We start from the raw sequence: 57671 nt of genomic DNA, 5'->3' as shown, positions 1-57671 counted from the left end.
GCACCTCAGGCTGTCAAAGATGCAGTAAAAGATACTACAGCTTTGACTGATATCTTTGATTTGGACAAATTGCCGGATACTCAACCGAACAGTAACGGCGAGTATGTAGTGACCTTTACAGTACCGAATCTGAATGCTAATTGTACAAGCGTCAGTGTACTTTATTATGTAAATGGAGCATGGGAAGTAGTTAAGTCTCAGGCAAATATCGGAGCAAAGACAGTTACAGCATATTTCACCAGTTTTTCACCGGTTGTTATTGTTGCTAAAGTAGCAGCAACTCCGGCAGCTGACGCAACAGGAGCAGCAGTTTCTCCGAAAACTGGTGTAACCTCTACATGGGGTGTATGGGCAGTTGCAGGTCTTGCATTTGCAGGTGCAGCATGTGTTGTTGCAAGAAGAAAAAGAGCTTAATTAATAAATTATTTCATTCATTGACTGAAATCCACGAGGCAGAGGAGCATCAAAACTCCTCTGTTCGTGAATTGAGAAGAAAACTGACAAAAAACTGGAAATATGACTTGAAATTTGCCTGAAATGGCGAAAGTTACTTTGAAAATAATCTGTATTTCCCACGGGACAATAACAGAATGAGATAGAATACAAAAAACGACGGGAAAAAGTATTTATGTATAGAAAAGATTCTGAAGAGTGGTTAAAGCATATTGATTTTATAATCCTGGATATGATTTGCCTGCAGATGGCCTATATATTGGCTTATGTGATCAGCGGATATGGATTTGAACTTTATACAAGACTGATCTATCGCAATATGGCAGTCTTTCTGGAACTGGCCAATCTGCTTGTTATTTTTACATATGGCACTATGAGAAATGTGCTGAAGAGAGGCCATTATCAGGAATTCCGAATTACCGTCAATCATGTAGTGATGGTAGTGGTACTGGCAGTATTATATCTGTTTCTGATCCAGAAGGGACAGGAATTCTCCAGACTGACGATCATCCTTACAGGTGTGCTTTATGTGATCCTTACCTATGCTACCAGAGAGTTCTGGAAGTGTTGTCTTCGTAAAAAAATGGAAGATGGCGGGGATAAGAAGCTGTTGATCATTACTTCCAGAGAGGTTGCGGAACAGACCGTTCAGAATCTGCAGGAACACAATTATGCCCGGTATGCATTGGCTGGCATTGCGGTCATTGATGCAGACTGGACCGGAGAGGAGATTCAGGGAATTCCGGTTGTAGCGAATGGAAAAGATGCTCCCATGTATGTATGTCAGGAGTGGGTGGATGAGGTGTTGATCGTCATCTCGGATCAGCTGCCATATCCATCGACTTTGATCAAACAGCTGACGGAGACTGGTGTAACTGTTCATCTGAATCTTGCGAAAGTAGAGGATGCACCTGGAAAACGGCAGTTCGTGGAGCGCGTAGGAAATTATACGGTTTTGACCATGAGCATGAATTATGCTTCTTCCATTCAACTGGCTATGAAACGTTGCATGGATATTGCAGGTGGTCTGGTTGGATGTCTGCTGACCGGGCTGATCTGTATCTTTGTGGGACCGGCAATCTATATTGCTTCTCCGGGACCAATCTTCTTCGCGCAGGAACGTGTGGGAAGAAATGGTAAGAGATTCAAGATGTATAAGTTCCGCAGCATGTATCTGGACGCAGAAGCTCGCAAAGCAGAACTGATGAAGGATAATAAACTGGGCGATGGCAAGATGTTCAAGCTGGATTTTGATCCCAGAGTCATTGGAAATAAGATTCTTCCGGATGGCAGTCATAAGACGGGAATCGGCGATTTTATCCGACGTACCAGTCTGGATGAGTTTCCTCAGTTCTTCAATGTGCTGAGAGGCGATATGTCCATTATCGGAACCAGACCGCCATTAATTTCTGAAACCAATCTCTATGAGCTTCACCACAGAGCCAGACTGGCAATCAAACCAGGTATCACCGGTATGTGGCAGGTCAGTGGTCGAAGTGATATTACAGATTTTGAAGAAGTAGTGAGACTGGATAAAGAATACATCGAGAACTGGAATATCGGATTGGATATTAAGATCCTGTTTAAGACAGTGATGGTTGTACTGAAGAAAGATGGATCAATGTAATTTTGTTTAGAAAAACTGCTTTGACGTGTATACTATAGATGACAGAGAAATCTATAATGGAAAGGAGATAAACAGATGCCTACAACTGAGATTAATGAGTTAACGAATAGTTTTGTTAAAGATTTAATGCCGATGAGAATCTATCTGTTTGGATCTTTTGCAGAAGGAAAACAGAATGCAGACAGTGACTTTGATTTTTATATTATTGTCGATGATTCACAAAAAGATATGTTAGAGCTTACAGCTAAAGCATATAAGGCGATAAGACATAAGCAGAAACGGGCAGTTGACATCATAGTAAATACGGAAAAAACATTTGAAGATAGAAAAGGAAAGATTGCATCTGTAGAGAGTGAAGTTGTACAGAAAGGGGTGTTGCTATATGGAGCATGAGGATATCATGTGGATTGAGTTTGCGAAAACAGATCTTGGAGTAGCAAAACACCTTGATGAACAGTATTATCCAAAGCCGTTGGAAATTATCTGCTATCATTGCCAACAGGCAGCGGAGAAAGCAATCAAAGCAATCATTATTTTATGTGGGACGCAAGGCGGAATGCCAAAGAAACACAATCTCTCATTTCTCTTGGAGCAGATAAAGAATAAGGTGGAAGTCCCAGAGAAGTATTATGATTATGCGGATGCATTGACACCATATGGAATAGCAGTACGGTATCCGAATGAACTTGGTATTGAAGAACACCATGTGAGAGATGCACTGTTATATGCACAAGAAATTGTAGATTGGGCAGAAAAGATCATCAAGCAAGAACAGTAGTGTTTTGGATGGAAAGGGGTGAGAAGGATGATGACGACATTTGCGTCGAGATTGAAGGGACATCCGGAAGCCAAATTTTCCAATGTTGGGTAATGTCTACTCAACAAACTGGGGTGATTTGAATAGTGGATATGTGTACATAGATAGACAAAAGAAACAGAGGGAAAACATTAGTTGGAGAGAGTTATGAAGGATAAATTTGCGGTGGCTATGTTCGGACAAAAACATCTTTCCCGTGAAGGTGGGATAGAGATAGTTGTAAAAGAACTGTGTACCAGAATGACGCGAGATGGATGTCGTGTTACCTGTTACAACAGATCCGGTCATCACGTGAGCGGTGCTGAGTATGACAATAAAATTGAATATGATGGAATCCGTCAGAGATTTGTTCCGACCATTGAGAAAAAAGGTCTCGTAGCTGTGAGTTCCTCTTTTTTTGCAGCTCTTTATAGTGCGTTTGGAAAATACGATGTGGTACATATCCATGCTGAAGGACCGGCTTTTTTCTCCTGGCTGCCTAAGATACTTGGAAAAAGAGTAATAGTGACCATTCATGGCATTGACTGGCAGCGCGAAAAGTGGCAGTCCGGATTTGGTTCTAAATTCATACGACAGGGCGAAAAGAATGCAGTGAAATATGCGGATGAAATCATTGTCCTAAGCAAAGGCGTTCAGGATTATTTCAAGGATACCTATGGAAGAAACACACACTTCATTCCAAATGGTGTGAATCGACCAGAAATCCGAGAAGCTAATTTAATAACAGAAAAATTTGGCCTGATAAAGGATTCCTACATATTGTTTCTTGGTCGTTTGGTGCCGGAAAAGGGAATCCGGTATCTGGTTGAGGCATTTAAAGATGTCAAAACGGATAAGAAGTTGGTTATTGCTGGTGGTTCCAGCGATACGGATTCCTTTGTGAATACAGTTAAAGATTTAGCAAAGGATGACAATAGAATCGTCTTTACTGGATTCGTTCAGGGACAGATGTTAGATGAGCTGTATAGTAATGCTTATGTTTATACACTGCCTTCTGATTTGGAAGGAATGCCTTTAAGCCTATTGGAAGCAATGAGTTACGGTAACTGCTGTCTGGTTTCTGACATTCCGGAATGCGCAGAAGTTGTGGAAGATAAGGCTCTGGTCTTTAAGAAATCGGATGTGGATGATCTTAGAGAAAAGCTGCAAGAGGCCTGTGACTGTCCCGAAAAGGTTATGGAAATGAAGAAGCAGGCAGCTGATTTTATCTGTGAAAAGTACAGCTGGGATGAGGTTGTTGAGAAAACAGAAATGTTATACAGGAGAACAAGGTAGATGCGAGTATTAATGATCAATAATCTCCTCTAACCGAACGCAGGTAGTGAGATGTACATAGTGAAAACGCTGAAAAAATAGCGTATTTACGGAACTTTTTGAGAGATGGGTAGAGCTGCGGGAGCGGTTTTTATCTCGCTACCTAGGTTCAGTAACAGCAGATGATTTTATCATAAGAACTTTCAGTATCACTACCTGCGTTTGTATGGAGCACTCTGGTTTATGAACAATACATTGGAAGTGCTTCATCTGAACAGAGGTAGTGACACTTGATATATACGCTTCAAAAATAAGGAGACGAATGCAATGAGTATAGTAACTTTAGATAAAAAAACGATTTTAGTCACAGGTGCAGCCGGTTTCATAGGCTCCAACCTTGTGAAACGAATCTATCAGGAGGCTCCTTCTGCTACGGTCATCGGCATCGACAATATGAATGCCTACTATGATGTGGCACTGAAAGAATTCCGCCTGAACGAGCTGGCCAAGTATCCCACATTCATTTTTGTAAAAGGCAACATCGCTGATAAGGCACTGATCACCGAGCTGTTCGAGAAGTACAAGCCGTCTGTGGTCGTCAACCTTGCAGCACAGGCTGGTGTGCGCTACTCCATCACCAACCCAGATGCTTATGTGGAATCTAACTTGGTCGGCTTCTTTAATATCCTCGAAGCCTGCCGTCATTGTGAGAGTCTGGAGCATTTGGTTTATGCTTCTTCCTCCTCCGTCTATGGTTCTAATAAAAAGGTTCCATACAGCACGGATGACAAGGTTGACAATCCGGTTTCCCTTTATGCAGCAACCAAGAAATCTAATGAGTTGATGGCACACGCATACTCCAAGCTCTACAACATTCCTTCCACTGGCCTGAGATTCTTTACGGTGTATGGCCCTGCAGGTCGCCCGGACATGGCTTACTTCGGATTCACCAACAAGCTGGTGAAGGGCGAAACCATCAAAATCTTCAACTATGGCAACTGCAAGCGTGATTTTACTTATGTGGATGACATCGTTGAGGGCGTTGTTCGTGTGATGAAGAAAGCACCAGACAAGAAGAATGGTGAAGATGGTCTTCCGATTCCGCCGTATGCAGTTTACAACATCGGCAATCAGAATCCGGAGAACCTGCTGGATTTTGTGCAGATTCTGAGCGAGGAGCTTGTTCGTGCAAAGGTGCTGCCGGAAGATTACGATTTCGAGGCTCATAAAGAGCTGGTCCCGATGCAGCCGGGTGATGTGCCTGTGACCTATGCAGATACGAGTGCACTGGAGCGCGACTTCGGGTACAAGCCGAGCACAAGTCTGCGGACTGGATTAAGAAAGTTCGCTGAGTGGTACGCTGAGTTTTATAAATAAAAGAATTAGAGGGATAGAGAAATGAGAGAGTTTAAAGATTTAAAGATTGCTGTTGCCGGAACGGGATATGTTGGTCTTTCTATTGCTACGCTGTTATCTCAGCACCACAAGGTGACTGCTGTGGATATCATTCCTGAGAAAGTTGAACTTATCAATAATAAAAAGTCACCGATTCAGGACGAATATATCGAAAAGTATCTGGCAGAAAAAGAGCTGGATCTGACTGCAACTTTGGATGCTAAGGAAGCATATAGTGATGCTGATTTTGTAGTTATCGCTGCACCGACAAACTACGACAGCAAGAAAAATTTCTTTGACACCAGTGCGGTTGAAGCTGTAATCAAACTGGTCATCGAATACAATCCGGAAGCCATCATGGTTATTAAGTCAACGATTCCTGTTGGTTATACAGCTTCTGTGCGTGAGAAATTCCACTGCGACAATATTATCTTTAGCCCGGAGTTTTTGCGCGAGAGCAAAGCTCTGTATGATAACCTTTATCCTTCCCGTATCATTGTTGGTACCGACGTGGATAATGCTCGACTGGTGAAGGCAGCACACACTTTTGCTGAACTTCTGCAGGAAGGTGCTATCAAGGAGAATATCGATACCTTGTTTATGGGATTCACAGAGGCTGAAGCTGTTAAGCTGTTCGCCAACACCTATCTGGCTCTGCGTGTCAGCTACTTCAACGAACTGGATACCTATGCTGAGATGAAGGGACTGAACACTCAGCAAATCATTGACGGTGTTTGCCTGGATCCTCGTATTGGTACTCATTACAATAATCCTTCCTTCGGTTATGGTGGATATTGCCTGCCGAAAGACACCAAGCAGCTGCTGGCGAACTACGCCGATGTACCGGAAAACCTGATTGAAGCAATTGTCGAGAGCAATAGAACTCGTAAAGATTTTATTGCTGATCGTGTGCTTGAAATTGCTGGTGCCTATGAAGCAAATGACAGCTGGGATGAAAACAAGGAGAAGGAAGTAGTGGTTGGCGTATATCGTCTGACCATGAAGAGTAACAGCGACAACTTCCGACAGAGTTCCATTCAGGGGGTCATGAAGCGTATTAAGGCCAAGGGAGCAACGGTGATTATTTACGAACCGACTCTGAAAGATGGCGAGACTTTCTTCGGAAGTAAGGTTGTAAATGATCTGGCGAAGTTCAAAGAAATGAGCCAGGCGATTATTGCAAATAGATATGATAGTTGCTTGGATGATGTGAAGGACAAGGTTTATACAAGAGATATTTTCCAGAGGGATTAATGGAGATGATAGAACGGCGCAGAAAGGAGAACGGACAGTGATAAGAATTTTACAAGTTGTAAATGACATGCATCGCGCTGGGTTGGAAACGATGCTGATGAATTATTATCGGAATATTGATCGTGAGAGAGTTCAGTTCGACTTTCTGACGCACCGACCGGAGAAAAGCGATTACGATGATGAAATTGTTAGCCTTGGAGGTAAGGTTTACTATGCTCCGAGACTGTATCCACAGAATTACCCGGCATATTTCAAATATATGAAGCAATTTTGGGCGGAGCATCCGGAGTACAAAATCGTTCATTCACATATTGACTCCATGAGCTATCTCCCTCTTCTGACAGCGAAGAAGGCAGGTGTACCTGTGAGAATTGCTCACAGCCATAACACCTCTATTGACAAGGATTTTAAGTATATTCTGAAGCAACTGTTCCGATATGGTATTAATTCTGTTGCTAACTATCACTTAGCGTGTGGATCGGAAGCGGGACGGTTTCTGTTCAGAAATGATGATTTCAAGGTTATTCCGAACGCGGTTGATGCTGAGCAGTTCTATTTCAATGCAGATGTCAGGGCTGATAAGAGAAAAGAATTGGGTCTCACATCTCAGTTTGTTATCGGACATGTTGGGCGTTTGTCTTATCAGAAAAACCATGAGTTCCTGCTGAAAATTTTTGCTGAAATTGTCAAAAAAGAACAGAACGCGATTCTGCTGCTGGCAGGCACCGGCGAAAAGGAGCAGGAACTTAGAGCATTGGTCGAGCAGCTTGCATTGAACAACCAGGTGGTGTTTCTTGGCAATAGGAGCGATGTCGCAGAGCTTTATCAGGCCATGGATGTTTTTGTGTTACCATCCCATTTTGAAGGAATTCCAGTGGTGGGTGTAGAAGCTCAGTTCGCGGACTTGCCTTGTGTTTTTTCTGATAAGGTCCCCAGCGAAGTCGCATTCAGTGAGAAAGTATGTTTTCTTCCATTGAGTGATTCTCCGGAAGCGTGGGCTAATCGAATTATTGCGTGTAGAGGGCAGGAAAGAAGTTCTGACCGGAATGAAATTGTAAATAGCCATTATGATATCAAAACTGCGTACAAAATTTTGCAGGATTACTATCTTGCCTTTTGATTGGTATTTGCAATATTTTTCGTGGAGACCAGCTATGAAAAGTCAAGCATAGATTAGCAGAAAATTATCTTTTTTATCGGTGGCTCTAAAAGGGTAACTCTAACAGAGCTCCCCAAAGGGTGCTTTTCAAAATCTACTATGATCTCGAGTTAGAACTTACTCAAGATTGAATGCCACATCATCCGTCAGCATCTTAAAAAGGATTCTGACAAGTTTGCCGGCACAATGCCCCAGAGCATTATAGTGGTTCCGGCCTTCAGCCATCTTGGCGTCGTAGTAAGCCTTGAAGGTGTTGCTGTTCTTAACTACATTGTGAGCTGCGTTGATCAATGCATACCGGAGAACCCGGGAGCCACGTTTAGACATTCTTGTGTGGCTGGCATTGAAATTTCCAGACTGATATATAGAAGGATCCAGTCCGGCAAATGCAAGCAGCTGACAGGGCTTTGAAAAGCGATGAATATCGCCAATCTCGCCCAGGATCATTCCGCCATTGATATATCCGATGCCTGGAATGGTCATAATAACGGAGTCAAGTCCAAGCATGATTTCAGTCATCTCGGATTCGACGTCGGTGATCTGCCTGTCCAGTAACTCGATCTGCTCCACAGACTGTGTTACTTGTAAGGATAGGGCTCTGTCGCTGGAACCGACAGACTTCTGTGCCAGAATTCTTAATTCCTTGGCCTGCTCTTTATTGAAGTGTCCGTGGGAGGAAACCTCGAGCAGATGAGCCAGATGAGTCAAGTGCATGGAAGCTACCAGTTCAGGTGTAGGAGCCTCTTTCAGAAGAGCGTAAATGGTCTTCTGATGAAGTCCGGATTTGAAGAAGTACTGGAGTTCCGGAAAGACACGGTCCACGTAGGCTGTGAGCTGTATTTTTAGCCGGGTACGCTCTTTGATATTCTTCTGCCGGAAACGGCCGAGGTTCTTCAGATGCATGAGGTCAATATCCTCCTGCGAGAAGAATCTGTGCGGCTGAGCAATTAAAGTTCTGGCAATAACTAACGTATCCACCTTGTCGGTCTTCGTCTTCCGGATGTTGTTCTTACGCATCGTGGAAGTCTGGATCGGGTTGATAACGCAGACCTGGTAGCGTTTAGATACGAGAAATTCAACCAGGTTGTCAGCATAGTGTGCCGTCGATTCAAGACCAATGATGAGGCTGCCGCGATCGTATGATGCGAGAGCAGAGAGCAGCGTACAGAAGCCATCATTGTCATTCGTAAATTTGAACGGCTTAACGAGTACCTCGCCGTCTGAAGAAACAACAGAAGCGAAGTGATTGAGTTTGGCAATGTCGATGCCAACGTAGTACATAGTGAAACCCTCCTTTCGGTTCCCTGATACTGTGGCATCCACAAACGATTATCATCGTAGACTTGATTGAAATTAGTACTCAGGAGAAGTTCTCCAGCACATCCAGCTGATAAACAATTCAGATAAAGGTAGCGGCAATACACTCCTATGAAGTAGTCAGAGCTACAGGGGATAATAAAAAGTCCCACAGTATCTGAATGTATTGAACCACAGAATCAAAAAGAAAGGAAAATGTTGATTTAGCTTCTGGAATCATCATACAAGGGAATAAATGGGAATTGTATTATTTGAGAATAAAAGTGATTGCTGCGCATGCGGAGCTTGCCTGAATGTCTGTTCCAAAAGTGCGATCTCAATGAAACCGGACGTGGAGGGATTTTTGTATCCCGAAATCGATCCCAACAAGTGCGTGGAATGTGGCGTCTGCAAGAGAGTTTGTAAGTATAAAACATCAGACTTGAATGCTGTTGAAAGTACATACGCTGTGACAAATAGAGATGAAAAGCAAATTATGAAGGCTGCTTCCGGTGGCTTGTTCTCAGCAGCGGCTTCAGCTATCTTGTCGGATGGTGGGTGTGTGTTTGGTGCGAGATTGATTTTAAGGAAGCGAATGAAAAGATTGGTACAAGTAGAATAGAATCCATTCGGATTTTAGAGGAAATGCTGGCAGAGCAGATTGGAATTTGACCGTAAGGATAGTGGAGGATGGACGAATGAATATAGCTATTATATCTCACAGTGCCGGTGGTGGTGGAGCAGAACGTGTGGCTGTTAATTTGGCAAACCATTTATTGAACGAGAACGAGGTGTTTTTCTGTGCCGTACATTCAGATAGAAGGGAATATTATTTGGATCCGAAAGTTCAATATGATTATATAGGAACAGAAAGAGGCGGATTTAGAGGGCAGCTATCTATTGCTATTAATCTGAGAAAATACATAAAGAAAAATAATATAGAAGTCATGATTTCTTTAGATATTTCAGTTGAGGGTATTTTCTTAATTGGCAATAAAAAACTTTTTAAAATATATTCCTTGCGGAATGATCCGACAAAGTTCTTTAATAGTGGGCTTAAAAAGATCCTTAGAAATTTAGTGTATTGGGATGCGGATAAAATCGTATTTCAAACCCCAGATGCCAGAGATTATTTTTGCCAAAAGATCCGTGAACATGGAGTCTTGATTCCCAACCCTGTGAAGAGCGGATTACCCTACTGGAATGAAGAAAAACACCGAAAAGAAGTTGTGGTTGCATGCCGTCTTGCCAAACAAAAGAACCTTTTTATGCTATTGGACGCATTCCGTATTGTTTGGAAAAAGCGGCAGGACTATAAACTTTCGATTTACGGAGAAGGGGAGCTGAAGGAAGACCTTGTGAGGTACGCTGAGCAGTTGGGCATTTCGGAGGCGGTGAAATTTCACGGTTTCTCCAGTGAAATTCACAAAATTATGGCCGAATCGGCTATTTATGTTTCTTCCTCTGACTATGAAGGTATTTCGAATTCCATGTTGGAAGCGTTGGCAATTGGAATTCCAGTGGTATGCACGGATTGCCCGGTAGGTGGCGCTAGAATGTATATTCGTGACGGGAGAAATGGTTATTTGATTCCTGTAGGAGATGCGGATGTGATGGCTGATCGTATGCTCGCCTTAATGGAAGACAAAAAACTTGGAGAATCTTTTTCTAAAGAGTCTGTTAAAATTCGTGAAGAACTCACAGACGATAGAATCTTTGGTATGTGGAAAGCGTTGCTGGTTCGATAAGTTTCTCCGTAATTTGATTGAATGCGAGATCAAACTGGATTGTCTTTGTGAAAATTGAAGCAATCGGAAAAGGAGAATGGAATGAAAATTAGAATTAACAAATCGGCGATTACACAATATTTATTGATATACCTCATGTTCATAATTCCTGGAAGTTGTTTGTTTGCAAAGTATTGGACAGGAACTATGAAGTATTATGTGTTACTTATAGTATATGCTGCCTTGATTGCTTTTAAGAACAAATATCGATCTCGGTATTCGATTTGCTTTCTTTTATTATTGTTGTTCTTTACTGTATTTTCTAGATTATTGGTTGGTGGTGTAGGACTTTCTGCGTGGTGTCAGTTTGCTGTGTGTATTCTTAGCACACAAATTGCTATTTGTTGTGATAGAGAAAATTTTTTAAATAGATGGATTCAAACTGTTGAATTTTTTGCAGCAATTAGTATTGGGTTTTGGGCCGTCTTTTATATTGCCCCGAATTTAGTCAACCTTTGGCCGGCTCAATCTTATGATACTCAGGCGCTGGGAACAGCAGGATGGGAAACATATTGGCATGGTAAAGGAGTACTTCTGTATAGCTACTTGGAAATTCATCCCACAAGAAATTGTGGCATTTTCACTGAACCAGGAGTCTATCAGATTGTTTTGAACATGGCATTGTTTGTGTTACTGTTTTGGAAAGATAAACTCTCTTTTGCAGCGGAAAGACGATATAGAAGATGCTTAAATATAATCTTAATAGGAATTATTACAGCTCAATCGACGACAGGTTATTTGGGATTGGTTCTCATCTTGTTTTTCTTTTACTTTACTCATCAAGAACATGAGGTGAGCCGAGTTAAATTTTACTTAATGGGATTGGTTTTTATTGCTCTCGTTGTTTTATTTGTAGATTATGCAACAAGAGCAAATGATAGTATTTTGTATAAACAGATTATCGAAAAACTATTTGGATCTTCTGGTAGCGGTTTTGATGTATCATCGGGGACAGGCCAGTATAGATTAGGAACCATGATGATTAGTCTTGCAACCGTTTTTCAGCATCCATTGGGAGTAGGATATGACGCGTTCTATGCAGCACGAAATGCTTTTGGAAGTGGTTTAGTAGCAGCAAGTCTTTTAGCTTTTGCTGCTGTTTATGGGATTATCCCATGGTTGATAGTTCTTGGAATGATATTCACGCCGGTGTTTAGATATCAAAGAAGAGCAGTTGCATTTTTGTATGTTTTGCTTTTTGTAAATACTACTTTGGCACAAACAGATTTGATATATCCGGCATTTTTCATGATTCCAATGTATTTGGTAGCAACTAAGAATATGAGGAGATGACAATAACCGATGAAGAAAACTCTTATGATATGCTCTAACGAAAATGCGTACTATTTTGATCATGTCCATATTCCGGGATTATCAATTAGAGGACTCTTTAAGAACCACGCTGAGTTCAATAATCCTGTACTCAAATTTCTCAGAAAAGCGAAATCGAGATGGACATGTTTCTTTTATCAGGATTGGTTCGAAAATATTGATTCATATGAAAAAATAATTGTATTAGATGTGGCTTTTTCCTATGATTCTCAACTTCTACGAAATATTGCACAGAAAGCTACGAATTCGAAGTTGTATTTTTATTCCTGGAATATAGCAAAAGATGAATCAAAATTTGAAATTACTTATAATGCGGTAAAGGATTCCGGATTTCAGTTTTATTCATACGATAGAGGAGAGTGCGAAAAGTATGGTTTGAAGTTCAATACAATCATGTATGATCGCACCTTGACTTTGCAGACAGCTCATGAACAATATGATACTTTGTTCCTTGGATATTTAAAAGACAGGAAGGAAGATATTTTATCGTTATACGATATGTTTACTTCTGCAGGATTAACCCCAAGATTTGTTATTGTTAGTAATGGAGAAAGAAAAGAAAAATTTCCATTTGAATATCGAGATGATTATGTAGGGTACTACGATTATTTAAAGATGGTCGGAACCAGTCGTGCCATATTAGATATTGCGCAACAGAAACAAGATGGATATTCGATGAGAGTGATGGAGGCAATCTTTTTTAATAAAAAACTTGTTACAACGAATACTGCGGTTAAACAATCAGTATTTTATGACGAAAATAATATCTTCATTGTTGACTTAAAAACAACTACTGCAGATGAACTTCAAGCTTTCTTTGCAAAGCCTTTTCGAAACTACAGTGACGAAGTTCGAGAATATTATTCCATAGAAGCGTGGGTTGACCGCTTTACCGAGTAGCTTTTGAAAGGAGCAGACTGTGTTTTCGGATGTAAAGAAAAAAATTCGTAGAAAGATAGAATTATACAATTTTAAGCGAAATCATAGAGGTTTGTATGTCGATGGTTCTTTACAGCTTCGGCTTCCCAAGTATATATCATGCGGTTCCAATATCGCGATAGGAGAGAATAGCAAACTCTTGTGCTGGGATTCTTACAATGGTAAGAAATTTGAGACTTCTCCCTCAATTATAATTGGATCTGGGGTACGTGCAACGCGGAACTTGACGATTCAATGTGCCAATAGAGTTCAAATCGGTGATAATGTGCTGATAGCGTCTGATGTTTTCATCATAGATTATAATCATGGAAATTCGCCACTTACAAAGAATTACCTAGATAATCCCTTAAATATTTCGGGGGGCGTAACAATTGAGAATGGGGTTTGGATTGGGAATAATGTTATTATTCTTCCAAATGTAACAATAGGGGAAAAAAGTATAGTGGGTGCTGGTTCTGTAGTAACGAGAAGTATTCCTGCATACTCAGTTGCAGTAGGGAACCCGGCTCATGTTATTAAGCATTTTGATTTTGAGGCTAATATATGGATAGAGGATTAGAATGAACAAAATATTAGATAAAATAAAGAATGTGCCCATCGGAGTAAAAGCGGCAGCAGTGTATACCTTGGCATCTGTTTTTTCAAAAGGGCTGGCAATTATCACAGTACCAATTTTTACGAGAATCATGTCTACTTCTGAAATTGGTGTAGTTAATTTATATAATTCGTGGCATTCCATGTTGAATGCAGTAGTGACGCTTTCATTAACGTCTGGAGGTTATTCTGCCGCATTAAAAGAGTTTGGAAAAGAGAGAGATCAATATCAGTCATCGGTATTATCATTAACGTCTTTTGTTGCGTTAATTGTTGCTTTGATTTATATAATATGTCCGTCTTTTTGGAATGGACTGACCGGTCTGTCAACAGATTTAATGGTCTTGATGCTGATTGGTTTTTTTGTAGCCCCAGCATATGATTTTTGGCTTGCAAGACAGCGGTACGAATATAAATATAAACTTGCGGGCAGTTTAACAGCTATTACAGCTCTTCTTGCATCGTTATGTGCTGTAATGATTGTGCTTCACATGAACGCTAAGGAACTGTCTGACGTGGCGAATGGACGACTCTATGCATCGAATATCGTATCTTATATTGTTTACGGAATTTTGTGGTTCATCATTATTTTTAGAGGGAAAACATTTTTCAATAAGGAATATTGGAAATTCTCCTTACAATTGAGCATTCCTTTGATTGGATATGCCTTAGCTGCACAGGTTCTTAGCGTATCGGATCGGATGATGATTAGCAGAATGGTGGATAATAGTGCAGTTGGAATTTATAGTACTTTGTATACCGTTAGTTCGATATCTTTACTGGTATGGAGTGCGATAAATGCTTCTTTTATACCATATCTGTATCAGAATATTGAGTCAGATAAGAATGAAATAAAGAAATATTCACTTTTGCTTATGGGCGCTTATGCGATTGTGGCTGCATTATTAACATTCTTTGCTCCTGAAATTGTAAGAACATTAGCTACTGAGGAATATTATGAAGCGATTTATATTATGCCACCTATTGCTGGCGGTGTCTTTCTGACATGCGTATCCAATATGTACTCGAATATTATGATTTACTATAAGAAAACTCAATATATTATGTATGCTTCGATAGCTGCGGCAGCTACCAATGTTGTTTTGAACTATTTTTGTATTGCGAAATTTGGTTATATGGCTGCGGCATATACTACTCTGGTTGCGTATATCGTATTAGCTCTTGGAGAGGCTGTTTGTGCTCATGTGGTATGTAAAAAAGAGAGAGGTGCCAACTACGAGGTATACAACGATAAAGCGGTTGGACTGATGGCGGTTATGGCCATTCTACTATGCTTGAGCGGATTAATTTGGTATCAGTATGCTGTTTTAAGATATGGAATTATTATAGCTGGCTGTGCGGTTGGTGCCGTACTGGGATATAGAGTTATAAAAATGAGGAAGGTGAAGCAGTAATGTTATACAAGATTATAGGTGCTCTTGTTTTTCCGGCATTCTTTTGTTACCGAAACAATTCATTGCTGAAAGAGGATATGAAGCGCTACAGTGCTCCGTTTACTGGATACGAAAAGTTGATTTTTTAATGTCGAAACATAAACCTTTTAGGTCTGTGTTTTATTATCAAAATAAGAATACAAAATGGCGGTACATAGTAAAAGTTGTTTTTCCGCCACTTCAGACAGTGGAAATCGGAGAAATTATGGGGGGGGGGTTATACATCCCGCACTCTATAGCAGTGATATCCCCTTACAAGGCCGGTAAGAATTTGTCAGTGCTGCCGGGAGTTGTTATTGGTAAAAACGGGGAAGGTGACAGAAGTAAAACCAATCCTACGATTTTAGATAATGTTACCATTGGCGCAGGGGGTGTTGTGGCAAAGGATGTTTCATCGAATACAATTGTTGCTGGAAATTCTGCTCAAGTAATAAAAAATATAATTTTGACAAAGAGATTTGGAAAAAACGAAGGAGGACTAAAAAGTGAAAGGTATCGTATTAGCCGGGGGCGCAGGTACACGTTTGTATCCCCTCACTATGGTCACATCGAAACAATTGCTTCCTGTTTATGATAAACCGATGATTTATTATCCACTTTCAACATTGATGTTGGCAGAAATCAAGGATATTCTAATTATTTCGACATCACAGGATACTCCGCGTTATAAAGAATTGCTCAGTGATGGCCATCAGTTTGGCATCAATCTAACATATGCTGTTCAGCCGTCGCCAGATGGGCTTGCACAGGCTTTTATTATTGGCAAGGAGTTTATAGGTGATGATACCTGCGCTATGATACTGGGCGACAATATCTTTTATGGCAATGGTTTGTTTGCACGTATGGATAATGCTAAGAGAATGGCAGAACAAGGAATTGCGACTGTATTTGGGTATTATGTAAGAGACCCGGAAAGATTTGGGGTGGTTGAATTCGATTCGGAGGGTAAAGTATTGTCCGTAGAAGAGAAGCCAAAGGCACCAAAAAGTAATTATGCAATTACCGGTCTGTATTTTTACCCTTCAGGTGTGGCATCACGTGCGGAGAGGGTTAAGCCATCTTCCAGAGGAGAGCTGGAAATCACGACTTTAAATGATATGTATCTAAAGGATAATCTGTTGAATGTTGAACTACTCAATCGGGGCTTTGCATGGCTAGACACTGGAACGATGGAAAGTTTACTGAGAGCGTCTGATTTCATTCATATGGTTGAGGAACAGCAAGGGGTTATGATATCCGCTCCTGAAGAAATTGCTTATAGATACAAATGGATTACAACGGAGCAGTTAAAAGAGGCCGCTGCGCTTTATGGAAAATCTCCTTATGGAGAGCATTTGAAGACTGTAGTGGAAGGAAAAATGAGGTGAGTATAATGAATATTATTGTAACCGGCGGCGCCGGATTTATTGGAAGCAACTTTGTATTTCATATGCTGGATAAGTACCAGGACTACCGCATTATTTGCTTGGATAAACTGACCTACGCAGGCAATTTGTCAACATTGGCTCCTGTGATGGATAACCCCAACTTCCGTTTTGTGAAGGCTGATATCTGTGATAGAGAGGCAGTATATAAGCTGTTTGAAGAAGAGCAGCCCGATATTGTGGTGAACTTTGCAGCAGAAAGCCATGTGGATCGTTCCATTGAAGATCCAGGTATCTTCCTGCAGACCAATATCATGGGTACTGCAACGTTGATGGATGCTTGCCGTAAGTATGGTATTACTCGTTATCATCAAGTGTCTACCGACGAGGTGTACGGTGATCTGCCTCTGGATAGACCTGATCTGTTTTTCACGGAGGAGACTCCTATTCACACCAGCAGTCCGTATTCTTCGTCTAAAGCTGCAGCTGATCTGCTGGTGCTGGCTTACCATCGTACATACGGTTTGCCGGTGACTATTTCCCGTTGTTCCAACAACTATGGCCCATATCACTTTCCGGAGAAGCTGATTCCTCTTATGATTGCTAATGCTCTGAATGACAAACCTTTGCCGGTTTATGGTGAAGGTCTAAATGTGCGCGACTGGCTGTACGTGGAGGATCACTGCAAAGCCATTGATTTAATTATCCACAAAGGACGTGTAGGTGAGGTTTACAATATCGGCGGCCACAATGAGATGAAGAATATCGACATCGTGAAGATCATCTGCAAGGCACTGGATAAACCGGAAAGCCTGATTACATATGTTACCGATCGTAAGGGTCACGATATGCGCTATGCCATTGATCCGACTAAAATTCACAATGAGCTTGGCTGGCTGCCTGAAACGATGTTTAAGGACGGCATCCAGAAGACCATCCAGTGGTATCTGGACAATAAGGAATGGTGGGAGACCATCATCTCTGGCGAGTATCAGAACTACTACGAAAAAATGTACAAAAATAGGTAAGGAGGAGTTCATATGGGACAAATTACAGTTACAAAGGCACCGATAGATGGGCTATATGTAATTGAGCCTACTGTACATGGTGACAGTCGAGGATATTTTGTTGAAACATATAACCAACACGATATGCATGAGGCCGGATTGGATATGGTGTTTGTCCAAGACAATCAGTCCATGTCACGCAAGGGCGTATTGCGTGGGCTTCACTTTCAGAAACAATTTCCACAAGGAAAGCTAGTGCGTGTAATTCAGGGTTCTGTTTTTGATGTTGCAGTTGATTTGCGTGCGAATAGTAGAACTTATGGTCAATGGTATGGGGTAGAGTTAACGGAGGAAAATGGTAAGCAGTTCTATATTTCGGAAGGGTTTGCACACGGTTTTCTTGTACTAAGCGAAGTCGCAAAGTTTTGTTACAAGACAACTGATTTTTATCATCCTGGTGATGAAGGCGGCGTGGCATGGAATGATCCTGAAATTGGTATTGTATGGCCGCAGCTTATCGGTAAATATAAAGGAAATGCATCCGCTGACGGCTATCAACTCATGGATGGAACTCAGTTAAATCTAAGTGAAAAAGATCAGAAGTGGATGGGCTTAAAAGACACATTCAAATTCTAAAGGAGGAACCAAAATTGAAAATATTAGTGACTGGTGCAAATGGATATCTGGGACAGGGGATTGTAAGAAGTATCTTGAATAATGGCCATTGTGTTGTAGCTACGGATTTTAACACCCAGTTTGTAGATGAGCGTGCAGAAAGAATTGCCTGCAATTTATTTGAAGTTGATAACCCGTATAGTTTCTTTGGCGAACCTGATGTGCTTCTCCATTTGGCATGGAGAGACGGGTTTGTTCACTATTCCAGTGCGCATATTGATGATCTTCCTAAGCACTATGCGTTTATTAAAAAAATGGTTGATGGAGGTATTCAACAGGTTGCTGTTATGGGAAGCATGCACGAAATTGGCTTCTTTGAGGGTAGCATAAATGAAAGCACTCCTTGTCATCCTACGACTCCGTATGGAATTGCAAAGAACGCATTACGCGACTTAACACAAATGATATGTAAGCAAAAAAATATTGTGTTCCAGTGGCTACGTGGCTATTATATTGTTGGTAATTCTAAGTTTGGCAGTTCAATATTCTCAAAGATTACAGCGGCCGTAGATGAAGGAAAGACAGAATTTCCATTTACCTTGGGTCAAAATCAATATGACTTTATTGACTACCCTGATTTCTGCGCACAGGTTGCCGCAGTAGTTGGTCAGAAAAATGAGCAAGGGATTATTAATATTTGCTCAGGCAAACCAGAAAAATTGGCAGATAGAGTTGAGCGCTTTATTAAGGAAAATGGTTATAGAATTAAGCTGCAATATGGAGCATTTCCAGATAGACCGTATGACTCCAAGGCAATTTGGGGTAATGACACAAAAATCAGAAAAATCATGGAGAACCAGACAAATTAAACGATAGACCAGCTAATGACGCGTTTTTGCCGCGTAGAATGGGAACTGTATCATGGGCATAATAAATAAAATATGGAAATATATAATGAAGCGCCAAAACCCGATGCGGTATGCTCGCAAGATGGGCGTAGTGCTAGGTGAAAACTGCAGACTTATTGGATTACCAGATTGGGGTAGTGAGCCATGGTTGATTTCTATTGGAAATCATACAGAGGTTTCCTTTGATGTAGCTTTTATAACTCATGATGGTGCTACCTGGTGTTTTAGAGATCAAGATGAATATAAGGGAACATTAAAATTCGGAAGAATTCGAATTGGGAATAACTGTTTTATTGGTGCCCGCAGTACGATTTTACCAGGTGTTACAATTGGTGATAATAGTATCGTGGCAGTGGGAGCGGTGGTGAATAAAAGTATACCCTCCGGAGAAGTGTGGGGGGGGTACCAGCCCATTACATCATGAAAACAAAAGACTATGCAGACAAGTGTAAAGAAAATACTCCTGTCTATGATTTAGAAAACTATCGGAAGAATTTTCGTGAGGAGGTTAATTTGATCTGCGATAGGATGGAACATAGCATGTGAAATAAGGAATAGGGTCCGACAGCGAGGATAGTCTAGGTAATTAGGAGAATATTATTGGGTTCCATTGGGGTCAGACCCCATGAAGAAGAAATAATTTTTTTCTAAAGAAACTATAAACGAAAATGAGAGCATAGGCTACTGGCGCTGCTTTAATAATCACAAAAATCTTTGTGGAAGGCACGTTGAGTAGGCTTCAAGGCATGGAAAGGAGAGAGGATGAAAACAACATTACTTATCATGGCTGCTGGTATCGGTAGCCGCTTCGGAACGGGAATTAAACAATTGGAGCCGGTGGATGATGCTGGACATATCATTATGGACTATTCCATCCATGACGCAATTGAGGCAGGCTTCAACCATGTAGTATTTATCATCCGTAAGGATATCGAGAAGGAGTTTAAAGAGGTTATCGGTGATCGCATTGCCTCCATTTGCTCTTCTCATAATGTAACTGTGGACTATGCTTTCCAGGATATCAATGATATCCCGGGAACTCTGCCAGAAGGCCGGACAAAGCCGTGGGGAACCGGTCAGGCTGTGCTTGCTGCAAAGGAAGTTCTTGATACCCCGTTCATCGTTATCAATGCAGATGATTACTATGGCAAGGAAGGCTTCAAGGCTGTTCATGAGTATCTGGTGAATGGCGGCAAGTCTTGCATGGCTGGCTTTGTGCTGAAGAACACACTGTCTGATAATGGCGGTGTGACTCGCGGTATCTGCAAGATGGATGAGGATAACAACTTGACTGAAGTTGTAGAAACCAAGAATATTGTAAAGACTGCAACTGGAGCAGAAACAGACGGAGTGGCTGTGGATGTAAATTCTCTGGTATCTATGAACATGTGGGGATTGACTTCTGATTTTCTGGATGTTCTGGAGCAGGGTTTTAAAGAGTTTTTCGAGAAGGAAGTACCTGAGAATCCGCTGAAAGCGGAGTATCTGATTCCGATTTTCATCGGTGAGCTGCTGGAGCAGGGCAAGATGTCTGTGAAGGTTCTGAAGACCAACGACACCTGGTACGGCATGACCTACCATGAAGATGTTGCGGCCGTAAAGGACAGCTTTAAGAAGATGCTGGAGAACGGTGTGTACAAGGCTGACTTGTTCAGTGATCTGTAAACGACGATGAAAGAAACGATTGATTTACTCGGAAAGATCCTCACAAACATCTTGACTGCTCTGTATGAGCCATTCGGATTTTCACTCCTGCTTTCCTTCCTAGCCATGTTTTTCTACTTGTATACGTATGAGCCAATACATGCTGGCAAAGGTTGGAAAAATGCCATAGTGACATGGTATCAGAAGTTTAAAGAGAGCGTGTTCTTCAGAAAACTATTCTTCCTGGCCTTTGTGACTTCTCTTATTCTGTTCCGCACATTGCTGAACCGTCAGCTGTGGATGAATCCTTTATCTGATGTCATGGGCGGTTGGGGCATCTGGGAGACAGTGAACGGCGAACAGAAGTTGACCACCGAGTGCATCGAGAACGTGATCATGATGGTACCGTTTTCAGCGGTAGTGATGTGGACATTCGAAGAAAAGATAGGAAACGGCTGGAAGAAGATCCTATGGCAAAGCCGGAAGATAGCATTTATCTTCTCGATAAGCATAGAGATGCTACAATTATTGCTTCGCTTGGGTACATTTCAGCTATCGGACATCTTCTATAACACAGTCGGCGGAGTGCTAGGCGGATTGATCTACTGTGCGGCGATGAAGGGACGAAAGCGTCTGTAAAACTGGATGAAATTGTGATATACTGGGAGCGGTAGCTCCCTACGCTGCTCGTAATAATCACACACCTCTTCGTGGTGAGCAGCAGGCAACGATCTTATGATCGGCTGAGATGTGAGAAAAGAAACGCCGCAATGAAGGAAAAAAGAATGCCAATAAAATTTGAGATTGATAGGTATCTTGAAAGATTCAGATGGGGCGTGCCAGTGCCTCACGTGTCGGATACCACACGACAGTGTGTTCAAGAATTTCTGGATTGTTGGGATGAAGAAGTTCGAGAGAACAGTTTATTGGATACACCAGAAAGTACGTGCCGAGGCTTTAGAATTTTGTTGGAGAAGTTTCCAGAGTTAAAGGAAAGCTATTTCGGCTTGAAAATTCAGGATTATCTAGCGACGAATGATTCTGCAGTTTTAGGTGAAATACTTGATGGGCGTATGAAGTTACGGATGCTGAAAGAGAGCAAGAAGTGATATTGCCCTCACCCTAACACAGTGCTATACTTAAACAACTATAAAAGGAAAGAGGTTATCACCTATGCCCAGAACGAAAGGCAGCAAAAACCGTCCCAAAATCAATACCACCAACGACTACGCATCTCAGATTGCGGAGAAGCAGGAGACTATTGCGTCTCTGAATACCGAGATCGCATCCATCCAGAAAGCGATTGAAGAGCAGAAGAACACTCTGAAAGAGAAGAAGACTGCTCTGAAGAAGGTCGAAAAAGAAGTGGCATCCCTGGAAGCGAAGAAGGCAAGGGAAGATGCTAAGGCCGCAGAGGAAGCAAAGAAAGCAGAGGCGGAATCCGTCCTGAAGAAATTGCTTGCCGGTGGCATGAGTGCCGATGAGATCCTCGCTAAGCTGAAATAACCAAGAAAACCGAGAAAAAAATAAATGCCGTGTGGACAAACTGAACTCCAGGAGTACACTCGGTATTTTTTGAAGGTTGATATATAGTTTGTGACGAAAATAAACATTGAATAGAAATAAAAGAAATGGAGCGTGAGAAAAATGAACTTATCTAAAATACACCACATCGCGATCATCGTATCCGACTACGAAGTCGCAAGGGAGTTCTATGTGAACAAGCTGGGCTTTGCTGTCATCCGGGAAAACTACCGCCCGGAGCGTAAGGACTGGAAGCTGGATCTTCGTGTCAATGAACACACGGAGCTGGAGATTTTCGCAGAGGAAAATCCGCCGAAGCGTGTGAACCGCCCGGAGGCCTGTGGCCTACGTCACCTTGCGTTCTGCGTTGATAGCGTGGAACAGACGGTGAATGAGCTGGCAGAGGTAGGCATTGAATGTGAGCCGATTCGTGTTGACGATTATACCGGAAAGAAGATGACTTTCTTCCATGATCCGGATGGTCTGCCGCTGGAGCTGCACGAATAAGCATGGGAAAGAAAAGAGCGTATAAATCTCGGAAGCCCGGTGGAGGCCGAAAGAAGCTGAAGCCGGAGTACGATGCCGGGAAAAATCTGAAAGAGCAGATGGAAAGTGCTGTGGCACTTTATGATTCTGAGATGTCCTTGCAGGCCATCGGAGATGAGTTGGGATTAAATCCCATCAAGGTACGGAAGCTGCTCATCACGGCCGGTGTGTATGAATCTGAAGTGGCGGAGAAGGTGCAAGCTACCTTTCAAGAATACCGTGAAACACAAGACTACAAAACCTCTATACTCTCAACTGCAAACACTCTGAAACTTTCCAAAGCCTCCGTCACCTCGTACCTGCCATATCGGAAAGGTGTGTACTTCCCAAGCACAGCAGAAAAAGGGAAGATCAGTGTCGGAGCAGAGCGGCAGCGGAGATATAGAGCGATGAAGCGGTGGAGGGCTGATCCGACAGAAGAAAACTTTTGGGGAGTGGTTTTGGCTTATGCTGGTGTGAAATTCAAAACTTACTCCGGGTTGCCATTCTCTTACCAAATTAAAAAAGGCAGGAACGGCGAGTATACGAAAGAACTGTGGATTGACAGGCGGGAGAACAGTAAAAGCCTGGCATGGAGTTCTATAGTTTTGGCGCTGAAGAATATTAAAGGAGAAGTGGTAGACCGCCCGAAAGCTCTGGGCGATATCCGGGGAGTGACTTACATCTACGGAATGTTCTATTGGTTCGGATTGATCAATGTGCCGGATGAAGTGAAGGAGAAGATGGGGCATCCTAAAGACCGCAAAAAATAGGTTGCTATGTGCAAAAGTCTACGGTAAGATGTGCCGTAACTGAGGATGTGAATCTCAGTTGGGAAGGATGGTAGCATTATAGAAAAATTGAAGGAAATGCTGGAGGAGTATTTGAAGAAAACAGAGCCGGAGTATTACCCGCCAGTGGAGAATCTGCTGGATCTGATCTACGAGCATTACACGGAGAACAACCCAGTAGAGAAAAACACAGTTGCCGGGAAAGCAGCAAAGGCCAAGGAAAAGGAACTTGAAGAGTGGCTGCGTGGCTTGGAAGGAATGGATAGGCTTGTAGATGACTACGTCGGAGATAAGATTCCGCTTTGGGAGAAGATCATGGACCGGCAGGGAACGGTGTGCTGCGCATGGGAGAAGACCGCTTTTGAGGAAGGACTGAAAGTCGGGATACGACTTATGATGGAAGCGTATAGTTTGTGACGGAAATAAAATGAACTCCTAGAGTTCAAAAAAGCCCTCGCTTGTTACGGCGGGGGCGTGTGTTCTCATTATTCAGGCTTTTCAGCTTTTTTCTTCTTCGGTGCGATTTTGTGACCAGAGTAGATTGCCATACCCATGCAGACCAGAGAGCCGCAAGCGAAATACTTGTGAGCCTGCATCAGCTTTTTGCAGCCCGTGTAGAAGCATCCTGCCATGCAGGCAAGTGCGCCGAGTGACCAATATTTATGTGCTTTCATTTTGTGTGTCCTCCTTATCTTCTTTCTGTATTTTGAGCAATTCCTCGATTTCCGTTTTACTCGCCGGCCGTACTGCCTTTTTATTATCGTGTGCTACCGCTCCGCAGTCGGGGCATCGATCCGGCAGTTTCTCAGCAGAGAAGCAGTAGCGGCAGAAATCGCAAAAGTAGTAGTTCAAGTCGTATTCACCCCAATCTCTAATATATCCTCAAATGCAATAATGGTCGGCAGCTCTTTGCCGGTATCATTTATAAAGCCTGTGTAGATTCGCAGTTCTTTGGTTATCGTATCCACAACATCCAGTACTCCGGCTATATCTTCATAGTAGCCGTCCGTGAAATATTTTATTGTGATCTCTTGACCTTTCTGAAGCTGGCTGATCTTTTGATTTAGAACTTCCTTGCCTTCTTTAGACAGCTCGATTCTATTTCCTTTGAGATGATCTCTGCCTTCAGAAGCAATCTCATCCTCATAGCCTCGTAGGGCGGCAAACGGAGAGAAGATTTTAGCACGATTGGACATCGGCATCCGGGGATGATTATGTGGTGGCTCCGGGCGGGAAGCATGGAGTATTTTGCCATACTTACTTTGGACGGCCCTGCCTTCCGGTGTGTTCTTGTAGTCCATGTTCTCCCTCCTTACTTGACCTTGTGGCCGCCTATCTGCTGATTTCTTTCTCTCATCGTTGCACCATCCAGATAGTTGGTTCCTTTTAGTACGGCGTTCTTGCCGAACTTCTTCTTGAGACCCAGCATCGCATTTTGCAGCTTTTTCTCTTTTTCCAACTTGGTCGTGTCAGTGAATAGGTCAACTTGGAAGAATCCCTCATCTTTGATCACACGGTTGGCAGCGATTGTGATCCGTCTTACCGTCAGGGTTTTATCAGCTATTCTCTCGAACAGCTCAGTTGTGGCAGAGATCAGGGTGCTTCCGAGGTTGGTCGGATTATCCAGTTTTGTGCTGCCATGAGCACCTTTCGGAACAGTGCGGCCGTAGTGGTCAATGTGTACCGGACCTCTGTACTTGCCGCTGTCACAGTTTTCACGGTCATAGCCCACATCTAGTGTCAGGCTGTCCGTAACCAGACCTTTGTCCGTCAACTGTAATACTAAGCTGTCAGCCATCTCCATGACAATGATTCTGGCTTTGTCATATGGGTAAGGGCAGGAGAGTACCTGACCTTCGGAGATGCTGTTGGTGCTGGGCTTGTAGGCCTTGATCTCTTTCATACCGCAGGATTCCAGCCCCCAAGCATGATCAATCAGCAGTTCGGAGTCAACACCGAATTCCTTATATAAGATATCCTGATTGACGGTGCTGAAATAGGCCAGCTCGCCCATCGTATGGATGCCGTGCTTTTCTAGTCGCTTGACGGTACCGGGACCAGTCATCCAGAAGTCTGTGAGCGGCTTGTGATCCCAGAGGAGATAGCGGAAGCTCTCTTTATCCAGTTCAGCGATGCGGACTCCGTCCTTGTCAGGCGCAGCGTGTTTGGCAGTGATGTCCATTGCCAGCTTCGCCAGATATAGATTGGTACCAATCCCGGCGGTGGCAGTGATGCCGGTCGTATAAAGCACTTCCCGGATCATTGTCATGGCAAGGTCGTGTGCGGTCATATTATAGTGGGATAGGTACGAGGTGGCATCGATGAACACCTCGTCGATGGAATATACCACGATGTCCTCTGGTGCGATGTATTTCAGATAGATGCCATAAATCTGCCGCGACACCTTTTCATAATATGCCATCCGGGGTGGTGCAACAAGGTAAGAGAGTTCGAGTGACGGGTCGGCGGCAAGCGATAAGGAATCATAGGAAGCAGAGGAGAAGGATGGTTTACCGTCCTTATACATAGCTTTTCTTAATCGTACCGCTTCCCTTAACCGATTCGCATTGACCTCTTTGACCTTCTGCACGACCTCGAACAGTCTGGCGCGACCTGGAATGCCATAGGCTTTCAGGGAAGGAGACACAGCGAGACAGATAGTTTTCTCAGTGCGAGAGGAATCTGCTACGACCAGATTTGTAGTAAGCGGGTCGAGGTGTCGAGCGGCGCATGGTAAAAGAAACCATTGATGCGTTCTTGTTCCAAGAAAGTCATGTGGCTATGGCTGGTTAAGTACCGTACAGATCAAAAGTGTCTGTGCGGTATTTTTTTGCCTTTTTTACTGCCGATATAGGGCTTTCACAGAGTCGATATGAAAATGTGGCGAATTCGCCACAGAAGTGTGGCTTATCTGCCATTTGCAAGAGCCTTTCCAACTGGTAGACTATAAACAGTTCAAGGGAAAAGCCCACAGAGCCAAAACGAAAGCACCTGTCGGCAGTACCTCGGACAAATTAAAAAAATATCGAAGCCCGATTCTAGAGCAGGCGAAGGATACCATAAGCAATATGACAGCACAGCAGAGTTATTTGCTGGAGCTGGAGGACTGAACATGGGATCATTCTAACCTTCTTTAGAATCGGGCTTTTTGCGCCTTTTGACCGCAGAGTCTGTCCGTTTCATGAGTATGCCGCGAATCTGCCATGTGTGTTCTTTAAAGCCAGAGCTTTCAGTATCCTTCCCTCTCAGAAGTCCGGGGGAAAGGACAAAACAATGATGAACATGATGACTGGAGCAGTAGCAATCAACGGTGGAGTAGGTGTGATGGAAACCCATCAGCCGCAGGTGGCAGTCAGCCAGATGGCAGCAAGCGCGGCACAGGCTGCAGAGCAGGTGGCTCTGAATGCACACATCACTCTGCGTGAGCTGAAAGGAATGATCGACACTGTAGTGGAGAAGAAGCTCCCGACTTTCAAGACTCTCATGGAGATGAACCCGGTGGCAGTAGCCCGCACGAGCGTGAATGGTGCAAAGCTGACGGCCTATGAAAACGGCTATGCAGTCTATGAGGTGGACAGTGCCCACACTGTCATGGCCGTGGAACGCTGCGGCGATTACCGCTACGACTTCACCGATGGCACACATCAGATCGTGCCGGCAGAGACTTTCGAGGATGCCGAGTGGAGTCTGCGCCTTCTGATGGAAGGGGAGAAGCGTATGGAACACAACCTCAGTAAAACTGCTGCAAAGTTTGAGCCGGTGCCGCTGGAATGCGATGGCTCTGACTGGTCCGCTTCTATTATGGTGGACTTTTTGGATGAAGACAATGCCGAGATGCTGGCAGACAAGGAACTGCGCCGTCTGTATGCTGCCATGAGCAAGCTGACCGAGCGTCAGATGGAAGTGGTCCAGCTCTACTTCTATAAAGGTATGACCCAGCAGGAGATCGCAGAGGAAATTGGTATCGGTCGCCGTTCTGTTGGAAACTGCCTGGAAAGTGCTCTGAAAAAAATCAGAAAAAACTTTTAAGAAAAGTACCTCCCAAACAGCTCCAAACGGTGTGTTTTCATTGAGAAGATCATTGAGGAGTTGGGTAAGACCTATCACATTTTAGAGATTGCTTTTGACAGATGGGGAGCGGTGCAGATGACCCAGAACCTTGAAGGGATGGGCTTCACGGTAGTTCCTTTTGGACAGGGTTTCAAAGATATGAGCCCGCCTACCAAGGAGTTCTACAAGCTCCTGATGGAAGGACGAATCATACATGGCGGCAACCCGGTCATGGCATGGATGGCGGGGAATGTGGTCGTGGATACCGACCCGGCTGGCAACATCAAGCCGACCAAGGCAAAGTCGCCGGAGAAGATCGATGGAATCGTCGCTGCGATCATGGCACTGGACCGTTGCATCCGAAACGAAGGACAGTAGCAGGGAAGTGTATACGATGAACGTGACATGATCGTTTTCTAATCGACAAAATATTTGTTTTTGCACCTCTTGACTTTTCTTTCTTTCTCTCTTACAATGAGAAAGAAAGAAGAAAGAAACGAGAAAGAAAGGAGCAGAAGGTGTTAGCATTCGAGAACCAGAATATCGAATTTAAGCAAGAGTATGTCCCGGACATCCGAAAAGAGGTGATGGGATTTGCAAATGCAGAGGGCGGCACGGTTTATGTTGGTGTCAGAAAAGATGGATCGGTTTTAGGTATCGGCGATCCTGATGGGGTAATGATCCAAATCGTAAATTCTTTGAAAGATTCCCTGGCACCAGACATAATGCCGTTTGTTAGAGTCAACACAGTTGAAATAGAAGAGAAGCAAGTTATCGAAATTGATGTGACAACCGGAACGAATCGACCGTACTATCTCCGTGAAAAAGGTTTGAAACCTGGCGGTGTGTATGTAAGAAAAGGAAGTTCTACACAGCCAATGACTGAGGAAGGAATCCGGGAGATGATTCTCCAAAACAGCGGCAGGTCTTTTGAACTGTGTAGAAGTATGAAGCAGGAATTGACGTTCCATACTCTCCAAACAGAGATGCAGAGAAGGTCGATTGAAATCGGACCATCACAAATGCGAACTCTCAAACTGATCGGTGAAGATGGCCTGTATACAAATCTTGCGCTGTTGCTATCGGATCAGTGTGAGACAACAACGAAAGTTGCTCTCTTTCAAGGAACGGACAAAGAACTATTCCGAGATAGAAAGGAGTTCACAGGATCTATTTTGAGGCAGCTTGAAGATGTCTATCAGTTTATTGATTTAGTCAACAAAACGAAAGCAACATTTTCGGGGCTGGATCGAACTGATTGGAGAGATTATCCGGAGGAAGCTGTAAGAGAGGCTTTGCTGAACAGCATCGTTCATCGCGATTATTCTTTTAGTGGAAGCAATCTGGTCAATGTCTATGAGGACAGAATTGAATTTGTTTCTCTTGGAGGTCTTGTATCTGGTTTGGAGCTGAAATCCATTTTTCTTGGCGTTTCACAATCGAGAAATCCAAATCTTGCGGCTGTTTTCTACCGCATGAGATTGATTGAGAGCTACGGCACAGGAATCGGAAAAATCGAACGTGCGTATAAAACTTGTCCATTTCAACCGGAGTTTGAAACAGCAAAAGGAGTTTTCCGTGTGACACTTCCGAATAGGAACGAGGAACAAAACAATGAAGTGCAAGTGTCGGATAATGCGGATGAGGATATTTCGCTGAATGAGCAGAAGCAACTTATTGTTCAATATGCGCAGGAAAATGGCAGCATCACAAGAAAAGAAGTGGAGGATTTGATTGGCGCAGGAACAACGAAGGCATTCCGACTGCTTAAGGAACTTTGCGAAGCAGGAAAACTTGAGCAAAAAGGAAACGGAAGGCTGAGTACCTACGTTACCAAATAAATATCATTGTACGAAGAAGCATCTTGGCAAAAGTCAGGGTGCTTTTTTCATGTCATTTTTGATTTTGGAGGACAAGAACTATGAAGTATCTGATGAGTGCAGAATGGTGGAAGGCAGCCGGCATCCGTGCTGCAAAGACGATGTTCCAGACTGGCGCGGCTCTGGTCGTGACACAGATGCCCGGCGGCACGGTGGACTGGATGGCGGTCGGCAGCGCAGTGATCGTGGCAGGTGTTGCGTCCCTCGGTACCAGCCTTGCCGGTCTGCCGGAACTGGAAAAACAGTAAAAAAGACAAAAAAGAGCCCGACGCATCAGGCTCTTTCAAGGTGTTGTCCGAAGACGACCACCGCAATTCATGATTATAATACCACAGCAAGTATATTTGTTCAATTGTTTATGAAAGGATTGGTTGAAATATGGGATTCTGGGAATGGATGGGGTTTGAGAATCCAAGGGATTCTCCCAAAACAGAACAGCCAAAAGAAGGTCTGCCGCAGGTCACGGATAACGTCCGCGATTCCGGGCAGACCTTTGTGTTTGGCCGTTCCAATGCCGGGGAGCAGGTGGATGAGAAAGCCGCCATGCAGATCCCGACGGTGTATGCCTGTGTCCGTCTGCTGGCAGAGTCCATTGCGGCACTGCCGCTGCATCTCTACCGGGTAACAGACGATAACGGCAATAAGGAAAAGGCACGGGATCATCCGCTGTATAAGATTCTGTATCGCCAGCCCAACCCGGAGATGACATCCTTTGTCTTCTGGGAAACACTGATGACCCACCTGCTCCTCTGGGGCAACGCTTACGCACAGATCGTCCGGGATGGCAAGAACACGGTGCTGGGTCTGTATCCGCTTTTGCCGGAAAATGTCGAAGTGGACCGGGATGAGAGCGGTGAGCTCTACTATATCTACCACGCCTACACGGATGAAGTTCCGGGAGAGCAGAATAAAGACCTCTACTTCCGCCGGGACGAGATCTTCCATGTGCCGGTGCTGGGGTTTAATGGTCTGATCGGTTTCTCACCGATCGCCATGTGTCTGACATCAAGAATCTGGTCGGTGACGAGCTGGTGGCATCTGCCATCAAGTCTGCAATGGCTGAACTTGGTCCCAAAGAGGTAACCAACCGCACCAAGATCGAACCTCTGGCACAGCAGAAGCTGGCAGAGTCCCTTGTGCAGAAATATGGTGAGGATGTTGTGTTCGTAAACAAGGTCGTCGTCAACGACATGAATTTCGAGGATGCCTACAACGAAGCCATCCAGCAGAAGTCCATTGCACAGCAGAACGCAGATAAGCAGAAGATCGAGAATGAAGCTGCCATTGCCAAGGCAGAAGCGGATAAGCAGGTGGCGATCACCAATGCAGAGGCGGAAGCACAGAAAACTTCCATCACTGCAGACGCACAGGCGGATGCAAACCGCAAACTGGCAGAAAGCCTGTCCGATACGCTGATCGAGTACCAGAAGATCCAGAAGTGGGATGGAAAGCTGCCGACTGTGAGCGGCGGTAATGCACTGGTCAGCATTGACCCGGCAGAGTAAGAAACACGATATACGGCAGGGCTTCGGCTCTGCCAATTTTACATGAAATTTTGGAGGATTACGATTATGGCAGTTACAAAGAAAATTGAGATCGATGGCAAGGAAGTCACCTTTAAGGCAAGTGCCGCTGTACCCCGCCTGTACCGCATCAAGTTTGGCCGTGACATTTACAAAGACTTGCGCCAGCTGGAAAAGAGCGTAGGGGAGAACGATGAGGACAATTCCAACCTCGACCTTTTCAGTCTGGAGATGTTCGAGGACCTGGCATGGTTGATGGCCCGTCATGCTGACCCTGCGAATGTGCCAGACAGCCCGGAGGAGTTCCTGGACCAGTTCAACACCTTCTCCATCTACCAGATCCTGCCCCAGCTGATCGAACTGTGGGGCCTGAATGTGCAGCCGGAGGTGGAATCCAGAAAAAACCTCGAAAAAGTGAGCGGGAAATGACCACCCCGCTCTTTCTGCTGCGCTGTGTACAGCTCGGTATCAGCATTGCCGACCTCGACCTGCTGACCATCGGGTTGGTCAATGATATGTTCACGGAGCGGCAGAATGACGACTATTCGTACAAAGAGCTGGCAAGTCAGTCGGACTTCGATCGATTCTAAAGGTTCGACTTATTTTACTTGACTTTGCAGATTATCTGATTTATTGTACTCGTAAAGAAGTAACTTACGAGTTACTAATTCACGAGTATAATTATTGGAGGTGAGCAGATGAGTCAATTCTATTGCCGTGAGGATGAGCTGCGGAAACTGAATAAACGGTATGCAGGTGATAAGTTTGAGTGCATTGTCATCTATGGCAGACGGCGTGTTGGTAAAACGGCACTGATCAACGAGTTCTGCAAAGATAAGCCTACCATTTTCTTTTCTGCATTGAACACGACAGGAAAGGAAAATCTGGAAGCTCTCTCAAAGTCGATTATGAGTTTTGAGCGGCCGGATATGGAGTCTGCACCGGAGTTCAGGTCCTATGATGCAGCTTTGGATGAGCTGACAGCACTTTCAAAGGAAAAGAGGATTGTCTTTGTCATTGATGAGTATCCTTATCTTGCAAAAGCAAAACCAGCTATTTCAGCGATGCTGCAGCACATCATCGACCACAAATGGACAGAGTCCAAGATGTACCTGTTTCTTTGCGGCTCCTCTATGAGCTTCATGGAGAGTCAGGTGCTTGGAAAGGAAAGTCCGTTGTATGGCAGACGTACTGGCCAGTTTAAGATTGAGCCGCTAGACTATAAAGAAACCGCTGTGTTCAACCCAAATCTGTCTGCAGAAGACAATTCCCTGATTTATGGAATCACGGGAGGAGTTCCCCACTATATCAATAAGTTGGATGTGCGAGATAGTGTGGATGAAGCTCTGTTGGATAATTTCTTTGACCGCTCCAGCTATCTGTATGAGGAACCGGGGAACTTACTGAAGCAGGAACTCCGGGAGCCGGCCATTTATAATGCAATCATTAAAGCGATTGCAGAAGGTGCTTCCCGAATGAACGATATCAAGATGAAGGTCGGCGAGGAAAACTCGGTCGTATCGAAGTACCTGAAAACGCTGATCGACCTTGGCATTGCGAAGAAAGAAACACCGATTACAGAAAAACCGGGTAAGAAAACCATCTATCTGCTGGCTGATAACTTCTTCCGTTTCTGGTATCGGTTTGTGCCAATCAATATGAGTGCCATTGACTCTGGCAGAATTGCAAAGACCTATCCACACGCTGTAAAGCAGTATCTTCCTGATTACATGGGTCTAATTTATGAGAAGATGTGTCAGGATTACCTGCTCTATTATTCGGATAGCCTTCCTATTGAGCTGAGTGAAATCGGCCAGTGGTGGGGGACAGACCCGAAGAAGAAAAAGCAGATACAGATTGATATCGTCGGAACTCCTGTTGAGGGCAAAGACTATATCATCGGTTCATGCAAATACCGGAATGAGAAAATCGGTGTGGATGAACTCGATTTGATTCGGGATTATGCTTCAGTTTTTGGAAAGGGCAACAACTATCACTACTATATCTTCTCGAAAGGCGGATTCACAGATGGACTTCTTCAGGCACAAGAGCGAGGTGAAGTTCGGCTGATAACGCTGGAAGACCTTTACAAGTAAAAATTCTAATCAACCCTGCTGGTGAATGATATGTACCCAGAATCCTGGACACATATTTACGAACTAAGCTGAACACATGGATGCTAGCCTGTATTGCACAGGTGGCATCCATTTTGTTTTTCAGCTCTTAAGCGTATCAGTTCTTCCGCGAGCGGACTGTCATCACCTCCCAGTTGATCGAACCAGCCCTTGCAATCATACTGAGAACAAAAGATGACCCGTCATGCAAAGTTACTCAACAATCATCGGCGTGATTGAATTACGCCTTAGTGGTATTGGATACCGCACCACAAAAGCACGTTATGGTATCGGAAACAGTACTGTCACACTCATCATGACACTGGATTTTCTGAAGACACTGGAAGCTGTAAAGGCAAACTTTAAGAAGCTCGATATGATGATTCGAATATTGTCTGACCGGATAGTTACCGGAAATTCTATTTTGCAAAATTTCTTAATGAAATATGCTGGATAGCCTTTTGCTTGTATGATAAGATACAAGAGAAGGCTAGAAGATTATCTGAGTGATGTACCCGGGGATTATTACGAAGAGTATCGGAATCAGGAGTCAGATAGCCGGGAGATAGAGTATATATTTGAGGATAAAAACAAGTAAACAACAGGCAGGATATGATCTTTTCTAATAACGATGGGAGGTAAGCGAAATGTTGAATATGCGGGAGACTATTCCGGAAGTATTTCGGGCAATGGAGAAACAGGTTTATAAAGATATCTGCAAGTATGATGGATGTTTTCCAAAGATTGAATATGCAGAAAACTTAAAAGATGAAGTGCTGGAAAATGCATTGAACGGATACGCAAAGGGATGTAAAAAAGAAGACGTTATAGCAATCTGTGCAGCAGAGCAAAATGGGAAAAAGGGTATTCTGTTCAGTACAGAGGGAATGTACAACAGTTGGACAATTGAAGAGGGACATGCCCCATTTACACCGGTACTGTATCATAAAATTGAACATACAAAAGCAGAGGGCAGTTCCAGGCTGACAATTAACGATTATTATGTAAAGACATATTCTATGTATTGTCGACACACGCAGTTCTGCAGTTATGTGCTGGGCTGGACAGCAAAAAAGATATTTTACAGCCGGGTTTATTTTCCAGAAGAAAAGTACTGCGTTGGTGATCTCACACGTGGTCTGGCAGAAGCCGGACCGAAGCTGATTTTGCATGTAAATGAGTCGGAACCTGCAGATAATGAACTTGAAAAGGTCGAGACCAGTCTTCTTCTGCTGAATCTGAAGACCAGAGATCTGAAGGTGGAGACATACAAAGGATTGCAAAAAAACAGCTGTAAAGTCAGATATAAGATACATACAGGAGAGTATATAGGTGCTGGTCTGGTGATTGATTATAATGCGAAGAAGATTCTGAATTTTTCACATAGACCGGTTATTTATGAGGAGTTAAAAGCAGTTCCTGTTGGAACGATCGTACAGTTGTATGAGGCCTTTGATCATATTTACTATGGATTCTGTGAGAAAACATCTGTGGTGGAAATTGCGCAGTTTACATCAGAGAAGTCTCCGGCTCCGGATTGGATTCTTTCGTTGGATGGAAACATTTGCCAGAAGATGGTTCCCGATCAGAAATTTTATCAAATATCTACAGCAGAAGGAGTGCTGAAGATCTCAGATTTAGAGAAGCATCCAGTAGATGATCAGATACTGGATTCGCAGCAGATCCAGTGCGGTGAACCTGTTACAGTATGGCGGGAAATGCTTTCGAATGGACAGAAGCAGGCGATAGTGCCTGAGGAAATTTTTGCAGAGACTGAGATTGAATTTGAATCAGAAAACAAGAAGGGAGGGGAATGATTATGGGGTTTGGATTTTTTGGATTTGGAAGAAAAAAGACAGATAAAAAGCAGGATGAACAAAAAGAGCAGATTCCCAAGGAACTGGCAGCATATCGGGCGGCAATAAAGACAGAGGAAGAACAGGGATTTGAAGCTGCAAAGGACATGTATATCATGGCAGCAGAAAATGGAAGCCGGGAAGCCTGCGTGCGTCTGAGTACCTATCTGGAAGAAAAAGACGAGACTTTTTTCGCTCTTATTTTGTCTCAGTGTGTGGCTGATCTGGGAGATGGAGAATCAGCATATAAGGCAGGTCTGGCACTCCAGGCAGGTCTGGAAGCAGACAGAGATGATCGAAGTGCATTTTATATGTTCCGGAAAGCTGCAAATGCCGGTCATATAGAATCTCAGTATCTTCTTGCGTCTATGTATTACAGAGGGATCGGAACGGCAGAAGACTTGAAACAGGCTGCGTTGTGGGCGCATCGAGCTGCAGATGCCGGTCATATAGAAGCCCAGTATCTGTTTGGTATGCTGCGTGGTCGTGGTGAAGGTGTGGAAATGAATACAGAGGATGCATGTGGCTGGCTGAAAAAAGCAGCTGCGCAGGGGCATGCAGGAGCAATCCGGATGCTTCAGGCTCTGGACGAAAAGAAGCTTACCGGCCAGAAAACAGGAGAAAAATCAGCTCGTGCGGTGGCGCAGGAATGTGTTCGGAAATTGTCGGTGGAAGAACAGTATCGTCAGGGAATGGAATCCTATGAGACGGAAGATTATGTGAAAGCATTTGTATACCTGAAGGAATGTTTCAGTACTTCAGAAATGAAAATGTATCCGGACGCTTTGGCGGCTCTTGGAAAGATGTATGAACAGGGACTCGGAACGTGGGCAGATCCAAGAAAGGCTCAGGTATTTTACTTGCTTGCTTGCGATAAAAATAATGTGCTGCCTTACATGGAATTTTGCGCTCTGCAGAATTTTCCGTCTGTCATGGATATTGAAAATGTACTTCCATTGTTTGAAAAGATGCATGCCAAATGGCAGGGGGATGAAGAAACTTGTCAGAACATGGAGGAAATAAAACAGGAACTGCAGAAAACAAAGGAGGGCCTGCAGGGATTTTTGAAAATAGCAGATATGCTTCTTGAAGAAAAACAGAATGATTCTGCACTTGCGAAAACTATGCGTTACCGGATCGCTGCCCGTCTGGGGTCTGGAAAAGCAGTCTTAAAATTGGCGGAGCGCCCGGATATAGGAAAAGAAGACAGACGATTTCTATATGAAGTTGCTGCAAACAGGGGATGTGCGGATGCTATGTATCTGCTGTCGAAAGAATGCGAAGGAGATCATCTGCTCCTGGAATGGACATTCTGGTTGTTGAAAGCTGAGCAGGAAGGATCAGCGGCTGCTCAATGTACATTGGGTCGTACTGCACTTTCAGAGAATCAGGATGAGAAGGCAATGGAATATTTTGAAAAGGCTGCAGAGCAGAATTATCCGGATGCATTGCTGATGTGTCATGGTATGTATGAACAGGGGCGTGGAACAGAAAAGGATAAGAAAAAGGCTATGTGGTATTTGCAGAGAGCTGCAGAACAGGGAAGTTGTAGGGCACAGGTGAAATATGCATATCTGCTTGAAACGGGAGATGGTGTAGAAAAGAATCCTGCACAGGCTGTAGAGTGGTACCGAAAGGCAGCATTGAATGAGGAAAATAGTGAAATTGCCTGGTATGCATATGGTCGTGTGCTTCATGAAGGAATTGGCTGCCGAAAAAATCAGGAAAAAGCAGCATTCTGGCTGGAAAAAGCAGCAGAGAAGGGTCATAACAGGTCACAATATATGATTGGAAGCATGTATGCAGATGGGGAAGGAGTTCCAAAGAATATAGAGATGGCAAAGAAATGGCTTCATAAAGCATGTTGGTCGAAAGACTATAAGATTTCATCAGCTGCGCGGAATAAATATAGCAGACTTGAGAGATAGTCCGTTAAATGGTAAAATCAAAGCATGATTGGGAAAATAACATACAAATGACGAGGTGAATGAGCAATGAACATGAGAGAAGAATACGAGCGCTGGCTTGCGAATGCAACCGCAGATGCGGATGTGGCAGCGGAGCTCAAAGCCATGGATGATGCGAAGGTTGAAGATGCATTTTACCGTGATCTGGCATTTGGTACCGGTGGATTGCGTGGTGTGATCGGAGCAGGAACCAACCGTATGAATATCTATACGGTAGCAAAAGCATCCCAGGGACTGGCCGATTATCTGAAGAAACACTATGAGAAGCCGTCCATTTCCATTGGTTATGACAGCCGTATCAAGAGTGATGTGTTTGCAAAAGTTGCTGCAGGCGTATTTGCTGCAAATGGCGTACAGGTCAATATCTGGCCGACACTGCTGCCGGTGCCGACTGTATCTTTTGCAACCAGATATCTGCATACTTCTGCAGGTGTGATGGTGACGGCGTCCCATAACCCAAGTAAATACAATGGTTATAAGGTCTATGGAGCAGATGGCTGCCAGATTACCACAGAGGCTGCTGCAGAGATCCTGGCTGAGATCGAGAAGCTGGACATCTTTGCAGATGTGAAGAACAGCGAGTTTGAAGCTGGCGTTGCTGCCGGACAGATTAAATATATTCCGGATGAGGTATATACGGCATTTGTCAATGAGGTGAAGAATCAGTCTGTTCTGTTTGGCGAGGAAGTGAACAAAGACGTAGCTATTGTGTACAGCCCGCTGAATGGTACTGGTCTGAAGCCGGTGACCCGTACGCTGAAAGAGATGGGATACACCAATATCACCGTTGTCAAGGAGCAGGAGCAGCCGGATGGCAATTTCCCGACCTGCCCGTATCCGAACCCGGAGATCAAGGAAGCCATGGCTCTTGGCATGGAATATGCAAAGAAATGCAATGCGGACCTGCTGCTGGCTACTGACCCGGACTGCGACCGTGTCGGTATTGCGGTAAAAAATAAATCCGGAGAGTATCAGTTACTGACTGGTAACCAGACTGGTATGCTGTTACTGGATTATATTTGCAGCCAGCGTCAGAAACATGGCAAGATGCCGGCAGATCCGGTGATGGTGAAGACCATCGTGACCATGGATATGGGAGAGCAGATCGCAACCCATTATGGTCTTCGTACTATTAACGTGCTGACTGGATTCAAATTCATTGGAGAGCAGATCGGCAAGCTGGAGCAGCAGGGCAAGGCTGACAGCTATGTATTTGGTTTTGAGGAGAGCTACGGTTATCTGACCGGCTCTTATGTGCGCGATAAAGACGGTGTAGATGCTGCTTACATGATCTGCGAGATGTTCAGCTACTATGCAACCAGAGGCATCAGTCTGCTGGATAAGCTGGAAGAACTCTTTAAGACTTATGGATATTGCATGAATACCCTGCACAGCTATGAGTTCGATGGCAGTGCCGGATTTGCAAAGATGCAGAACATTATGCAGGCATTCCGTGGAGACATCACAGAGTTTGGCGGCAAGAAAGTTGTCAAGCTGCTTGACTATGCACAGGGGCTGGATGGACTGCCGAAGTCTGACGTGCTGAAATTCCTGCTGGAAGACAACTGCTCGGTAGTTGTTCGTCCGTCCGGTACAGAACCGAAGCTGAAGACCTATATTTCTGTCAGTGCAGAGAATGAGGAAGCAGCAAAGCAGATGGAAGCAAAGATCAGTGAGAGTGCGGAAAATATTAAAATAGAAAAGAGAGTAGAAGAAAAGAAAACAACATTATTAATCATGGCAGCCGGAATTGGATCCAGATTCGGCGGTGGAATCAAACAGCTGGAGCCGGTAGATGCACAGCATCACATTATCATGGATTATTCCATTCATGATGCTATTGAGGCTGGATTTAACAAAGTAGTATTTATTATCCGCAAGGATATCGAGCATGAGTTCAAGGAAGTGATCGGTGACAGAATCGAGGCGATCTGCAAAGCTCATGATGTGACTGTGGATTATGCATTCCAGGATATCAACGATATTCCTGGAACTTTGCCGGAAGGCAGAACCAAGCCGTGGGGAACCGGCCAGGCAGTGCTGGCAGCCAAAGATGCTCTGGATACCCCGTTTATTGTAATCAACGCAGATGATTACTATGGAAAAGAAGGATTCCGTGCCGTTCATGATTATCTGGTAAATGGCGGACAGTCCTGTATGGCAGGATTTGTGCTGAAGAACACCCTGTCAGACAATGGTGGTGTTACCCGTGGAATCTGCAAGATGGACGAGAAGAACAACCTGACGGAGGTAGTGGAGACCAAGAATATTGTGAAAACTGCAGGCGGAGCTGAGGCAGACGGTGTAGTCATTGATACAGATTCTCTGGTATCCATGAATATGTGGGGCCTGACACCGGATTTCCTGAAGACACTGGAAGATGGATTTAAGGAGTTCTTTGAGAAAAAAGTTCCGGCTAACCCGCTGAAGGCAGAGTATCTGATCCCGACTTTTATCGGAGAACTGCTGGCAGCAGACAAGATGTCCGTAAAGGTACTGCGTTCCAATGATACCTGGTATGGTATGACCTACAAAGAGGACGTGGAAGCTGTAAAGGCAAGCTTTAAGAAGATGCTGGATGATGGCATCTATAAAGAAGACCTGTTTGCAGATCTGTAGAAAGCGTCTGACTATCTGACGGAGCAGGTGCGGCTCTACGTGATGACCGGTGAAGAAAAATATCTGAATAATTTTTTTGTGAGGCAAATGAGAACCGTCGGCGGGAGCATGCGCTGGACAGTCTGAAGCAGTAGATTCTGAAGAAAGTCTCCAGACTGTTACTGACTGCATTCCGAAGCATTGACCATGTGTGCCGGATCGGCGGTGATGAATTTGCAATCGTTATGGTTGAGATGACCAGTGATCTTCGCTATACGATTCAGGAGAAACTACAAGAAATATAACTTAGGACCCATCGATGCAATCGCAAAGACCATGGTGCGTGTACGTGGTTCCTATGCACTGGAACTTATGTTCCGTGATTATCCGGGCGAGATCTGGGTAGCAAGAAAAGACAGTCCCATGATCATCGGTATCGCTGACGGGGAGACTTATGTGGCATCTGATGTGCCTGCAATCCTGAAATACACCCGAAATGTATACTATATCGGCAATCTGGAGTTTGCGAAACTGACACCAGGAGAAGCGCATTTTTATAATCTGGATGGTGATGAGATTGAGAAGCAGACAACCGAGATCAAATGGGATGCAGAGGCTGCAGAGAAGGCAGGATTTGAGCATTTTATGATGAAAGAGATCCATGAGCAGCCAAAAGCTGTCAGGGATACACTCAATTCCGTTGTAAAAGACGGCAGGATCGATTTTAAGGAGATGCAGATCAGTGATGAGGATCTGAACAAATATGAGCAGATCTATATAGTAGCCTGTGGTTCTGCATGGCATGTGGGAATGGCCGCACAGTATGTGCTGGAAGATCTGACAGATATTCCGGTACGTGTGGAGCTTGCATCAGAGTTCCGTTATCGGAAGATGCCACTGAACCAGAAGGCACTGGTCATAGTGGTCAGTCAGTCTGGAGAGACCGCCGATACACTGGCTGCATTGAGGCTTGCAAAGGAGAAGAAGCTTGCTACCCTGGCGATTGTCAATGTAGTTGGAAGCAGTATTGCCCGGGAGGCAGATCATGTGCTGTATACACTGGCAGGACCGGAGATCTCTGTAGCGACCACAAAAGCTTACAGTGCACAGCTGGCAGCGATGTATTGTCTGGCAGTGCAGTTTGCCAGGGTGAGGGAGAAAATCACAGAGGAACAGTACAGCTTTTACATTTCTGAATTGTTATCGATTCCCGAGAAGATGGAGAAGGTTCTGGAGGATAAAGAACGGATTCAGTGGTTTGCGGCAAAGTATGCCAATGCTCATGATGTATTCTTTGTAGGACGTGGAATTGATTATGCGATCTCTCTGGAGGAAAGTCTCAAACTGAAAGAAATCTCCTATATTCATTCAGAGGCATATGCGGCAGGAGAACTGAAGCATGGAACGATCAGTCTGATCGAACAGGGAATGCTGGTCATTGGAGTTCTTACACAGGATGAGTTGTATGAGAAGACCATCAGCAATATGCTGGAGTGTAAGAGCAGGGGAGCATATCTGATGGGGCTGACGACCTATGGACATTATGAGGTGGAAGATCAGGTGAACTTCGCTGTGTATGTACCAAAAGTGGATGAACATTTTGTGGGCAGTCTGGCTGTGATCCCGCTGCAGCTGCTTGGATATTATGTCAGCGTGGCAAAGGGACTGGATGTAGATAAGCCAAGAAATCTGGCAAAAAGTGTGACGGTTGAGTAGGAAACCCTCTTGACTTTCAGAAAATCTGTGCTATAGTAGAAAAAGATATTTCAAATGCGAAGAAGGTGCAAGTAGCATTCTGTTTTCCATCAGAGAGATCGGGTCAGCGGCTGGAAGCCCGGTCAGGTTCAGGCAGAAAGGTCGAAGTTCACACCGGAGCAGCATTCCTGAACAGATAGAGTAGGGGATGACGTGTTACTGCACGTTATGCAGTTTTATGAGTGTCCGGCATAGCCGGAAAGCAGGGTGGTACCGCGGATTATAAGCTTCGTCCCTTTTGAGGGGCGGAGCTTTTTTATCGTATAGGAAACAAGGAAAGTTCCAGAACCGTCCGATAAATCTATGTAGTAGAAAAGGAGTTTCAACATGAAAGAAAGATTGCAGAAGATCAAAGAAGAGGCAATTGCCCGGATCAAAGAGTCAAAGAATCCGGAATCTCTCAATGATGTGAGAGTCTCTGTACTTGGAAAAAAAGGTGAGCTGACAGCACTGTTAAAGAGTATGAAGGATGTGGCTCCGGAGGAACGCCCGGTCTTTGGTCAGCTGGTAAACGACACCAGAGCTGAGATTGAGAAGGTTATGGAAGAGGCGAAAAAAAATATGGATAAGCTTCTTCTGGATGCAAAACTGAAATCAGAAGTTATCGACGTAACCCTTCCGGCTAAGAAGAATAACGTAGGTCATCGTCATCCGAACACCATCGCACTGGAAGAAGTAGAGCGTATCTTCATTGGTATGGGCTACGAAGTGATCGAAGGACCAGAAGTAGAGTATGACCTTTATAATTTCGAGAAACTGAATATTCCGGCAAATCATCCGGCAAAGGATGAGCAGGATACTTTCTATATTAACAAGGACATTGTGCTTCGTACTCAGACATCTCCGGTACAGGCAAGAATCATGGAAAAAGGCAAGCTGCCGATCCGTATGATCTCTCCGGGACGTGTATTCCGTTCGGATGAAGTGGATGCGACTCATTCTCCGTCCTTCCATCAGATCGAAGGTCTTGTTATCGACAAGAATATTACCTTTGCTGACCTGAAAGGAACTCTGGAAGAGTTTGCAAAAGAGCTGTTTGGAGAAAACACGAAGACAAAATTCCGTCCGCATCATTTCCCGTTCACAGAGCCCAGTGCGGAAGTAGATGTAAGCTGCTTTAAGTGTGGTGGAAAAGGTTGCCGTTTCTGTAAGGGATCCGGTTGGATCGAGATCCTTGGCTGTGGTATGGTACATCCGCATGTACTTGAAATGTGCGGCATCGACCCGAATGAGTACACCGGTTTTGCATTTGGTGTAGGTCTTGAGAGAATCGCTCTTCTGAAATATGAGATCGATGATATGAGACTGCTGTATGAAAACGATATCAGATTCTTAAAACAGTTCTAAGGAGGATTACAAAGATGAATACATCTTTATCATGGATAAAAGCATATGTGCCGGAGCTTGAGGTGACTGCACAGGAATTCACCGATGCTATGACCCTGTCAGGCTCCAAGGTGGAAGGATTTACAAAAATGGATGCCGATCTGGAGAAAATCGTGATCGGACAGATCAAGAAGATTGAGAAACATCCGGATGCAGATAAGCTGATCATCTGTCAGGTAGATATTGGAGAGGAATCTCCGATCCAGATCGTTACAGGTGCTCCGAATGTCAAAGAAGGAGACAAGGTTCCGGTCGTTCTGGACGGTGGACGTGTGGCAGGCGGTCATGACGGCAAGATGACACCTGGCGGCATCCGTATTAAGAAAGGTAAACTTCGCGGAATCGAATCCAACGGTATGATGTGCTCTATTGAGGAGCTGGGTTCCACCAGAGATATGTATCCGGAAGCACCGGAGTACGGTATCTACATTTTCCCGGAGACTGCTGAAGTAGGAGCAGACGCCATTGAAGTACTGGGACTTCATGATGTGGAGTTTGAGTTCGAGATCACTTCCAACCGTGTGGACTGCTACAGTACGCTTGGCCTTGCAAGAGAAACAGCTGCTACCTTCCATAAGGAGTTCAAGGCTCCGGAAGTTCATGTAAAAGGCTGCGGCGGTGATGTGAATGATTATATTAAAGTAGAAGTACAGGATCATGATCTGTGTTCCAGATATTGTGCAAGAGTGGTAAAAAATATCCGTCTTGCTCCGTCACCGGAATGGATGCAGAGAAGACTGGCATCCGTTGGTATCCGCCCGATCAATAACATTGTGGACATCACCAACTACGTCATGGAAGAGTATGGTCAGCCTATGCACGCGTATGATCTGGATACCATTGCAGACCATAAGATCGTAGTCCGCCGTGCAGCAAATGATGAAAAATTTGTTACTCTGGATGGTCAGGAGAGAACACTGGATGAGAACGTTCTGGTCATCTGCGATGGTGAAAAAGCCGTTGGTATGGCAGGTATCATGGGTGGAGAGAACTCCATGATTACCGATGATGTAAAGACCATGCTTTTCGAGGCAGCCTGCTTCGACGGTACCAACATTCGTCTTTCCAGCAAACGTGTAGGTCTTCGTACGGAAGCTTCCGGAAAGTTTGAGAAGGGTCTGGATCCCAACAATGCACAGGCAGCCATCGACCGTGCATGCCAGCTCATTGAAGAACTGGATGCCGGTGATGTAGTAGATGGAACCGTAGATGTATATCCGGTGAAGAAAGAGGAAGTTCGTATTCCCTTTGAGCCGGACCGCATCAATGCTCTGCTGGGAACCGATATCAGCAAAGAGCAGATGCTCGAGTACTTCAAACCGATTGAGCTTGCTTATGATGAGAAGACCAATGAGATCGTAGCTCCGACTTTCCGTCAGGATCTGTTCCGTACTGCAGATCTGGCTGAGGAAGTAGCACGTTTCTTTGGATATGATAATATTCCGACGACTCTGCCGAGAGGAGAGGCAACCACAGGAAAGCTTCCGTTCTATCTGAGAATTGAAGCTGTTGCAAGAGATATCGCAGAGTTCTGCGGATTCTCCCAGGGTATGACTTACAGCTTCGAGAGTCCGAAAGTATTTGACAAACTGATGCTTCCGGAGGATGCAAAAGAGCGTCAGGCTATCCTGATCTCCAATCCGCTGGGGGAGGACTTCTCCATTATGAGAACTATCTCCCTGAATGGAATGCTGACTTCTCTGGCCACCAACTACAATAGAAGAAATAAAAATGTACGTCTCTATGAAATGGGAAATATTTATCTGCCGAAGAGTCTTCCGCTGACGGAATTGCCGGATGAGAGAATGCAGTTCACTCTTGGTATGTATGGCGATGGCGACTTCTTCAGCATGAAGGGTGTCGTAGAAGAGTTCCTCGACAAGATCGGTATGCATGAGAAAGAAGTTTACGATCCGAATGCCGGAAAATCCTTCCTGCATCCGGGACGTCAGGCAAATATCGTTTATGATGGAACCGTGATTGGTTACATGGGTGAGGTTCATCCGACCGTTGCTGCAAATTATGGTATTGGTGACCGTGCTTATGTAGCTGTTCTGGACATGCCGTCTATCGTTGAAAAGGCAACCTTCGACAGAAAATATGAAGGCATTGCAAAATTCCCGGCAGTAACCAGAGACATTTCCATGGTACTTCCGAAAGAGATCCTGGTAGGACAGGTTGAGGAGATCATCGTGACCAGAGGCGGAAAGATTCTGGAGAACTACGAACTGTTCGACATTTACGAAGGTTCCCAGATCAAGGAAGGATTTAAGTCTGTCGCTTATTCCCTTTCCTTCCGTGCAAAGGATCATACTCTGACGGACACTGAGATTACTTCCGCAATGAAGAAAATCCTGGATGGTCTTAAGGCTCTGGGCGCAGAGCTGCGTCAGTAATGATGTCTGAAAAAAAATCCATCAGGGCGGGGCTTTTAATAGCTGCCGCCCTGGTTTTGTTGTTTGTGGCATTCAAAAGTCCCGGGGAAGCGCAGAAGATGGAAGAGGCAGATGATATTATCGTTTCCCAGGAAGACTCCTTCTGTGCCGGAGATCTGGTGTTGGAACTGTCTGATGCGGGCGGTTATCCGATTTACTACACGCTGGACGGCAGTATTCCTGGATTTGAAAGCGGATTTTATGAAGATCCCATTGCTTTTACGGCTACAGATGAGGTGCAAAGCTGCGTGCTCCGTGCCCGTTCTTATGATGAGAGTACCGGAGAATGGGGCGATCTCTTTACAAGAACTTACTTTTATGCGGACAGCATGGAGACATTGAAAGAACGGTTCAGTACCTATATTGTCTGTCTGACCAGTGATCCTTACAATCTGTATGATTATGAATATGGTATCATGGTGGAGGGAAAGATTCGGGATGAGTATGTAAACAGCCCGGAATATATTTCCGGAAAACTGACACAGCCTGCAAACTTTACCCAGCAGGGAAGAGACTGGGAACGGGATGCATTTGTGGAGATTCTGTCTCCGGATGGAGAGCGCCTCATTGCCCAGGATGCAGGAATGCGGATCTTCGGGCATGCCAGCAGACAGTATTATTACAAATCCTTTAAGCTCTATGCAAGGAAAGCCTACGGAAATGATACATTTGCCTATCCATTTTTTGAAGATAATACCCATGGAGCGGATCAGAAGGTACAGGATGCCTATCAACGTCTGGTCGTAAGGGCTCATGGCTTTGATAAGAGTGTGACCCTGTTCCGGGAAGAGCTGTTTCAGACTCTGTGCAGTCAGATCGAAGGCATTGACAGTAAGTCTGTTGCACCGGCGTCTGTATGGCTGAACGGTGGTTACTATAATTTTGAATGGCTGCAGGAAGTCTATGATGATACTTATATGGAAGAAAATTACGGACTTATGCAGGAGGGCGACTACTATCAGAAACTGGCGCTTCGGGCGAACAAGCTGACGCTCAGTATTGCGAAAGGCAAGACCGACAGCGGGGATGAGGACGAAGAGGAGACCGTCGGAACGGAAGAAGCAGAGCCGGTAGTGGAGACAACAGACCGGACTCCGGAGGAGGAGCAGGCCTCAAAGGATTATCATAAAATGGCAGAGTACGCAGAAAAAGACCTGACCGATGATGAGACCTTTGCGGAACTGGAACAGCTGGTTGATATTGATAATATGATTCAGTATTTTGCGATTGAGACCTATATCGCCAACTGGGACTGGCCGTTGAACAATATTAAGCTGTATCGATATTACAGCCAGAACAATGTCTATGGAACCGGACGACAGGATGGAAGATGGCGGTATCTTTATTATGATATGGAAGCAGGCTTCAATATTTATAATGAAGAACCGGAAGACTGGCTGGATATAGAGACCGTGATGGAGCAGAATCCGCTGTTTGGAGCTGTCATGAAGAGGCCGGATATGCAGGAAAAATTTGCGAAGTATATAGAACTTTGCATTAAGGAATATTTTACGGAAGACAGAGTCCGCGTGGCTGTCGAAAAACTTTGTGGGGAACGCGATAGCGAACTGGCAGAAAGTTTTGCTTACAAACACAGTATTGATGAGTCGTATACGATGAACATGGATGATGTAGAACGGAACAAAGAAGTAATCTATGACTTCGTGGAGAAACGTCCGGAGATGATGCGGCAGCAGATACAGGAACTGTTTGGAATTGAACTATAGGAGGTTATTATATTTTGGACGAACAGAATATGAGTTTACATGATTTTTATTATGATCTTCCCCAGGAACTGATTGCACAGGATCCACTGGAAGACCGTTCCAGTTCCAGACTGCTGGTACTGGACAGAGAGACCGGAAATACCGAACACCATATTTTCCGGGAGATTATTAATTATCTGAATCCGGGAGACTGCCTGGTGGTGAATAACACAAAGGTTATTCCGGCAAGGCTCATCGGAAACAAGGTCGGAACTGATGCGAAGATCGAAGTGCTTCTTCTGAAACGAAATGCAGATGATGTGTGGGAAACACTGGTGAAACCAGGCAAGAAAGCAAAACCGGGTACGAAGATCAGCTTCGGTGACGGGCTTCTTGTAGGAGAAGTAGTAGATGTTGTAGAGGATGGAAACCGGATGATCAAATTCACCTATGATGGTATCTTTGAAGAAATCCTGGATCAGCTGGGACAGATGCCGCTTCCACCCTATATTACCCATCAGCTGAAGGATAAGAATCGCTATCAGACGGTTTATGCGAAACACGATGGTTCTGCAGCGGCGCCGACGGCCGGCCTTCATTTTACACCGGAGCTTTTACAGGCTATTAAGGACAAGGGTGTCAATATCGCCCACGTAACCCTGCATGTAGGCCTTGGTACCTTCCGCCCGGTAAAGGTGGAAAATATCAAAGAGCATCATATGCACTCCGAGTTCTATATGGTGGAAGAGGATCAGGCGAAACTGATCAATGAGACAAAGACAAAGGGTGGGCGGATTATCGCAGTGGGCACTACCAGCTGCCGTACCCTGGAATCCGCTACAGGAGAGGATGGAATCTTAAAAGCCGGAAGCGGCTGGACGGAGATCTTCATCTATCCGGGATATCAATTTAAACTGATCGACTGTCTGATTACCAATTTCCATCTGCCGGAATCCACACTGATGATGCTGGTATCCGCACTGGCAGGAAGAGATAAGATCATGGCTGCTTATAAAGAGGCAGTAGAGATGAAATATCGGTTCTTCTCATTTGGAGATGCGATGTTTATAAAGTAAAAGAGTAACAAAATACCCCGGAGCAAAGTAACAGCTCCGGGGTAAAATTCTGCCTTTCTAATTTTCATCCAGCATCAGCTGAATTTTGGATTTGACAATATCGAAGGCCACATTATTCATACCACTGTTGATGACCACATCGGCCAGAGCACGGGTTGGTTCTACATACAGATAATGCATGGGTTTTACGGTGGTCAGATACTGATCCACGATATTGTCAAGATCACGGCCGCGTTCTTTCACATCCCGCACAATCCGGCGGAGAATACGCTCATCAGCGTCTGCCTCCACGTAAATTTTAATATCCATCATGCTGCGGAGCAGTGGATCCGCCAGAAGGAGAATTCCCTCTGCAAGGATGATCTTTTTCGGCTCAATATGAATGGTTTCCTGAGAACGATTGTGTGCGCTGTAATCGTAGACGGGACAGTCCACAGCCTGACCTTTTTTTAACATTTTCAGATGTTTGATCATCAGATCGGTCTCCAATGAAGCCGGATGGTCATAATTTACTTTTTTCCGCTCTTCAAAAGGTACATCATCCTGTCTTCGATAATAATTGTCGTGATAGACAACTGCCACGTCATTCGGAAAGGCATCCCGCAGACGGTTGGTAAAGGTTGATTTTCCGGAACCGGTACCTCCGGCAATTCCGATAATCATAACGCTCATACAATAGTTTCCTCCTGTGTTCGTTCGCAATCATACTTCGGTCTATTGTACACTCTTTTATGACAAATTTCTACAGGTAATTGCATAAAATGAGAAAAACGGACAACAATGATGTTAAGAACAAGTCAAGAATCATTCAGAATATTTGACTTTATTGAGAAAATGTACCATAATAGATAAAAATTGGAATATATAAAAATTGATCACGGAAAGGGGTGTATTTTCCATGACGGAGATTCAGATTAAGCTTCCACCGGAAAGTGTAAGCACATTTGTAAAAAAGACGCAGGACTGCGATTTTAATGTAGATATTGCCTATGATCGTCTGGAAATTGATGCAAAGTCTTTGTTGGGAATTTTAAGTCTGGATTTGAACAAAATCCTGCATGTGAAAATGTTTGGCCATAACGAGGCTCTGGAGGATTATCTTCAGACACTGGCTGTGTAAAGGAAAATGTGGGAAAAGGAGCTGCCGGAAAACGGGACAGCTCCTTTTTATATCCTGTAGATGAAATTTATTTTGCCAACATGGCAAGATCTTCATAAAATCCAGGGTAGCTGATTTTTACGCAGTCAGCGCCGGTGATCTTGGTTTCGCCATCGGAAGCAAGGGCGGTGATGGCAAAGGTCATGGCAATGCGGTGATCCAGCTTACTGTCGATGACGGCACCATGGAGTGGATGTCCGCCTTCGATGATCATGCCATCGTCGGTAGCAGTAACATGGGCGCCCATGGCGGTAAGGTTTTGTACCATTACGTCAATCCGGTTAGACTCTTTGACTTTCAGTTCCTGAGCATCCTTGATGACAGTAGTTCCTTCTGCAAAGCAGGCAAGAGCAGCGACTACAGGAAGTTCATCAATAAGAGTTGGAATTACGGCACCGCCTACGGTTGTTCCGTGAAGGGAACCAGCACGGACCAGAAGATCTGCTGTGGGTTCTCCATTTCCAAGATTTTTATTGAGAAGTGTGATATCGGCTCCCATATCTTTACATACCCGGAGAAGTCCGTCTCTGGTCGGGTTGATTCCCACATTTTTAATAAGAATCTCCGAACCTGGAACAATCAGTCCGGCAGCAATGAAGTAAGCGGCAGAGGAAATATCACCCGGCACCTCGATCTCCTGACCATGGAGTTCCGATCCGGGAACAATCATGGCCGTAGTATCTTCACTGGTGATCTGTGCTCCGAAATGCTTCAGCATGATCTCTGTGTGATTGCGGGAAAGATAGGGTTCTGTCACACTGGTCGTGCCATCTGCATAGAGGCCTGCCAGCAGGATACAGGATTTGACCTGAGCAGAAGCAACTTTGGACTGATAGTGAATGCCGTGAAGCTGGCTTTGGCGAATGCGAAGCGGTGCACAGCCATTTCCTCGAATACTTTCAATATCTGCTCCCATCTGGCTTAGAGGATCGATGATCCTTTTCATAGGACGGCTCTGGATGGATTCATCACCGTTTAATTCTGTAGTAAAAGGCTGACCTGCGAGAATGCCGGAGATCAGGCGGGTGGTAGTACCGCTGTTTCCTACATCAAGCATGGAATCCGGAGCAGTCAGTCCGTGGATGCCTTTTCCGTGAATGAGGATTTCATCCGGTGTTTCCTCAATCTCAATGCCCAGCTTCCGGAAACAGGCAATGGTAGAGAGGCAGTCTGCACCTCTTAAAAAGTTGGTGACTTTTGTGGTTCCGTCTGCCAGCGCGCCGAACATAACAGAGCGGTGGGAGATGCTTTTGTCACCCGGAATGGTAACCGTTCCTTTTAAAGGAGCGGAAGCTTTCGTAAATTTCATAGTTCGTTACCTTTCGTAAATCACATAGCGATGTTTTCTTAAAATATCTGCAGCCTGTACCATGGACTGTTCATCGTAAAATTCAATCCGCAGTACAGCTTCGATAAACTCCCGGCTGTGGACAATACCGATATTTTTCAAACTGATCTGGTTGCTTGCCAGAATGGTAGCAAGGGTGGCAATTCCACCGGCTTCGTCTACCATATCGCAGTAAAGTTCGTAGATAGGCTGCAGGGCACCGCTTCCTTTCACCGGAAGACTGTTACGGTAATCCCGAGAAGTCTCAAACAGATGATAGATAGAACCCTGTTCTGCGTTGTCCAGTTCTTTTTGGATGCGTGTCAGAGAAGCAATGTAATCTCCGAGAATAGAAGAAATATTCTTCCGGTTGGTCATGCAGATCTGTTCCCACATCTCCGGAGAGGAGGAAGCAATACGTGTAATGTCTTTAAATCCGCCTGCTGCCACCAGCTTCATGAGTCCATTTTCCGTGTCGGAATCTTTCACCAGATTGACTAAGGATGAAGCAATAATATGGGGCAGATGGCTGATACCTGCTGTCACATAATCGTGGGTACGATAATCAACAACCAGCGGAAGTGCTTTTAAGCTTGCAACAAAGTCGCGGTAGCGGTCTACGGCACCGTCAGGGTTTTTCCCGGTAGGAGTGATCATATAATAGGCATTTTCAATGAGAATCCGTTTGGAATTGGCATAGCCTGTCTTCTCGGAGCCGGCCATGGGATGTCCACCGATAAAGTTTTCTTCCATACCAAGTTCCGTAACTTTTTCGTGGATGTCTGTCTTGGTACTTCCTACGTCTGTGATGATGCAGGAAGAGTGGATGAGGGGCTTCAACTGTTCCAGATATTTTGCATTGCTGGAAACCGGGGCGCACAGGAATATATAATCGCAGTCTGCGAAATCCTCCCCGACTCCATCCGGAATCCGGTCTACCACACCGTCAGCGACGGCCTGTTCCACAGACGCCCGGGTACGGGAATAGGCGATGATCTCCGCATCCGGATAAAAATGACGGACGGCCCTGGCGATAGAGCCGCCGATGAGTCCCAGTCCGATAAAACCAGTTTTCATGATTGTTCTCCTTTAGCACGTTAATGTCTATAAGTATAGCACGGTTCCTGGAAAATAGAAAGGTTTTTCTAAAATCAAAATTGACAAACAAAAGGTAGTATATTACACTGATATAGTTAAAGAATAAGCTGAATTACCGGAAATTCCGGATCGTTATTTGATAGCAGCGTCGGAAATCGAGAAGGAGGACATATGAAATGAAACATAATTTCCGAAAGATAGAAGCCAAATGGCAGCAGAAATGGGATGAGGCCAAGATCTTCAATGCAGTGGACGGAAGTTCCAAGCCGAAGTTCTATGGTCTGGTAGAATTCCCATATCCCAGCGGTGCAGGTATGCACGTCGGACACATTAAGGCATATTCCAGCCTTGAGGTAATTTCCAGAAAGAGAAGAATGGAAGGCTATAATGTCCTGTTCCCCATCGGATTCGACGCATTCGGACTCCCGACCGAGAACTATGCCATCAAGACCGGCAAACATCCGCGTGTGATCACGGATGAGAACATTGCAAAATTCACCAACCAGCTGAAAAAAGTTGGATTTTCCTTTGACTGGGATCGTGTCATCGATACCACAGACGAGGATTATTACAAATGGACCCAGTGGATTTTCCTGAAAATGTATGAGCATGGCCTGGTATTCAGAAGCAAAGCGCTTGTAAACTACTGCCCGTCCTGTAAAGTTGTTCTTTCCAATGAAGATAGCCAGGGTGGACACTGCGATATCTGCCACAGCGAGGTTATCCAGAAATCCAAAGACGTATGGTACTTAAGAATTACCGAGTATGCAGACAAACTGTTGGAGGGTCTGGATCATGTAGATTATCCGGCAAACGTAAAACAGCAGCAGGTAAACTGGATTGGTAAATCTACCGGTGCATTTGTAGACTTTAAAGTAGACGGTGTAGATGAGCAGTTGGAGATCTATACCACCAGACCGGATACCCTGTTCGGTGTTACCTTCATGGTTATGGCTCCGGAGCATCCGCTGATTGATAAATATGCAGACCGCATTTCCAATATGGATGCAATTAAAGCATATCGCAGTGAGTGCGCGAAGAAGACAGAATTTGAACGTACTCAGCTGGTAAAAGATAAGACCGGTGTGAAGATTGAGGGCCTGGAGGCTGTTAATCCGGTTAATGGTAAGAAAATTCCGATCTTCATTGCAGACTATGTAATGATGGGTTATGGTACCGGAGCCATCATGGCAGTACCGGCACATGACCAGCGTGACTACGATTTCGCAAAAGCATTTAATATCGATATTATTGAGGTTATCAAAGGCGGAGACATCACCAAGGAAGCCTATACCGGAGACGGTGAGATGGTGAACTCCGAGTTCCTGAATGGGTATACGAATAAGAAAGATTCCATCAAGAAGATGCTGGAAGAACTGACGAAGCAGGGGATTGGTCGTGCCGGCGTACAGTTCAAAATGAAAGACTGGGCATTCAACCGTCAGAGATATTGGGGTGAGCCGATTCCGATCGTCCACTGTGATAACTGTGGTGTTGTTCCGGTTCCTTATGAAGAGCTGCCTCTTCGTCTGCCGAAGGTAGAGAATTTTGAGCCGGGTGTGGAAGGAGAATCCCCGCTGGCTAAGATTGATTCCTTCGTAAAATGCAAATGCCCGAAATGTGGACGCGATGCAAGAAGAGAGACCGATACCATGCCGCAGTGGGCAGGATCTTCCTGGTATTTCCTGCGTTACATTGATCCCCACAATGACAAGTGTCTGGCAGATCCGGAAAAACTGAAATACTGGATGCCGGTTGACTGGTACAACGGCGGTATGGAGCATGTTACCAGACACGTGATTTATTCCCGTTTCTGGCATCATTTCCTGTATGACATCGGTGTAGTCAATACTCCGGAGCCTTACGCAAAACGTTCTATTCAGGGACTGATCCTTGGACCGGACGGAGATAAGATGAGTAAATCCAAGGGTAACGTTGTAGACCCGTTGGATATTGTAGCGGATTACGGTGCAGATACTCTGCGTACCTATGTTCTGTTCATGGGTGATTACGGTGCAGCTACTCCGTGGAACGAGAACTCTGTAAAGGGCTGTAAACGTTTCCTGGAGCGTGTAGCCGGATTTACGGATATGCTGTCTGAGGACAAAGAGACAGAAAAACTGGAGACTCCGCTTCACAAGACCATTAAAAAGGTATCTTCTGATATCGAGGATATGAAGTTCAATACTGCCATTGCAGCATTGATGACTCTGACTAACGACGTATACAATGTCGGAAAGATCAGTAAAGAGCAGCTTCAGACCTTCATCAAACTGCTTTGCCCCTTTGCTCCCCATCTGTGTGAGGAAATGTGGGAGGCAACCGGCGGAGAAGGCTTCCTTTCTCTGGCATCCTGGCCGACCTATGAGGAGGCTAAGACAGTTGACGCACAGACCGAGATCGGTGTACAGATCAACGGTAAACTTCGTGGTACCGTAGTCATTCCGACCGGTGCTGACAAGGAAGAAGTATTTGCAGCTGCAAAAGCAGATTCCAGAATCGCATCTCTGGTAGAGGGCAAGACCTTTGTAAAAGAGATTTATGTACCGAACCGTGTGGTAAACTTTGTAGTCAAATAAGCAAAATAGCTAAATTCACAACTGTAACTTAACAGAATATCTGACAAAAAGGACATTCTAACGTGAGACCATCCGTGAAGAGGTGGGAAATGACGGGAAACCCCGTGAAATCAAGGTTTGTGGCGAATTTCATAGAGAAAAAATGAAGCATCTTTGACAGCGAATTTGAGAATAAGCTGTTTCGGATGCTTTTTTTGTGCCCTTGGAAGGGAGGGAAGTGGATAGAGTGCTTGGAAGCATTGGTTTTACTTGGTTTTTGAGCACTTGTTCTATCCACAACACCTCAAAGTTAGGTTGTAAGGACATTATACATCAGGCATCCTCTTCTGAAAATAGGTCAAGCGTTATAACGTGGCGTTATTGCGTTACTGATTAAGTGTTGTCAATGTGCGTGTTTGTTTCGTAAAGTCCCATAAAATAAGGGTTTTTTGAAAGTAACGCTTTGAAAAAAAGGCGTTACTCAATGCAATCAGTACACGGAACAGGAGAGCCGGGACTGGATGCAATCAAAGTGACAAATTGGAACCTTGCAAATAAAGTTGTCACTTTGGCTTATTTTCAAGGAAAAATGAACTTTTTCGGGAATTGCTTCCCTAAAAAGCAAAGTGACAATAAAAGGGTTACAAGTAACCCAAAAAAGCATAAAAAAATCAGCCAACCATGTCACCATTTTCTGTACCCATCAATCCGGATGATTTTGCAGTCACATCTCTTTCTTTTTTCACCTTCCGGAGCTTTAGTTGCAATAAGCCCATGAGTTCCTCTTTGTCATCTTCAGGAAGCTCCCGGAAACCATTCAACAGCTCCTCTTCCAATTTGCAGATATTGGACTTCTGCATATTGGAAGATATTCCGGTTGCCAACCAATTCATATCACACTCTAACACTTGTGAAAGCTTATAAAATGCAATAACGGAAGGCGTAGTTTTTCCGTTTTCGATTTTGCTCAATGCTCCTGAAGTGATGTCACATCTCTCATATATGTCTGTTTGAGAGAGTTTCAATTCTTTTCTTCTTGTTTTAATACGTTCACCAATTCCCATCATATCTAATTCCATGATGACCTCTCTTTCTGCAAATTGGAATATATATTCTTCCTGAAAGCAGAAAAAGTGTTGACATTCTGCAAATAGGAAGATATAATAAACCTTGCAAGGGTTACTTGTAACCCACTAATCCAAGATAAATCATATCAAAAAACTTAGTAAATCTCAATAGTCGGAGTTCTCCGGCACAAAGAAAGTCACCCGGTTCAGGGTATCAGAAAATGGAACTATGAAGGAATGAAGGAGGTGCAGGATGCAGAAGCAGGAATTTGAGGAAAGAATTGAAAGAACTGTCACGGATGAGCAGTACAAAGTGATTGAAGAAGTCTACATGTGGCATCCATCTATCCGGAACACATCCGGCAAAGATGAAGTTGCTGAACTGTATAAGAGCTTTGGTATGACAATCTTCCATGACATGCTTCCAAGAGCAAAGAAAGCCCATGAGCTTGATGAGCTCCTCCGGAACGCACAGAGAGAAGTGCAACGGATACAGGAAGAGATAGAAGAGCTGTCCTGTCCTACTTTAAGAGTTGAAGAATGAGACAGTGGCATCAGGGAAAGGAAGGTTTTATGAAGGTAACAAGGATACAAGACAAGTATAACCCGGACAAGGTTTGGATGATAAAGCGGTACCTGTGCGGTACATTCTATGTCAATCAGGAGATTAAGGGGCAGAAGTTCTATGACCGTGATAGAAGGATGACAAAGCGGATGCTTGTCAGTATCGGAGTTTTAGCTTGAAGCCCTGATGTTCAAATATATAGAGAGGAGATGAGGCATTTGCTGAACCTGTCAAGTGATGAAATGGAAGCATTGGTTGAGCACAGAGAGAAGTTGGATGCAGAGCTTGAGCAGCTCCGGGAGAACCGGATGGAGCTTGAGGCAGAGATTGAGGGAAAGGAAAACGCTCTCAATATAATTGACAAAATTATAGAGGGGACGGAGGTGAGCTACTGATGAAGAACGGAAAGGCTCCCACAAGGGAACAGAAGAAGATAATGAAGGCTCATGGATTGGTGCCGGAGAATTGGCTTGTGGTCAAGAACCTTCCGGACTCATTGGAAGTAGTGAGCCGGGTATCTCTGAAGAAGGTTGGAGGAAAACCAAAGACAAGGACTATATCAAAGAGCCTGTAATTGGTTGGAAAGGTAGGCTGTAATGGAGAAATACAAGGATAGTGATGTGGAGTTGATGTCAATACTCCTGAAGCTTCAGGAACAGACAAGCCCCATCAGGATGTCCATAGGATACACAGTAGGCGGCACAGTCCGTCAGGGTATCATCCTGTATGAGGCGGCTCCAAAAGTCATTGAGACCCTTATAGAAAAAGGATACACCTGTGACCTGAATGGTTGCGGTATGAGGGTATACAAGCTGTGATGTGAGGTGAGCAGATGGCAACAAAGCAGACGAGACTGACACCCTTTGGGCGGAAGGTCAGGAAAAGGCTCATAGACAAGAATATGACACAGGTGGAGCTTGCTGCTTTGCTTGGATGCAATAAGCAGTACATCCATAAGATTTTAGTCGGTGAGCGTAGTGGAAAGAAATACATTGAGGCAATATCAAGGATACTGGATATTGAGGTAGCAGCATGAAGGAGGTGAGCTGATTGGCTGAAGTATATGTCACATTGGGAGAAGCTGCTGAACTGGAAAGAGTTAAGTACAACACAATGGTCAAGAGGGTATTAAGGAAGCAAGAGTCCTTTGTGACCAAGACCGAGAAGTCAGAGAATGGCGGAAAAGATGTGGTACTTGTGGCGGTCTCCTCACTTTCAAAGCAGGCAAGGAACGCATGGAAGGAACGGGAGAAGCTGAAATCTTTCACGGAAGAATTTCCGGACAAGAAAGAGGATGAGCAGAAGCCGGAAGTTCCATGGTATGTGAATACAGATGTTGATTGGTACATTGAAAACTACAAGGAGAGATACTACAAGGCTGTGGAGCTTGGGAACGTGGTCAGAAAGTTCCTTCAGTATGACGAAGGAGACCGGACAAAGTACGCTGAAGAGTTTGCACAGAAGTATCTTGGAAAAGGTCAGAGAACACTCTACCGATACACCAAGGCATACCTTGAAGCATCCGCATGGGCGGACAAGCTTGAGAAGGAAGACGGAGCAGGGCGTGAGTTCTTCAAGGTTCTCTGCCTGTGCCGGAAGCCAAAAGAAACCGGATGCTTTCCAAGTATCAAGCCGGAGGTCAAACAGGTTATCAAGAATATATGGTTCAATGAGGACTTTGCCCGAAACCAAGGAACCCGTGAGATGCTGTATGATATTGTCAATATTGGTTGACACATTTATCTCAAAGATATCATTTCCTATGCAGCCAGGCCCAGAGATTGGTAGTATCTCTGACGCTTAATCATAGGA

Annotated in this window: 60 protein-coding genes, 4 pseudogenes and 1 other annotated feature (1 of these 65 running past the window's edge); of the genes and pseudogenes, 56 read left to right on the top strand and 8 right to left on the bottom strand. The window is 44.5% G+C overall.

Annotated elements, in window-relative coordinates; genetic code table 11:
- From ACZMB2_RS09780 to ACZMB2_RS09745, 8 genes are all read left to right on the top strand, one after another.
- Positions 1–414 carry the 3' portion of an LPXTG cell wall anchor domain-containing protein gene (locus ACZMB2_RS09780; protein ID WP_487596597.1) on the top strand. It extends 180 nt beyond the left edge of the window, so 414 of the gene's 594 nt are visible here — the last part of the coding sequence; the start codon falls outside the window, past its left edge; its stop codon occupies positions 412–414.
- 214 nt (positions 415–628) lie between these two features.
- Positions 629–2080: a sugar transferase gene (locus ACZMB2_RS09775; protein WP_487596596.1), complete on the top strand. Its 1452-nt coding sequence runs from the start codon at positions 629–631 to the stop codon at positions 2078–2080.
- Positions 2081–2155: 75 nt separating this feature from the next.
- Complete coding sequence (locus ACZMB2_RS09770; protein WP_487596595.1) at positions 2156–2473, top strand: nucleotidyltransferase domain-containing protein; 318 nt, start codon at positions 2156–2158, stop codon at positions 2471–2473.
- Positions 2463–2858 (top strand): HEPN domain-containing protein, encoded by a 396-nt coding sequence (locus ACZMB2_RS09765; protein WP_487596594.1) that lies wholly within the window; start codon positions 2463–2465, stop codon positions 2856–2858. The genes ACZMB2_RS09770 and ACZMB2_RS09765 overlap by 11 nt, the downstream gene beginning before the upstream one ends.
- Positions 2859–3044: 186 nt before the next feature.
- Positions 3045–4172, top strand: a complete 1128-nt coding sequence (locus ACZMB2_RS09760; protein WP_487596593.1) for a glycosyltransferase family 4 protein — start codon at positions 3045–3047, stop codon at positions 4170–4172.
- A 306-nt stretch (positions 4173–4478) separates the two neighbouring features.
- Complete coding sequence (locus ACZMB2_RS09755; RefSeq protein WP_487596592.1) at positions 4479–5528, top strand: NAD-dependent epimerase/dehydratase family protein; 1050 nt, start codon at positions 4479–4481, stop codon at positions 5526–5528.
- A gap of 21 nt (positions 5529–5549) precedes the next feature.
- Entirely contained in the window at positions 5550–6800 is a 1251-nt protein-coding gene (locus ACZMB2_RS09750) for a nucleotide sugar dehydrogenase (protein ID WP_215631322.1), read from the top strand.
- A 37-nt stretch (positions 6801–6837) separates the two neighbouring features.
- Positions 6838–7920, top strand: a complete 1083-nt coding sequence (locus tag ACZMB2_RS09745) for a glycosyltransferase family 1 protein (protein ID WP_215631321.1) — start codon at positions 6838–6840, stop codon at positions 7918–7920.
- A gap of 156 nt (positions 7921–8076) precedes the next feature.
- On the opposite strand, the gene ACZMB2_RS09740 is transcribed toward ACZMB2_RS09745, so the two are convergent.
- Positions 8077–9240: an IS110 family RNA-guided transposase gene (locus ACZMB2_RS09740; RefSeq protein WP_195455124.1), complete on the bottom strand. Its 1164-nt coding sequence runs from the start codon at positions 9238–9240 to the stop codon at positions 8077–8079.
- A 271-nt stretch (positions 9241–9511) separates the two neighbouring features.
- Here ACZMB2_RS09740 and ACZMB2_RS09735 point away from each other — a divergent pair, with 271 nt between their 5' ends.
- The 19 genes from ACZMB2_RS09735 to ACZMB2_RS09645 all read left to right on the top strand — a co-directional run bounded on the left by ACZMB2_RS09735 (position 9512) and on the right by ACZMB2_RS09645 (position 24156).
- Positions 9512–9877 (top strand): 4Fe-4S dicluster domain-containing protein, encoded by a 366-nt coding sequence (locus tag ACZMB2_RS09735; RefSeq protein WP_215631320.1) that lies wholly within the window; start codon positions 9512–9514, stop codon positions 9875–9877.
- 76 nt (positions 9878–9953) lie between these two features.
- On the top strand, positions 9954–11003 hold the full coding sequence (locus ACZMB2_RS09730; RefSeq protein WP_215631319.1) for a glycosyltransferase: 1050 nt from the start codon (positions 9954–9956) through the stop codon (positions 11001–11003).
- An 81-nt stretch (positions 11004–11084) separates the two neighbouring features.
- Complete coding sequence (locus tag ACZMB2_RS09725; RefSeq protein WP_487596591.1) at positions 11085–12335, top strand: O-antigen ligase family protein; 1251 nt, start codon at positions 11085–11087, stop codon at positions 12333–12335.
- Positions 12336–12344: 9 nt separating this feature from the next.
- Positions 12345–13274, top strand: coding sequence for a WaaS/CpsH family glycosyltransferase (locus tag ACZMB2_RS09720; protein WP_487596590.1), 930 nt, complete (start codon positions 12345–12347; stop codon positions 13272–13274).
- A 19-nt stretch (positions 13275–13293) separates the two neighbouring features.
- Entirely contained in the window at positions 13294–13872 is a 579-nt protein-coding gene (locus ACZMB2_RS09715) for an acyltransferase (protein WP_487596589.1), read from the top strand.
- 1 nt (position 13873) lies between these two features.
- Entirely contained in the window at positions 13874–15322 is a 1449-nt protein-coding gene (locus ACZMB2_RS09710) for an oligosaccharide flippase family protein (protein ID WP_342999517.1), read from the top strand.
- A gap of 43 nt (positions 15323–15365) precedes the next feature.
- Complete coding sequence (locus ACZMB2_RS09705; protein ID WP_487596588.1) at positions 15366–15935, top strand: LbetaH domain-containing protein; 570 nt, start codon at positions 15366–15368, stop codon at positions 15933–15935.
- The gene (gene rfbA, locus ACZMB2_RS09700; RefSeq protein WP_487596587.1) at positions 15847–16728 is read left to right on the top strand and encodes a glucose-1-phosphate thymidylyltransferase RfbA; all 882 of its coding nucleotides are present in this window, start codon (positions 15847–15849) and stop codon (positions 16726–16728) included. Before ACZMB2_RS09705 ends, rfbA begins: the two co-directional genes overlap by 89 nt.
- A 5-nt stretch (positions 16729–16733) precedes the next feature.
- On the top strand, positions 16734–17753 hold the full coding sequence (gene rfbB / locus ACZMB2_RS09695) for a dTDP-glucose 4,6-dehydratase (protein WP_487596586.1): 1020 nt from the start codon (positions 16734–16736) through the stop codon (positions 17751–17753).
- Positions 17754–17765: 12 nt separating this feature from the next.
- Positions 17766–18368: a dTDP-4-dehydrorhamnose 3,5-epimerase gene (rfbC, locus tag ACZMB2_RS09690; protein WP_342999514.1), complete on the top strand. Its 603-nt coding sequence runs from the start codon at positions 17766–17768 to the stop codon at positions 18366–18368.
- 14 nt (positions 18369–18382) lie between these two features.
- Complete coding sequence (locus ACZMB2_RS09685; RefSeq protein WP_118301380.1) at positions 18383–19216, top strand: NAD-dependent epimerase/dehydratase family protein; 834 nt, start codon at positions 18383–18385, stop codon at positions 19214–19216.
- 52 nt (positions 19217–19268) lie between these two features.
- Positions 19269–19679 carry an acyltransferase gene (locus ACZMB2_RS09680; RefSeq protein WP_349096697.1) on the top strand — a complete coding sequence of 137 codons (411 nt, stop codon included), beginning with the start codon at positions 19269–19271 and terminating at the stop codon, positions 19677–19679.
- Positions 19680–20017: 338 nt separating this feature from the next.
- Positions 20018–20920 carry a sugar phosphate nucleotidyltransferase gene (locus ACZMB2_RS09675; protein ID WP_487596585.1) on the top strand — a complete coding sequence of 301 codons (903 nt, stop codon included), beginning with the start codon at positions 20018–20020 and terminating at the stop codon, positions 20918–20920.
- Positions 20921–20926: 6 nt separating this feature from the next.
- Positions 20927–21538, top strand: coding sequence for a VanZ family protein (locus tag ACZMB2_RS09670; protein ID WP_487596584.1), 612 nt, complete (start codon positions 20927–20929; stop codon positions 21536–21538).
- 131 nt (positions 21539–21669) lie between these two features.
- Complete coding sequence (locus ACZMB2_RS09665; RefSeq protein ID WP_487596583.1) at positions 21670–22008, top strand: hypothetical protein; 339 nt, start codon at positions 21670–21672, stop codon at positions 22006–22008.
- Between the two features lie 64 nt (positions 22009–22072).
- Complete coding sequence (locus tag ACZMB2_RS09660; protein WP_487596582.1) at positions 22073–22405, top strand: PilN family protein; 333 nt, start codon at positions 22073–22075, stop codon at positions 22403–22405.
- Positions 22406–22546: 141 nt separating this feature from the next.
- Positions 22547–22930, top strand: coding sequence for an SMU1112c/YaeR family gloxylase I-like metalloprotein (gene gloA2, locus ACZMB2_RS09655; protein ID WP_487596581.1), 384 nt, complete (start codon positions 22547–22549; stop codon positions 22928–22930).
- Positions 22931–22932: 2 nt separating this feature from the next.
- Positions 22933–23721, top strand: coding sequence for a hypothetical protein (locus ACZMB2_RS09650; RefSeq protein ID WP_487596580.1), 789 nt, complete (start codon positions 22933–22935; stop codon positions 23719–23721).
- A gap of 111 nt (positions 23722–23832) precedes the next feature.
- Positions 23833–24156 carry a hypothetical protein gene (locus ACZMB2_RS09645; RefSeq protein ID WP_487596579.1) on the top strand — a complete coding sequence of 108 codons (324 nt, stop codon included), beginning with the start codon at positions 23833–23835 and terminating at the stop codon, positions 24154–24156.
- 68 nt (positions 24157–24224) lie between these two features.
- Here ACZMB2_RS09645 and ACZMB2_RS09640 read toward each other — a convergent pair whose 3' ends face one another.
- From ACZMB2_RS09640 to ACZMB2_RS09630, 3 genes and pseudogenes are all read right to left on the bottom strand, one after another.
- On the bottom strand, positions 24225–24413 hold the full coding sequence (locus ACZMB2_RS09640) for a DUF6219 family protein (RefSeq protein ID WP_118301387.1): 189 nt from the start codon (positions 24411–24413) through the stop codon (positions 24225–24227).
- A 174-nt stretch (positions 24414–24587) separates the two neighbouring features.
- Positions 24588–25040, bottom strand: coding sequence for a YolD-like family protein (locus tag ACZMB2_RS09635; protein ID WP_487596578.1), 453 nt, complete (start codon positions 25038–25040; stop codon positions 24588–24590).
- An 11-nt stretch (positions 25041–25051) separates the two neighbouring features.
- A pseudogene (locus ACZMB2_RS09630) lies at positions 25052–26470 on the bottom strand (Y-family DNA polymerase); the annotation flags it as partial.
- A gap of 187 nt (positions 26471–26657) precedes the next feature.
- Here ACZMB2_RS09630 and ACZMB2_RS09625 point away from each other — a divergent pair.
- From ACZMB2_RS09625 to queA, 21 genes and pseudogenes are all read left to right on the top strand, one after another.
- Complete coding sequence (locus ACZMB2_RS09625; protein ID WP_487596577.1) at positions 26658–26849, top strand: hypothetical protein; 192 nt, start codon at positions 26658–26660, stop codon at positions 26847–26849.
- 163 nt (positions 26850–27012) lie between these two features.
- A complete protein-coding gene (locus tag ACZMB2_RS09620; protein WP_487596576.1) occupies positions 27013–27768 on the top strand; it encodes a sigma-70 family RNA polymerase sigma factor in 756 nt (251 codons plus the stop codon).
- Positions 27769–27804: 36 nt separating this feature from the next.
- Positions 27805–28167 (top strand): annotated as a pseudogene (locus ACZMB2_RS09615) (terminase TerL endonuclease subunit); the annotation flags it as partial.
- Between the two features lie 140 nt (positions 28168–28307).
- Complete coding sequence (locus ACZMB2_RS09610) at positions 28308–29630, top strand: RNA-binding domain-containing protein (RefSeq protein WP_487596575.1); 1323 nt, start codon at positions 28308–28310, stop codon at positions 29628–29630.
- Between the two features lie 80 nt (positions 29631–29710).
- A complete protein-coding gene (locus ACZMB2_RS09605) occupies positions 29711–29917 on the top strand; it encodes a holin (RefSeq protein ID WP_487596574.1) in 207 nt (68 codons plus the stop codon).
- A gap of 130 nt (positions 29918–30047) precedes the next feature.
- Positions 30048–30752, top strand: coding sequence for a phage portal protein (locus ACZMB2_RS09600; RefSeq protein ID WP_487596573.1), 705 nt, complete (start codon positions 30048–30050; stop codon positions 30750–30752).
- Positions 30725–31174 (top strand): SPFH domain-containing protein, encoded by a 450-nt coding sequence (locus ACZMB2_RS09595; protein WP_487596572.1) that lies wholly within the window; start codon positions 30725–30727, stop codon positions 31172–31174. Before ACZMB2_RS09600 ends, ACZMB2_RS09595 begins: the two co-directional genes overlap by 28 nt.
- A 66-nt stretch (positions 31175–31240) precedes the next feature.
- Complete coding sequence (locus tag ACZMB2_RS09590) at positions 31241–31621, top strand: hypothetical protein (RefSeq protein ID WP_487596571.1); 381 nt, start codon at positions 31241–31243, stop codon at positions 31619–31621.
- Entirely contained in the window at positions 31618–31782 is a 165-nt protein-coding gene (locus ACZMB2_RS09585; protein ID WP_166433727.1) for a hypothetical protein, read from the top strand. Before ACZMB2_RS09590 ends, ACZMB2_RS09585 begins: the two co-directional genes overlap by 4 nt.
- Positions 31783–31890: 108 nt before the next feature.
- Complete coding sequence (locus tag ACZMB2_RS09580) at positions 31891–33288, top strand: ATP-binding protein (protein ID WP_487596570.1); 1398 nt, start codon at positions 31891–31893, stop codon at positions 33286–33288.
- 250 nt (positions 33289–33538) lie between these two features.
- On the top strand, positions 33539–33763 hold the full coding sequence (locus ACZMB2_RS09575) for a hypothetical protein (RefSeq protein ID WP_487596569.1): 225 nt from the start codon (positions 33539–33541) through the stop codon (positions 33761–33763).
- 190 nt (positions 33764–33953) lie between these two features.
- Positions 33954–35123: a hypothetical protein gene (locus tag ACZMB2_RS09570; RefSeq protein ID WP_487596568.1), complete on the top strand. Its 1170-nt coding sequence runs from the start codon at positions 33954–33956 to the stop codon at positions 35121–35123.
- 2 nt (positions 35124–35125) lie between these two features.
- Positions 35126–37090: a tetratricopeptide repeat protein gene (locus ACZMB2_RS09565; RefSeq protein WP_487596567.1), complete on the top strand. Its 1965-nt coding sequence runs from the start codon at positions 35126–35128 to the stop codon at positions 37088–37090.
- Positions 37091–37156: 66 nt separating this feature from the next.
- Positions 37157–38821 (top strand): annotated as a pseudogene (locus ACZMB2_RS09560) (phospho-sugar mutase); the annotation flags it as partial.
- A 45-nt stretch (positions 38822–38866) separates the two neighbouring features.
- Entirely contained in the window at positions 38867–39748 is an 882-nt protein-coding gene (locus ACZMB2_RS09555; protein ID WP_487596606.1) for a sugar phosphate nucleotidyltransferase, read from the top strand.
- 188 nt (positions 39749–39936) lie between these two features.
- Positions 39937–40032: a hypothetical protein gene (locus tag ACZMB2_RS09550; protein ID WP_487596566.1), complete on the top strand. Its 96-nt coding sequence runs from the start codon at positions 39937–39939 to the stop codon at positions 40030–40032.
- Positions 40019–41443: pseudogene (glmS, locus tag ACZMB2_RS09545) on the top strand (glutamine--fructose-6-phosphate transaminase (isomerizing)); the annotation flags it as partial. The gene ACZMB2_RS09550 and the pseudogene glmS, both read left to right, overlap by 14 nt.
- 50 nt (positions 41444–41493) lie before the next feature.
- Positions 41494–41722 (top strand) — a binding site (T-box leader).
- An 87-nt stretch (positions 41723–41809) separates the two neighbouring features.
- On the top strand, positions 41810–42829 hold the full coding sequence (gene pheS / locus ACZMB2_RS09540; protein WP_117496333.1) for a phenylalanine--tRNA ligase subunit alpha: 1020 nt from the start codon (positions 41810–41812) through the stop codon (positions 42827–42829).
- 14 nt (positions 42830–42843) lie between these two features.
- On the top strand, positions 42844–45264 hold the full coding sequence (pheT, locus tag ACZMB2_RS09535; protein WP_487596565.1) for a phenylalanine--tRNA ligase subunit beta: 2421 nt from the start codon (positions 42844–42846) through the stop codon (positions 45262–45264).
- Positions 45265–45329: 65 nt separating this feature from the next.
- Positions 45330–47030: a CotH kinase family protein gene (locus ACZMB2_RS09530; RefSeq protein ID WP_487596564.1), complete on the top strand. Its 1701-nt coding sequence runs from the start codon at positions 45330–45332 to the stop codon at positions 47028–47030.
- 29 nt (positions 47031–47059) lie between these two features.
- The gene (gene queA, locus ACZMB2_RS09525) at positions 47060–48085 is read left to right on the top strand and encodes a tRNA preQ1(34) S-adenosylmethionine ribosyltransferase-isomerase QueA (protein ID WP_118770102.1); all 1026 of its coding nucleotides are present in this window, start codon (positions 47060–47062) and stop codon (positions 48083–48085) included.
- Positions 48086–48142: 57 nt separating this feature from the next.
- Here queA and udk read toward each other — a convergent pair whose 3' ends face one another.
- Complete coding sequence (gene udk / locus ACZMB2_RS09520; protein ID WP_118769894.1) at positions 48143–48757, bottom strand: uridine kinase; 615 nt, start codon at positions 48755–48757, stop codon at positions 48143–48145.
- Positions 48758–48983: 226 nt separating this feature from the next.
- On the opposite strand from udk, the gene ACZMB2_RS09515 reads away from it, so the two are divergent.
- Positions 48984–49205 carry an HPr family phosphocarrier protein gene (locus tag ACZMB2_RS09515; protein ID WP_487596563.1) on the top strand — a complete coding sequence of 74 codons (222 nt, stop codon included), beginning with the start codon at positions 48984–48986 and terminating at the stop codon, positions 49203–49205.
- A gap of 67 nt (positions 49206–49272) precedes the next feature.
- On the opposite strand, the gene aroA is transcribed toward ACZMB2_RS09515, so the two are convergent.
- Together aroA and ACZMB2_RS09505 are read right to left on the bottom strand one after the other, a co-directional pair.
- Positions 49273–50553 carry a 3-phosphoshikimate 1-carboxyvinyltransferase gene (gene aroA / locus ACZMB2_RS09510; RefSeq protein WP_487596562.1) on the bottom strand — a complete coding sequence of 427 codons (1281 nt, stop codon included), beginning with the start codon at positions 50551–50553 and terminating at the stop codon, positions 49273–49275.
- A gap of 6 nt (positions 50554–50559) precedes the next feature.
- A complete protein-coding gene (locus ACZMB2_RS09505; RefSeq protein ID WP_487596561.1) occupies positions 50560–51648 on the bottom strand; it encodes a prephenate dehydrogenase/arogenate dehydrogenase family protein in 1089 nt (362 codons plus the stop codon).
- Between the two features lie 197 nt (positions 51649–51845).
- Here ACZMB2_RS09505 and leuS point away from each other — a divergent pair, with 197 nt between their 5' ends.
- Entirely contained in the window at positions 51846–54248 is a 2403-nt protein-coding gene (leuS, locus tag ACZMB2_RS09500) for a leucine--tRNA ligase (protein ID WP_487596560.1), read from the top strand.
- A 650-nt stretch (positions 54249–54898) separates the two neighbouring features.
- Here the strand turns inward: leuS and ACZMB2_RS09495 are convergent.
- A complete protein-coding gene (locus ACZMB2_RS09495; protein ID WP_173895491.1) occupies positions 54899–55306 on the bottom strand; it encodes a helix-turn-helix domain-containing protein in 408 nt (135 codons plus the stop codon).
- 241 nt (positions 55307–55547) lie between these two features.
- Between ACZMB2_RS09495 and ACZMB2_RS09490 the strand changes: the two genes are divergently transcribed.
- The 6 genes from ACZMB2_RS09490 to ACZMB2_RS09465 all read left to right on the top strand — a co-directional run bounded on the left by ACZMB2_RS09490 (position 55548) and on the right by ACZMB2_RS09465 (position 57593).
- Positions 55548–55838, top strand: a complete 291-nt coding sequence (locus ACZMB2_RS09490) for a hypothetical protein (RefSeq protein WP_009320368.1) — start codon at positions 55548–55550, stop codon at positions 55836–55838.
- A 239-nt stretch (positions 55839–56077) separates the two neighbouring features.
- The gene (locus tag ACZMB2_RS09485; protein WP_009295588.1) at positions 56078–56254 is read left to right on the top strand and encodes a hypothetical protein; all 177 of its coding nucleotides are present in this window, start codon (positions 56078–56080) and stop codon (positions 56252–56254) included.
- A complete protein-coding gene (locus ACZMB2_RS09480; RefSeq protein WP_009295589.1) occupies positions 56254–56433 on the top strand; it encodes a DUF6906 family protein in 180 nt (59 codons plus the stop codon). The genes ACZMB2_RS09485 and ACZMB2_RS09480 overlap by 1 nt, the downstream gene beginning before the upstream one ends.
- Before the next feature lie 22 nt (positions 56434–56455).
- A complete protein-coding gene (locus ACZMB2_RS09475) occupies positions 56456–56677 on the top strand; it encodes a hypothetical protein (protein WP_009295590.1) in 222 nt (73 codons plus the stop codon).
- A 14-nt stretch (positions 56678–56691) separates the two neighbouring features.
- A complete protein-coding gene (locus tag ACZMB2_RS09470) occupies positions 56692–56895 on the top strand; it encodes a helix-turn-helix domain-containing protein (protein WP_009295591.1) in 204 nt (67 codons plus the stop codon).
- A 14-nt stretch (positions 56896–56909) separates the two neighbouring features.
- Positions 56910–57593, top strand: a complete 684-nt coding sequence (locus ACZMB2_RS09465) for a hypothetical protein (protein ID WP_487596559.1) — start codon at positions 56910–56912, stop codon at positions 57591–57593.
- The last annotated feature ends 78 nt before the right edge of the window (positions 57594–57671 follow it).

The sequence above is a fragment of the Hominiventricola sp. genome, from assembly GCF_057604405.1.
Note: the sequence above shows the minus strand (reverse complement) of the source record. Positions and strands in the feature narration are given on the sequence as shown.

What these genes read in the sequence shown, in the direction of transcription:
- ACZMB2_RS09775 (WP_487596596.1), top strand. Translation starts at nt 629, where the DNA reads ATGTATAGAAAAGATTCTGAAGAGTGGTTAAAGCATATTGATTTTATA.
- ACZMB2_RS09770 (WP_487596595.1), top strand. Translation starts at nt 2,156, where the DNA reads ATGCCTACAACTGAGATTAATGAGTTAACGAATAGTTTTGTTAAAGAT.
- ACZMB2_RS09765 (WP_487596594.1), top strand. Translation starts at nt 2,463, where the DNA reads ATGGAGCATGAGGATATCATGTGGATTGAGTTTGCGAAAACAGATCTT.
- ACZMB2_RS09760 (WP_487596593.1), top strand. Translation starts at nt 3,045, where the DNA reads ATGAAGGATAAATTTGCGGTGGCTATGTTCGGACAAAAACATCTTTCC.
- ACZMB2_RS09755 (WP_487596592.1), top strand. Translation starts at nt 4,479, where the DNA reads ATGAGTATAGTAACTTTAGATAAAAAAACGATTTTAGTCACAGGTGCA.
- ACZMB2_RS09750 (WP_215631322.1), top strand. Translation starts at nt 5,550, where the DNA reads ATGAGAGAGTTTAAAGATTTAAAGATTGCTGTTGCCGGAACGGGATAT.
- ACZMB2_RS09740 (WP_195455124.1), bottom strand. Translation starts at nt 9,240, where the DNA reads ATGTACTACGTTGGCATCGACATTGCCAAACTCAATCACTTCGCTTCT.
- ACZMB2_RS09735 (WP_215631320.1), top strand. Translation starts at nt 9,512, where the DNA reads ATGGGAATTGTATTATTTGAGAATAAAAGTGATTGCTGCGCATGCGGA.
- ACZMB2_RS09730 (WP_215631319.1), top strand. Translation starts at nt 9,954, where the DNA reads ATGAATATAGCTATTATATCTCACAGTGCCGGTGGTGGTGGAGCAGAA.
- ACZMB2_RS09725 (WP_487596591.1), top strand. Translation starts at nt 11,085, where the DNA reads ATGAAAATTAGAATTAACAAATCGGCGATTACACAATATTTATTGATA.
- ACZMB2_RS09720 (WP_487596590.1), top strand. Translation starts at nt 12,345, where the DNA reads ATGAAGAAAACTCTTATGATATGCTCTAACGAAAATGCGTACTATTTT.
- ACZMB2_RS09710 (WP_342999517.1), top strand. Translation starts at nt 13,874, where the DNA reads ATGAACAAAATATTAGATAAAATAAAGAATGTGCCCATCGGAGTAAAA.
- rfbB (WP_487596586.1), top strand. Translation starts at nt 16,734, where the DNA reads ATGAATATTATTGTAACCGGCGGCGCCGGATTTATTGGAAGCAACTTT.
- rfbC (WP_342999514.1), top strand. Translation starts at nt 17,766, where the DNA reads ATGGGACAAATTACAGTTACAAAGGCACCGATAGATGGGCTATATGTA.
- ACZMB2_RS09680 (WP_349096697.1), top strand. Translation starts at nt 19,269, where the DNA reads ATGGGCATAATAAATAAAATATGGAAATATATAATGAAGCGCCAAAAC.
- ACZMB2_RS09675 (WP_487596585.1), top strand. Translation starts at nt 20,018, where the DNA reads ATGAAAACAACATTACTTATCATGGCTGCTGGTATCGGTAGCCGCTTC.
- ACZMB2_RS09670 (WP_487596584.1), top strand. Translation starts at nt 20,927, where the DNA reads ATGAAAGAAACGATTGATTTACTCGGAAAGATCCTCACAAACATCTTG.
- ACZMB2_RS09665 (WP_487596583.1), top strand. Translation starts at nt 21,670, where the DNA reads ATGAAGGAAAAAAGAATGCCAATAAAATTTGAGATTGATAGGTATCTT.
- ACZMB2_RS09660 (WP_487596582.1), top strand. Translation starts at nt 22,073, where the DNA reads ATGCCCAGAACGAAAGGCAGCAAAAACCGTCCCAAAATCAATACCACC.
- gloA2 (WP_487596581.1), top strand. Translation starts at nt 22,547, where the DNA reads ATGAACTTATCTAAAATACACCACATCGCGATCATCGTATCCGACTAC.
- ACZMB2_RS09650 (WP_487596580.1), top strand. Translation starts at nt 22,933, where the DNA reads ATGGGAAAGAAAAGAGCGTATAAATCTCGGAAGCCCGGTGGAGGCCGA.
- ACZMB2_RS09640 (WP_118301387.1), bottom strand. Translation starts at nt 24,413, where the DNA reads ATGAAAGCACATAAATATTGGTCACTCGGCGCACTTGCCTGCATGGCA.
- ACZMB2_RS09635 (WP_487596578.1), bottom strand. Translation starts at nt 25,040, where the DNA reads ATGGACTACAAGAACACACCGGAAGGCAGGGCCGTCCAAAGTAAGTAT.
- ACZMB2_RS09620 (WP_487596576.1), top strand. Translation starts at nt 27,013, where the DNA reads ATGATGAACATGATGACTGGAGCAGTAGCAATCAACGGTGGAGTAGGT.
- ACZMB2_RS09605 (WP_487596574.1), top strand. Translation starts at nt 29,711, where the DNA reads ATGAAGTATCTGATGAGTGCAGAATGGTGGAAGGCAGCCGGCATCCGT.
- ACZMB2_RS09600 (WP_487596573.1), top strand. Translation starts at nt 30,048, where the DNA reads ATGGGATTCTGGGAATGGATGGGGTTTGAGAATCCAAGGGATTCTCCC.
- ACZMB2_RS09595 (WP_487596572.1), top strand. Translation starts at nt 30,725, where the DNA reads ATGGCTGAACTTGGTCCCAAAGAGGTAACCAACCGCACCAAGATCGAA.
- ACZMB2_RS09590 (WP_487596571.1), top strand. Translation starts at nt 31,241, where the DNA reads ATGGCAGTTACAAAGAAAATTGAGATCGATGGCAAGGAAGTCACCTTT.
- ACZMB2_RS09585 (WP_166433727.1), top strand. Translation starts at nt 31,618, where the DNA reads ATGACCACCCCGCTCTTTCTGCTGCGCTGTGTACAGCTCGGTATCAGC.
- ACZMB2_RS09580 (WP_487596570.1), top strand. Translation starts at nt 31,891, where the DNA reads ATGAGTCAATTCTATTGCCGTGAGGATGAGCTGCGGAAACTGAATAAA.
- ACZMB2_RS09570 (WP_487596568.1), top strand. Translation starts at nt 33,954, where the DNA reads ATGTTGAATATGCGGGAGACTATTCCGGAAGTATTTCGGGCAATGGAG.
- ACZMB2_RS09565 (WP_487596567.1), top strand. Translation starts at nt 35,126, where the DNA reads ATGGGGTTTGGATTTTTTGGATTTGGAAGAAAAAAGACAGATAAAAAG.
- ACZMB2_RS09555 (WP_487596606.1), top strand. Translation starts at nt 38,867, where the DNA reads ATGGCAGCCGGAATTGGATCCAGATTCGGCGGTGGAATCAAACAGCTG.
- pheS (WP_117496333.1), top strand. Translation starts at nt 41,810, where the DNA reads ATGAAAGAAAGATTGCAGAAGATCAAAGAAGAGGCAATTGCCCGGATC.
- pheT (WP_487596565.1), top strand. Translation starts at nt 42,844, where the DNA reads ATGAATACATCTTTATCATGGATAAAAGCATATGTGCCGGAGCTTGAG.
- queA (WP_118770102.1), top strand. Translation starts at nt 47,060, where the DNA reads ATGAGTTTACATGATTTTTATTATGATCTTCCCCAGGAACTGATTGCA.
- udk (WP_118769894.1), bottom strand. Translation starts at nt 48,757, where the DNA reads ATGAGCGTTATGATTATCGGAATTGCCGGAGGTACCGGTTCCGGAAAA.
- ACZMB2_RS09515 (WP_487596563.1), top strand. Translation starts at nt 48,984, where the DNA reads ATGACGGAGATTCAGATTAAGCTTCCACCGGAAAGTGTAAGCACATTT.
- aroA (WP_487596562.1), bottom strand. Translation starts at nt 50,553, where the DNA reads ATGAAATTTACGAAAGCTTCCGCTCCTTTAAAAGGAACGGTTACCATT.
- ACZMB2_RS09505 (WP_487596561.1), bottom strand. Translation starts at nt 51,648, where the DNA reads ATGAAAACTGGTTTTATCGGACTGGGACTCATCGGCGGCTCTATCGCC.
- leuS (WP_487596560.1), top strand. Translation starts at nt 51,846, where the DNA reads ATGAAACATAATTTCCGAAAGATAGAAGCCAAATGGCAGCAGAAATGG.
- ACZMB2_RS09495 (WP_173895491.1), bottom strand. Translation starts at nt 55,306, where the DNA reads ATGGAATTAGATATGATGGGAATTGGTGAACGTATTAAAACAAGAAGA.
- ACZMB2_RS09490 (WP_009320368.1), top strand. Translation starts at nt 55,548, where the DNA reads ATGCAGAAGCAGGAATTTGAGGAAAGAATTGAAAGAACTGTCACGGAT.
- ACZMB2_RS09480 (WP_009295589.1), top strand. Translation starts at nt 56,254, where the DNA reads ATGAAGAACGGAAAGGCTCCCACAAGGGAACAGAAGAAGATAATGAAG.
- ACZMB2_RS09475 (WP_009295590.1), top strand. Translation starts at nt 56,456, where the DNA reads ATGGAGAAATACAAGGATAGTGATGTGGAGTTGATGTCAATACTCCTG.
- ACZMB2_RS09470 (WP_009295591.1), top strand. Translation starts at nt 56,692, where the DNA reads ATGGCAACAAAGCAGACGAGACTGACACCCTTTGGGCGGAAGGTCAGG.